Here is a 56,986-nt window from a genome sequence, read left to right as displayed (position 1 = left end):
GGTATACGGTCGCCGGTCCGGTTCGATAGGCTGTCTAGCGCCCCGGGTGACCGGGGCGAGCGCGGGCGTAGCTCAATGGCAGAGCTTCAGTCTTCCAAACTGACGGTGCGAGTTCGATTCTCGTCGCCCGCTCCAAAAGTTCCGGCCCAGGTCAGCGGCATGATCGCCGATCCTGGGCCGTTCTGTTTCTAGCTCTCTTTGATCTTGCATGCCATTCGCGTGCCAGTAGCGCGCTTCGTGCCGTCCGGCGCTGCCCCGGTCTTCCCCTTGGCCGGCTTGTCGGTCCCGGTCGCCGGCTTCCCGTCCTTCGCGGTCGGCTTCCCCCTACCGGTCTTCTTGACCTTGGGGTGCGCCTTGGCGATCCGGCGGTCCATGCCGGCGGCGATCTCCCGGTCACGTTCGCTGTTCGCGTGTTGGTAGATGAGCGCGGCCCGCATGCTGGCGTGGCCCATCCGGTGCATCAGGTCGCGGGTGCTGGCGCCGGTCGCCGCCGCCAGGTTGTTGCCGGTGTGCCGGAGGTCGTGGAAGTGGAAGCCGTCTGGCATGCCAGATGCTCGCAGCGCCGCCGGCCAGTCGACGGCCCGGCGGAAGTTCCCGGTCCGCAGGACCGCGCCCTTGTCCCCGGTGAACACGATCGCGTCCGGCTCCTCCCCCGTGAACTCGGTCAGGTGCGCGGGGAGAACGGAGCGGGCCGCCGCCGGGAGCGTGACGGTCCGGTTGCTGGCCTCCGACTTGGGTGCACCGAACTCCATCCGGTTACGCAGGGCCGCGAGCTTGCGGGGCACCCGCACCGTACCGGCGTCCAGGTCGACATCGGACCGGCGCAGCGCCGCCAGCTCGCCCCAGCGAAGTCCGGAAAACGCAGCGACGATGATCAGCGCGGAGAACCGGGCCGGCATCCGGTCGGCGAGCGCGAGGACCTGAGCGACGGTCGCCACCGGTCGCTCCGGAGTGTGATAGCGGTCATAGCCGGAGATCCGGCACGGGTTCTGCCGAATGATCTCGTCTTCCTTGACGGCGGTGTTCAGGATCGCCCGCAGCAGCGAATACGCCTTGACCGCCTGCGGCTCGGAGGTGCCGCCGTCGAGCAGCCGCTTGCGCCAGCTCCGGATGGTCTGCGGCTTGACCGCGCCCAGGGCGAGGCTGCCGAGGTGCGGGCGGATGTGCAGCCGGAACAGGTCTTCGTAGTTCTCGCGGGTACGCGGCTGGAGCTTGCGCTCGGCGATCCACTTCTGACCGTACGGGCCGAGCTGGATCTCCCCCGCCTCCGGTGCCGTCCAGTCGCCCTTGATGATCTCCGACTCCACGACGGTCAACCACTTGCCCGCCTGCCGCTCGGTCTCGAAGGTGTGCGGCGCCTTCCGCTCGATGCCGTCCGGCCCGATGTACCGGGCCTGATACCGGCCCGACGGGAGCCGACGGATGTTGCCGAAACGCCGCCGGCCGTTCTTGCTCGCCATCAGGCGACCTCCCCCAGGTAGTCGCGTAGGTGCGCACGGGTCATCGGGACGACCCGGTTGTTGTCGATGTACGCGGTGACGGCGGACGCCTCGAAGCGGACCAGGCGGCCGACCTTGACGAACGCGATCCGTCGTTCGGCGACCAGCCGGCGCACGAATCGTGGTGTTGCTCGGAGGCGAGCGGCGACCTCATCGGCGGTCAACAGCTCGTCGTCCATCCGGTTCCTCCTTCTCGTGTCAGGCAGCAGGGGCGAGAGTCGGGGCAGTTGCCGAAAGACCGTGGGCCGCGCGTTGGCGGGCCGCGTCGAGGTCTGTTCGCCAGCGGATCCGGGCGGAGACGGCGCGCAGGATCCGGTGTTCCAGGGGCAGCACGTCGGGGTCTTCGGGGCGAGCCAGCTCGAACCGGTACTGCTGTGGGTTGTCGGCCGCCGTCTGGTCGTGCTCATCGCCCTGGACGTCCGGGTCGGTGTCGGCCATGCCTCCGGCGAGAACCGCACGAATCCAGGCGCGGTTGTCGGCGCGGTGGTCGGCCAGGGTCTTGCCGGACCACTGCCGGGAGACCAGTACGCGGCGGCCGGTGAAGCCGAGCGTTGAGCGCTGGTGGACCTTTCCGGTGCAGCGGCCGGGGGTCAAGCCTGCCTTTACCCCGTCGGGCTGGACGCCGTAGAGCAGCCAGTTGGCGCAGGTCGGCGAGCAGGGCAGCACGGAGAGTTCGGCGTGGAGCCGGTCGAAGTGTGCCTTCTGCGCGTCCGAGCGTGGCCGGGCCTGGTCGGTCAGGTCCTTGGTGACGTATTTCGTCACGTACCGGATCGACCGCTCGGCGTCTTTGGTGCCCTGCTCGATGCCGCGTGCGTCGATCCGTCCGAGCCTGGCCACGTAGGCGGGTCGGGCGTCGGGTTCCTCCAGCTCGTCCAGCGCGTATGCCCACGACGTCAAGGGCTGCTTCGTCTTGGGGTCGACGTACGCCTGTTGGTCGACGTCCCAGACCGGCGGTCGATCGACGGTGTAGCGCGGTTGGTCGAAGGCTGGCCACCACACTTGGTGGTAGGTGGCTGCCGCGATTTGCTTGAGTAGGCGCCTGGGCAGGGTGCCCCGGATGGCGAAGTGCGCGTGCGGGGCGAGGCGGCGTTGTAGCTCGACGGCTCCGGCGTATTGGACGTTCCAGCCGGCGGCGCGGCGCACGTTCTGCCACCACCGGTCGAGGACGCGAGCGAAGTGGATCGCGTCCAGCGCGGCGCGGCGGTAGTCGTAGCTGGCCGGGTCGACCGGGGTGCCGAGGACGTCATCGTTCGGGCCGTGTCGCTGGCCGCACTCGCAGGGGGCGATGTAGGCGCCCCGGCGGAGGTGGGAGTGCACCGGCCCATGGCTGTCGAGGGTGAGCGTGACCAGCATCGAGGGCCGGTGCGTCTTGCCCTGGTGGCCCGTGTAGGCGCGGCCGACCGTGCGCGGGTCGACGGGCAGCCGGGGCAGGTCCGGGGTGTCCTGCCGCCGTTTGGTGGACCGTTTGCGCCGTGGCCGGTCGGTTCGTTCCCGGGGTGTGAGGTGCCCCCTCAGGTCCGTCTCTCCCAGTGCCTCGTCCAGTTCCGCGATTCCGGCGTCGAGGTCGGCGAGTTGTGCGGCGCGTTCGTCGGGGTGCATGGGCTGGTACTGGAGTGCTTCGCGTTCGAATTCCATGTGCGCGCGGACCCGGACCAGGGCGAGGACGTCTTCGCTGGGGTGTTCGGGTCGGATGGCGGGTTCGTCGGCGAGGTGCCAGCCCTCGCGGATCTGTTGGATCCGCAGCCGCCGTCCCCATTCGGCGCACGGCTTGCACTTCGCGGCCAGGGTGGCGCCGCAGGGGACTTCCACGACCTCGGTGACGCCGGTTTCGGTGTCGGTGCGGCGTAGGGCGAGGGGTCGGACGCAGACGCCGTGTTGCTCGGCGAGTTGCCGCAGTGCGTCCTTGGCGAGGGGTTTGCGCATCCGGTCGGCCCGCGACCCCGGCCGCGGCTTCTCCGGAGTAGCCGGACCGGCCGGGCCGGGGGCGGGTTGCAGTGGTGCGAGAGTCAACGGGTCACCTCGGCGGGAGTCGCCGGATCGGGTTGGCTGCCGTTGCGGGCGGGGAACGCTGTCGCGGGGACGGGGACCAGTGCGGGACGGTCGCCCTCGCGGATCAGCCGGAGTAGTTCCGAGGCGGTGCCGTTGGCGACCCGCAGGGCGGCGCGGAGTTCGTCGCGGGTTATCGGCCGTCCGGTCGCGGCCCGGTGCTCGGCGGCGTGCCGGCGGGCGAGCCGGACCAGGTCGACGCTCGGCGCCTGGCCGTCGACGTCCTGGCCCTCGTCCCCGCCGTCCTGACCGTCCTCGGAGCCGTCCGGGTCGTCCTGGCGTTCGTCCCGGGCGTCCTGGTCGCTGACCTGCGCGGGTACGACCTCGGGACGACTGCCGTCCCCGGTGCCCGCACTGGCCGGGACGGCCGGGACAGGCGAGGACGGACCGGCGGGCGCGGCGGGTTTGGTGGTGAGGACGAGCTTGGACAGGCCGAGGAAGGCCAGGGCGGGCACGGCGGACAACAGCCACCCGGACAGGCCCGGCTTGGCCACCGCGAGCTGCGCCGACAACGACAGCGCGACAGCGGCGACGAGCAGGAACATCGGGTAGCCGATCGGCCCGCCCGTGCGCCGACGACGCCGGATGGTCAGCAGCGCGGCGAGCGGGATGAGTTCAGAGATCGCGGCATTGGCCCAGCCGAACCAGTCACCGGTGCCGGCCGGGGAGTTGGCCATGGTCCAGTCGTGCACGTGGGTGAACGACGCCGCCCCGGCCAACCCGCCGACCACAAGCAGGATGAGGACCAGGACCACACCCTCTGCCCGCTCGGCGCGGCTCTGGCTCCCGCTCATCGGGGCACCTCCTGGTCCTGCTGGTCGGTGCAGAGGCGGCGGTAGGTGCGGCCGAGGTCGCGAATGTGCTCGTCGGTGAGGTAGGAGAACCGCACCCGCACCGGCTCCCGAACGCCGTCCAGGGCCACGTAGCCGATCCCGGCCGCCGACTCGGGAATCTGGTCGCAGAGGGCGCCTCGGTCGCGGGCACCGTCGCCGAGGACGAGGTCGCATTGCTCGGGTTCGGTCAGCCGCAGCCCGATCCGGGTCGGGAACAGATCCCGGAACGGCAGCACCTCCTTACGCGGGTCCTGCAACGCGGCCACGACGTGCACCCCGACCGCCCGCCCCTGGCTGAGCAGCAGCGACAGGGCATCCTTGATCCGCTCCTTGACCTTCCGGTCGGAGATGTACGCGGTCAGCGACGCCAGCTCGTCAACCACCAGGACGATCAGCGGGTCATCCGGCGTCGGGGTGTGCTGCCGGGCGACACCGCGCAGCCGGGCCGCGCGTTGCCGCATGCGCTTCACGGCCTCTTCCAGGACGCCGGCCATGCTGTCCGGGTCGTCGTAGGCGAACCGGGCGAACAGCGGCAGCCCCGCCGCCAACTCCATGCCGCCCTTGGGGTCGAACACCCACAGCTCCACCAACCCCGACCGCACCCCACCCGCCAGCGCCGAGATCAGCGACCAGAGCACGGATCCCTTGCCGGAGTTCGTCGCCCCGGCGACGAGGACGTGGGTACCGGCCAGCCGCAGCCGATACGGTGTCCCGTCCTCCCGGACACCGAGAGGCAGGGCGGTCAGGTCCGGCAGCTCGGGCACCGGCATCGGTGCCACGGTCGCGGCGAGGGGGTCGCGGCGTAGGAACCGCAGCACCACCCGATCCGGCCGGGCGGTGGTGCGCGCCTGGCCGTCCCGTAGTCGGAAGGCGTAGGCGAGACGCTGGGCCGCCTGTGCCCAGTCCTCCGGGAGTTGGCCGGGCAGCATCCGCACCGTGACCTCATCGACGTGACGGTCGCAGCGCACCTTGAGCAGTTGCGGCACGTACCGGTCACCGGCGAACGCGGTCGCTAGGCCGCAGGTGGCCATGGTCGAGGACCACCGCTGCCGGTACACCCACAACCGCCGCCACCGACCAACGAGCGGGTACCAGCCGAACCGCAGCCAGGATGCAGGGTGCCAGCGCCACCACGCCAGACACCCGCCGATCACCGCCACGATGACGCCGGCCAGGACCAGGCCGCCGTGCCGGCTATAGACGTAGAGCGCGGCGACGGTCGGGCCGCTGAGCCACCAGTAGCGGACCGCCAGGACCGTGAGGCGGACCAGGCCCCGGGCCAACCACCACAACGGCAGCAACCAGCCCGGCACCCGCCACACCGGCATCCGCACGTTCATCGGCGCGACCGGCACCTTCTCACCCGGGATGACGTTGATCAGCGGCATCAGCGCTCACCGCCCCGGATCGCCACCCGGCGCAGGGTCACCACAGCAGTCCCCGATCACGGGCCGGTCGGGCGAGGGTGGCCAGGCAGGTCCGGCACGCCATGCGGCGCAGGTCGAAGCGGCGCGGCTTGACCCAGCGGCGGCAGTGCGGGCAACGGATCTCGGACACCAGCGCGGGTGCAGCTGGCAGGCCGAGTGCGCGGCGGAGTGCCGCTTGCAGGGCCAGGGCGGCGTGGCGCCGCCAGGCGAGGCGGGTCCGGCGCATCACGACCACCGCCCGGGACGAGTGGCGGGGGCGGGTGTGCGGGCAGCACGAATTACGGTGGGCACAAGGCCCTCCTTCACGCGTGAGGGGTGGGTTGGGGCGCGGGGCGGGCCGGGAATCTTGGCGGACGAACGGCCCGCCCCGCGTGTGGTGCGACGTGCGGGTCAGGCGGCAGCCGGGGTCAGGTCGGCGGCCGGGGCCATGGCGGTTGCGCGCAGCGAGTACGCCATTCGGGCCTTGCACTGTCCGGATGCCTTGCACCGCTGGGAATCCACGTACGGCGTCAGGGTCAGACCCTCGAACTGGATCGCCGGCGGGTAACCCGGCACCCGCGACGCCGGCGGCACCGGCTGCTGCGCCGCGACCACCTTCACCTTGACCTCAGTGGACCGACCGAACTTGCCCGCCTCGGGGTCCAGGTCCAGGACGCGGACCAGCCAGACCCGCTCCCCGGTCTCCTTGTCCCGCGCCTGGTCATCCCCCTGCCCACGCCGGTCGAAGTCGACCTGCGGCGCGACGCCCAGGCACAGCGCCCCGGCCGGGAAGACGTACTCGAACGGCACCGGCACCTTCAACGTCAGCGGAACCACGACGTAGCCTCCTCGCTTCACCAGACATCACCATGACATCCGATTGAGCTACTAAGTTACGTCAGCCTGTAAATACAAGCAAGAGATTGACGACAGGAAGATCCGCGAGCGTGAGGACTGTCGGTCAGGACAGGGGGTAGGTGTCCTCGATCTCGTGCCGACTGCCCGGCATCACCAGCACGGAGGTCAGGATCGGATCCCCCGAAGCCTGGTGGACGGTCAGTACGACGCTGAGCATCGGCTCGTCGGCCGGCACGTCCAGGGCCTTCGCCTCGTCCGCGCTGGCCCGGCGGGCAGTCATCCGCTCGGTGGCGTAGTCCGCCCGTAGCCCCTTGACCCGGGTGATGTGCTCCAACAGGCCACCCGGGATCGGATCAGCCTTGATGACCCCGGTACCCACGGCGATGTCCACCGGCACGAACGTGGCCACCAGGTCCACCGGCCCCGACGGTGACAGGGTGCGGCGACGCCGCTCGTAGACCGGGGTGCCCTCCGGAATGTTCAACTCAGCCGCGATACGGGCCGAGGCCAGGACCGGGCCGACATGCAGGACCTCCACCTCACCGGTCTCGTCCAGCTCCACCGCGTCCCGGGCGTACGCCGGTGACGTGCGCCCCGACGGCGGCCGGCCCCGCACGAAGCTGCCCCTGCCCTGCTGAGACTCGATCCACCCGTCCTGCTTCAAAATCCCGAGCGCCTTGAGCACCGTCGGACGAGACACCCCGAACTCCGTGCAAAGCTGACTCTCCGACGGCAACGCCGCACCCGGCGCGTACGTGTCGTTCTCAATGCGCTCCCGCAGCGTGTTCAACACGCGCAGGTACTTCGGCGTCGGAATCTCGTACGCCATCGCGGGCCACCCCACCGTCAAAGATCACAGCATGTCAAGACAGGAGCGTAAAGCCTGCCAGCATGACGACACAAGACAAGGGTCAAACGCCCGACACATCACCACCGCCGGACACCAACCACCCCGACCACGACGAACCGCGACCGATCAGCTCCGGACGAGACGCGCCCGGCCAGCGCCGGGGCAGACAGCCGTACCGGCCAAAGACCCGCAACGCGGTCCGCCGCAGCGCGCACGGCCCAGGTTCGCCACAGGCCGGACAGCCGCCGTCGGCGCTCGACGGGGTGTGCTGGTCAAGCTGCACCTGCGCGGCACGCAGCTCCTCCCGGGCGGCGGCCGACAGGTAGACGCTCACCGCGTGGACCGGTCGGCGGACAGCCGGGAAACGCGGACGAGGATCTGCGCCTGGTCGCCAGAACGGCCGTCATAGCCGATCTTCACGCCCTCCAGCCACACCCACTCGTGCTGCTCCGGGCGATTCGCCACCAGCCGGACGCCGGTCACCCACAACGCCACCGGACCGTCGGTCTCCCGGAACCGGTCAGCGGCGGACAGCCGGATCACCTCACCGAGGCGCACCCTCAGCTCAAACACGACGATTCCTTGCCGGAGCCGCCGCCCGCCTCGGCGAACCGGGTCGGCGAGCCGCAGAAACCAGGCACAGCCCGGCGAGACGGACGAAGACATCCCGCCGGTCGAGCGCCTGCCCACGCCGGTCCAGGACATAGCCGGTCAGCCAGCACCAACCGTGGTACGTCGGACGACCACACACCACCGTCACCCGCAACAAAACCGTCCGACCACCGGCGAACTGCACCGACGCCCGACCATCCAGCAACAACACGTCACCCGGCCTCGGAACCACCCGCCGCCCCTCCCACGCGTTGGACAGGCGTCGAGGCGGGCGGGCATTCAGACGGCCACACGTCGACCACGTGGCCTGGCGCCAGCACCCACCCCGACGCCCAGCTCACGAAACCGCCACCCGACCCAAACCCGAACAGTCCACACACGACCGCCGCGCCAACGACCGCGACGGCCCACCAGACGCCGCCACCGACCGCAGCGCCGCCCGCCGAGTGACGTACTTCCAGCCGACGCCGGCGCAGGAACGACAATCGGTCAACCCGTTGTGCTCGATCATTGACACAGGTTGTGGCACAACCGCGCCCCCAACCCGGAAAATCATTCCGGGGTCGCGAGCCCCAAGGGAGGCATCGTGCGCGGCATGGTCAACACACTCACGATCGGCGAACGCGTCGCCTGGTACCGCCGTCGACGTGGACTGTCTCAGGAAGTCCTCGCGGGACTGGTCGGCCGTACCGCCGACTGGCTCGGGAAGGTCGAGAACAACCGGATCGAGCTGGACCGGCTCTCCGTCATCAAGTCCCTCGCCGACGTCCTCGACATCTCCCTCGGCGACCTGCTCGCCGAACCATCCCTGCTCGACTGGACGCCCGACAGCGGCACCGACACCGTTCCAGCACTACGGGCCGCCCTGATGAACTACCGCGCCATCACCCCGTTCGGCCAGGCTGGCGAGAGCCAGGAGCCGCCCAAGGTCGCCGACGTCAAGCAAGACGTGGCCGCCCTATGGAGCGCCTACCAGGAGTCCCGATTCGGGTACGTCACCGGCCGCCTGCCCGACCTGCTCCACCGCGCCCAGGTCGCCGCCGACGGACTCGACGGGAACGACCAAGACCAGGCCCGTCGCCTCCTCGGCCTCACCTATCAACTCGCGGCGACTCAGCTCACGAAACTCGGCGAGACCGACCTTGCCTGGATCGCGGCCGACCGCGGCCTTGCCGCCGTACGCCCCACCGGCGATCCGGTCGTCACCGGCTCCCTCTTCCGCTCAGTCAGCCACGCCCTGCACTCCACCGGTCGCTACCGCGAAGCCGTACGCCTTACCGAGGATGCCGCCGCCTACCTCGAAGGCCAGCTACGCCAGCCCACACCAGCGCCCGCGCTGCTGTCCGTCTACGGAACGCTGTTCCTCTCCGGCGCCATGGCCGCCGCTCGCGCCAACAACCCCGGCACCACCCGAACGTTCCTCGCCGCCGCCGACGAGACCGCCGCCCGACTCGGCGCTGACGGTAACCACCTCTGGACCGCCTTTGGCCCCACCAATGTCGCCATCCACCGAGTCGCCACCGCCGCCGAACTCGGCGACGTCCAGGTCGCCGTAGACCTCGGCCCTCGCGTCGACACCACCGGCCTGCCAATGGAACGCCGCGTACGCCACGCGCTGGAAGTCGCCCGCGCCTACAACTCATGGAACCGGGTGGACGAGGCCCAGGCCGCCCTACTCGACGCCGAACAGATGGCACCCGAGCAGGTACGGCACCACTTCCTCAGCCGGCAACTCGCCCTCACCTGGATCCGCCGTCAACGAGGCAAGCCCTCCGCCGAGCTGGTCGGACTCGCCCGCCGCCTGAACGTGCTCGACTGATCAAACCTGGCTACGCTGCCCGGTGTGACGGGACCCGAAATGCCACCCATGGCCACCCCACGCGTCGCCGCAGGCGCCCTTTTCTCCGATGACCAGGGCCGCGTGCTCCTCGTCAAGCCGCACTACAAGAACCACTGGGATATTCCCGGCGGGTATGTCGAACCCGGAGAGTCACCCCGCACCGCCTGCATCCGCGAAATCCGCGAAGAACTCGGACTCACCATCGACCCCGGCCCTATGCTCGTCGTCGACTGGGCACCCGCCCACAAAGAAGGCGACAAGATACTATTCATTTTCGATGCTGGATCCCTCACTGAGGAGCAGGAACGCGGCATCCGCTTCATAGACGGGGAGCTCACGGAGTGGCGTTATGTAACTGCGGAGGCGTTGGAGCACCACGGACCCTCGCGGCTCGTTCGTAGACTCCGCACCGCGATCACGGCTCGCAACACTGCCACCCTCACTTACGCAGAGCACGGGGATGCCGTTTAGGCCGCAAGTTTAATAAAGGGGGCCAACGGGCTCAACAAACCGCCACCGCGCGCCCCAGGGTAAATTACCACTGCTAACAGGTTTGCCGCCTTACGGGCGCAACATCCGAGGGTGGGCACAGCGCGAGTCAACTCTCTACCGGCTGAAGAAGGTAACCCGTCACGTTGTGCATCACTACTGGAAGGTCTCGAAGCATTTCAGTGAGCGGCTCGAGCTTCTCAGATGTAGCCAGAACTACTTGACCCCCAGCCGCGTGAGCCGAGGCTCTTTGCAGCAGCGCTGCGAACGAGACATCTTTTGTGCTCTGCTGCCGAGGCTCATCGAAGACCAGTAACCCGGGATGGTTCGTATCGTATTGCTGGCTAACCTCCAGTAGGCCGATAAGGTAAGCCCATATCACCCTGATTGAGTCAGATGCGGAGATGTCTGCCTGAAGGTCGAAGTCATCACGTCGCGGGAGGTAATCGTCATTCGACAGGCGCAAACGCTCGTCCGAGAACGATCCAAAATCATACTCGTGAAGCTGCGTGACGAAAGATCTCCTCAACGCGTCTAACTTCTCCTGGTCGCGCTCATTAATTCGATCCTTCGGCAGGTCGGATAGCTCACGCTGAAGCGATTCGGCGGCACTTGCAAGACGAGATAATTGTGCCTGCAGTCCATCGAACTCTTCAAGAAGACCCTCCATCCTCTCCACTTTTTGCCGGAGAATAATTCGTTCGGCAACTTCTTCCTCAGACGGCGCACCGTTCGGCGACAAGAGATCTGCCCTCAAGCGGCGAATCAATGAACGCACCTCTGAAGCCTCAGACCTCAGACCAGCAAGCTGCTGATTCTTGGCATCAAGAGCCCGTCGGCCATCTTGTTCCATAACGACGAAAAGTTCGACCTGTTGCTTAATATAGTTAATGGAATCTTGGATAGACATTAGATGCCTTGGCTCGTCACCAAGAAGCGTCTGCGGCAATTCACGGTGACACACTGGGCAATCGCTTTGCAGATCCGTCGCAGTATGTGCACCAAGACGCTGGAGGGTTGCTACATCTTGATACTGGCGCAAATCATCAGCTAGAGCATGCAGGCGTCCTTCGACAGCAGAAAGCTCTCCTTGATCCCGAAGGATTTCATCGCGAATGATTGCGGCATGTTCTTGGATTCGGGCGGATCTGTCTAGAGCTACCCGCAACTGGTTCTCTATCTCCCTAGAAATCTGTCCGACCGAACGGACTGGCCGGCCATCAGCTTCCTCAAGAGCAGCCGTGAGAGTCTGGACCTGTTCAGCTAACGGGACCCAGCCGTCGCCTACCGCTGCCAGTAATGCAACCTTCTCATCAGGAGACCAGGCAGCCTTCATCTGCGCCGGTATACCGGTTGCCGAAACTCCCGTGCCACTAGTGCGATCCAAAAAACGTCCGCGCACCGCTTTCCATTGGTCGTCTAGACCGCGCAGCATCGCTTGAAGCTCCTGCCGCTTCAACTCGTGCCCCCCAGTTTCGAGCGCCAACAGGAACTCAATAGCGCGTTTACGCACGTCCGTCACTGTGGAGAAGTATGGCATCTGCGCCTGGATACCAGCCCAACCTCTCTTCTGCTCCACAAAGAGCAGAGGGAACACTTGCTCCATATAAAGAGGAGAGGTACGCCCGTCCCGCGCCGGCAGTTCGGGTAGGCGCCATCCAATGAAGCGCGCTAGCCAATTATGAAATCCCTTCGGGCTCGTTACCGAGCCACCGCGACCAACGAAAAAGTCTTCGGTTGGATACATACCCGATGAGGTCAAAGCAGGGCCACGAGTTACGCGAATTATCCCATCTGAGATAGTTGAATCTTTGACCCATCGGGTAAGCGTCACGACCTCATGGTCATGGTTCGACACTTGCAGAGACACCCACGACTGACGAACAGGAGCCTCAGCTTTCGTGACAGGGTCATAGATAAGTGTGTCGCGCATAGCCGCCGTGACCAAGCTCGTCGCTCTAGCGGTAATCATCCTTTCAAGACCGAGAGCGAAAAGAATGCTGCGAACAGCAGTTGATTTGCCTTTGGAATTTTCAGCTCGAAGCACCACTAGCCCTTCCCCCAAGGGCACATCAGCGCCGAATATCCCCCTAGGGGTTACCGCCCGGAGCTGCAGGTATTCAAGCTTAAGGGTCATGCGTTGCGCCATTCAAGGAGTAGATTCACCGTACTCTGCGACACTTTGCCTGGCAGGCTAGATAGGCGTCGCTTTTCCTCCTGCATCACGGGCGCTGAGGCGACCTCCAGCGCCATTTCCTTACCCAACGCAGTCAAGCTAACCGTTCTTCCGCCATCAAACCGTGCGTAGCCGAGACCGACCACTAGATCTATAGCTCGGTCGAGCATGGGCTCGATTCTTACTATTGGCATGTGCAGCACCTGGCGTCCACCCGCGATAGCAACCAGGGCATTCATACGAGCATCACTTTGGACAGCCCAGTTCAACACCTGGAGACCTTTCCAATGCAATTTACTCGCTCTACACTTCTGCAGAATAAGCAGAAGTAAGGGCACGCGGAACTGCGGACGGATCGCCGCAGCAGCCGGTGTCGGGCGACGTCGGAAGGCAAAGTGCATATCGAGGGCAGCCTCGATATCGTCCACGTCAGACCTCATCGCTTCCCCTAAGCTCGAGGGGACAATCCATGAGCCATCCGCCCACTTGACCGTAAGCTATCGAATTCGCGTCGTCATAGCGCAGCCCACCCGCAAACTTCAACAGTTCCTCACGATAGTCGCGAATCAGGTCCTTAATCCTAAGCTTAGCCGGATCACAACTTAGGTCGTTCTCAAACTCAATATCTTCCTGTCGCGCTATCCGCCTACGCTCTACCGTCTCCCACGTGTGAGGCCAAGACTTGAGCGATTGCATGATCACTTCTTTCCGGAGGAAAGATCGAACGAAGCGTCTCCGCAATGCCGCAACATCACGAACGGCACCATCCATCACCGATAGCTTTTCATCTATCACGCGAATGAGATCGGGCGTCTCTTGATGGAAGCGATCAACCGACTCATCGTCTATCGAAACCTCCGGAATAAGCGCTTCCGCAGCCCTGTCGGCCAAGGCAGCACTTAGCTCGGCCGGATAGTCGGTGGGGGTCTTAACCCCGATCACGAATCCAGGATCAACGAACGGGAGATTCCAGCTTCTCACCAGCTCTGCCCGCTTGTTCGCATGACTTATCAACTCGGCCGCGTGATACTCGGGCACGCCGAGTATGTAGGCAGAAATTCTTGTCGCTCCAAGAATCTCCTTCAAGCGATCTTCGTATTTTTGCAGCTTGAGGGTATCTCTGTTCAGCTTGGCTATCTGCTTATCGGTCCGATGACGGAGAGTTAATGAATCGCGGTCGGCGTAGCATTGATAAGCGATCCCGTCGCGCGAATACCCCTCGATGCCACAGTCTCCTCCCATCTCGGCCGGTATGAACACGAGATCTTCAACGGAGTAACGGCGGCGTAGCAGCCCAAAGAACCTCTGCTCGAAGTCATTGCCAGGATCCACCGCAGGGCGACTGGCGAGGGCGTCCGTAGTCATATTGCGACTCAAGGTACAGGAGACCTTTTCGCCGCACCAGGCTCCAGTCGGGTCCCGGTCAATGCCAGACCGGTTGAAAGAGTCCGTCGACGAGGTCATGCCCGGAAAGACCGTCTCGCCCCGCTAAGGCAAGACCGGAAGTTATGTCAGCCATGATGTCACTAGCCAACCTGCTACGACCGCAAACAGTCATCCACAAGGGCAGCCGGCCGGTAGGTACATCGCGTGTGAGCGGAACATTGACCGTAGCCGTGCGGCTCCTGGAGCCGATCGCTGCCGAAATCTTCTCTTCTAGATCAAGGCGCCGCGCAAGCGCGGCGCGCTCGCGGGCATCCCTGCGGGCGGCCTCCGGCCGTCCTCGGGCGCCCGCAGCGCTATTCGCCCTCTTCCCTTGCCTGGTAGGCGGCGGCGAGGTTGTTCCGCGACGTCAGGGTGTTCGGATGCTCGGCACCCAACACCGGCTCGCACGCGGCAAGGGTCGCCTCGTACAGCGGAATCGCCTCACCCAGCCGGCCCGCCGCCTGGTAGGCGGTGGCGAGGTTGTTCCGCGACGTCAGGGTGTTCGGATGCTCGGCACCCAACACCCGCTCGTACGCGGCCAGGGTCGCCTCGTACAGCGGAATCGCCTCGCCTAACCGGCCCGCCGCGCAGTAGGAGCCGGCGAGGTTGTCCCGCGACATCAGGGTGTCCGGATGCTCGGCACCCAACACCTGCTCGCACCCGGCCAGGGTCGCCTCGTACAGCGGAATCGCCTCACCTAACCGGCCCGCCGCGCAGTAGGAGCCGGCGAGGTTGTCCCGCGACATCAGGGTGTCCGGATGCTCGGCACCCAACACCTGCTCGCACCCGGCCAGGGTCGCCTCGTACAGCGGAATCGCCTCACGCAACCGGCCCGCCGCGTCGTAGGCGTAGGCGAGGTTGTTCCGCGACCGCAGAGTGTCCGGATGCTCGGCACCCAACACCTGCTCGTACGCGGCCAGGGTCGCCTCGTACAGCGGAATCGCCTCACGCAACCGGCCCGCCGCGTCGTAGGCGTAGGCGAGGTTGTTCCGCGACCGCAGAGTGTCCGGATGCTCGGCACCCAACACCCGCTCGCACGCGGCCAGGGTCGCCTCGCACAGCGGAATCGCCTCACGCAACCGGCCCGCCGCCTGGTAGGCGGCGGCGAGGTTGTTCCGCGACCGCAGAGTGTCCGGATGCTCGGCACCCAACACCCGCTCGCACGCGGCCAGGGTCGCCTCGCACAACGGAATCGCCTCACGCAACCGGCCCGCCGCCTGGTAGGCGGCGGCGAGGTTGTTCCGCGACCGCAGAGTGTCCGGATGCTCGGCACCCAACACCCGCTCGCACGCGGCCAGGGTCGCCTCGCACAACGGAATCGCCTCACGCAACCGGCCCGCCGCCTGGTAGGCGGCGGCGAGGTTGTTCCGCGACATCAGGGTGTCCGGATGCTCGGCACCCAACATCCCGGCGGCAATGGAGCGCACCCGATTGCCATGATCGATGGCAGCGGGGTACGAGCCCTGTGCGAACAGGTAGTAGGTCACGGCGTTGTTCACCTTCACCACCTGGGCGCGCAGGTAGGCATCATTCAAGTCCGAGGCGGTGTCCAGCACGACCATCGCGTGTGGCGCGAGTACCCGCCACCCGTCTCGATCAGTGGGGTTAGCCGGATCAAGCGGCTTCGCCGCCGTAACAATGAGCCCTGCTGCCGCCGTCAGGAAGATCGCTCGCTGCCCGGTCCGATCTGCCAGCAGCCGGGACACCTCAGCCACCAACGGGTGTACCAGTAGTCCATCACCACCCCTGACCGGCGCACTCTCCACCAGGCCCACGGCCCGCAGCCCGGCCAATGCTGCCGCCAGCTCCGCACGCCCCGCCTCCCCAGCCGCCACCATGCCCGAGTCGGCCAACACCCCAGGGTGAAGCATCGATACCGGCACCACCGACCCGGCCGCCACGAACGACAACACCCGCAACACTTCCCGTGACCGGCCCCGGCCCTGCCGCGCGAGAGCATCCAACGAAATCTCCCACGTCGACATCACCTCACGACGCGGGTCCTGCTCCCCCCATCCCGGCGCCCCCGCACTTAGCAGACTCACCGACCGCGCCTTGAGCAGGCCCACATAGCCCGCCAACCCGACCTCAGCCACACCCGAACCCAGATACGACCCCGCCAAGTGCACCGCCAACGGCAACCGCCCCAACCGGTTCACCACCGCCGTTGCCTCCGCCAACAGCTCGGTCTCGCCAGTGCGCCCCATCCGGTCCAACAGCATCGACGCCGCCGGCTGCTCCTCCAACACCCCCAACGGCACAACCTCCACCCGGTTCCCCCACACCGCCGGGTCGGCCACCCGGCTGGTCACCACGACCACCCCCGAACCAGCCGACCGCACCCACCCCGTACCCCCCGCAAGACTCGTACCACCAGGGCCCAACAAGTCCGGCTCGTCTGCGTTATCGATCCCCAACAACCACCGACCCGCCATCTGCTCCAACCACCGCCACACCAACCCCAGCAACGCCACCTCAGAATCGACCGCGGCCACCTCCTCCGCCGACGCCCCCGCCTCCCGCGCCACCGCCGACATCCCCGCTACCAGAGACGTACCGTCCACCGCCGACACCCACCACACCCGCCACCCGCGTCCCCGCGCCGCCTCCGCCGCCGCCAACGCAACAGTCGTCTTCCCACATCCGCCCATGCCCGTCACCACCCGCACCGGGCAACCACCCACCTGAGGCGATTCGAGCAACCTCGCGACGACGCCATCGCGGCCCCACACCACCGGCAACTCACCCCACGGCACATCTACCAACCCTGTCCGAGGCACCATCTTCGAATCCGGCACTGGCAACGGCACAACGGACGCAGCACCCTCATCCTGGCCAGCACCGGACGGTGGCACAGCTGGCGCCTGCGCCCGAGCCTGCTGCTGAACCCAGACCAGCAGGCCGCTCAACCCCGCCAACACCACAGTCAGCACCAGCACAGATGGAAACGGGTACCGCTGGATCAGGTTCAAACCCCACGGCCAGGCCTCACGCTCACTCGCCGCGTTAACCGCCAACGCCACCAACGTGGTCACGGTCGCGACCAGCACCAACACCAGCGCCGACAGCACAGCTACGAACAACACAAAACCCCGGCGACCTGGACCGCTCACCGTCAACGTAGATCACATCCCGCCACGAACAGATCACCCCAAGTCGACCGTTCATTGAACCGCATCCCCGCATCCACCGCCTATCAGCCATTCGGCACAGCAAGGCCAGGCCGTGCCGATCGCGAGGGTGGCCACCCCCCGTCAACATCGGGGCGATCGACTGCCGCGCCGCTGCGCGGCTTGCCACCGAAGTACGTGGCCCAGGCGCGCGGTACCCCGCCGGCACGACAAACCGCCCCGGCCTTCGGACCGGGGCGGAAAGCCGTACAACGCCGGCCGGCCGCGCGTCGAGATCGAGCGCGTGCCAGCCACGTGCCAGAAGCCGATGCCGGAGACGGTCACCAGCGGGCAGGAGCGGGCATCACTACTCCGCCGCTGACCAGGCACAACGGACAGAACCGGGCAGCCGGAAACGATCTTCCAAACTGACGGTGCGAGTTCGATTCTCGTCGCCCGCTCCAGAAGTTCCGGCCCAGGTCAGCGGCAAGATCGCCGAGCCTGGGCGCAAGCGGTAGGCCGCCCGGCGGTGAGCCGCGGACACCCGCCGGGCGCCGCTCACGCGCCGCGCCCGGAGCCACCGCGTGGCGAGGTGGACAAGGTTCCACCCCAGCGTCCGGATCCGGCAAGCTAGCGCTCGTGGCGCAGGACAACGCGATGGCGGAGCCGACCGGATACGAGCAGGATATGCCAGTCGTTCAGGCGCACGTGGAGAAGTTCGAGCGAGCCTGGGCGAAGGTGCGGTCGACCCATAGGGGACGTTCGGTCGACGAGGTGCGGGCGGCTTTGGCCGAGGCGTTCAACGCGGAAGGGCTGACAGTTTGGAAGGAAGTCGCGGACGCGGCCGCCCGTACCATCGCGAGCGAAAGTTGACCTGGTCCTGACGATCGCGCCCATGCGGTACGGAAGCCGGCGGGGCTAGCCGCCGTCGTTCTCGGGGCTTCCGGCTGCCGCGCCAGTCCATACCCCGGACTGGCCTGCCGCTGAGCCGCTGCAGGTTCTAGCCACCGAAAGCCTCGGCCAGCAGGGCAAGGCGGTCAGCCGGCGTTTCCAGGTGACGAGGGCTGTGGTGGTCGAGGCAGACGAGCAGACCCTCCTGCTTCGTCCAATCGCTGCTGCCCCAGAATCGGTCGCTCCCGGCCAGCAGCTCCCCGGCAACCACGTTTTGTCGCCGCTGGGCGCCCACATTGGTGACGGCCGCCGCTACCACCTGGTTGGCTCCGCGCGGGATGGCGGCGTCGCCCACAGCAGGAAGGAGCAGGAGTAGACGTTCCGCCTGACTGTGCTTCGGATCCGGTTGACTCGCTGTCCTGACCAGTTCCGGCCACGAGAGTGCCGGCCCGTGGAAACCGCCCTCCAGGGCTGCGACGTTGATCACGTCGTCGGATGCGGCTGGCTGAAGCAGGTAGTCCCATCCCGAATCGTCCTCGTAGTTGCGGAAGAGGATGTGCATGCGGTGGCCCTGGGCGAGGTCCAGTGAGATGACGGGCCAGCTGTCGTGTTGGTGCAACTCCTCCCCATAGACCTCGACATCCGCCGGATCGAGGTCGAAGGCCACCGCAGCCGTGGAGGAGCCGCCCACGGAGAGCAGGAACGCCGGCCAGAACAAGGGGTCGGTAAGCCATGGCGTCGCGTCGACGAGCACGGATGCATCAACCGGTGGGCGGAAGCGGTTGAGATAACCGATGAGGGGCATCTGCCGATCCTCGCAGACTCGTGGCCGCTTGCGCTGGTCCGGCCTGACCGGCTCGACCGGGGAGCCGGTTACATTGGTGCGTGCCCCTACGTGCCCGTAGCGCCGGGGAGCCATGGGGAACGACGGTCAACCACGGGCACCGTGACCAGGAGCGCAACCCGTTGACCTCCACCCGCATTGGCGCCCCAACGAGTTCCCAAGCTGACAGTGTGGCGAGCAACGTTGGGGCTCTATGCGCTTGCGGGCCACCCTGCGGGCGGCCTCCGGCCGTCCTCGGGCGCCCGCAGCGCGTCGACCTGTTGGCCAGGGTGTGGAGCTGCCGTGACGATCGCAAGGGTGGTTGACCGTCGCCGAGTGTCGGGCGATCGACTGCCGCGCCGCTGCGCGGCATGCCACCGGAGTACGGGGAGCGGCTGCGGCGGCCAAGGGTCACCGCAGCCGCCCGACGCCAGCCAGCCGCGCGAGGCGACCCGGGCCATCCACGGGCCATAAGCCGGTGTCCTAGACGGTCACCAGCGGGCAGGACCGGTCACCGCCACACCGCCGACGAACAGGCACAACGGACGGACCCGGACAGCCGGCATCGATCTTCAAAACTGACGGTGCGAGTTCGATTCTCGTCGCCCGCTCCACCTGTTTAGGCTGGTCAACGACTTGATCAGCGACCCGCTGCAGTTGGCCGCGGTCTTCGGCGCCAGCGAAGGCACCGCGATCCGCTACGCCACCAACGCCCGGACCCTTCGGCAAGCCCCGCCTGAGGCGCTGTTCTGAGTAGCTCACCTCTATAGCTGCTGCGGCTGGCGGTCCGGACTACGCTACGGGGCTGCAGTGACACGATTCTGTCGCGCCCACCGAGACGTCAACGGCCAAAGAGTCGAAGGCACCTGGCGGCACATCTTCGTCCGCAACGCGGACAACTACTACCTCACCGACCTCGTCATCTACCCCGACGGCGCGATCGACGGCACGGGCAGACTCACGATCTCAACGGGCTGGCGGAACTCTTGCGATCCGGCCGGGCGGCCACTGCCTTGAAGGACAGGGCGTGGGTGTGCGGACCTACCTCACCGACGCCACCAAAGGCAACCGACTGCGCGTACGCCGGCGATACTTGGCTATCCCCCAGCACCTGCGTATCTACGCCCTTGGTGACATGACAACCGCGACTGGCCGCTGAAAATCCTGGCTACCGCCGTCGGCGACCACGTTGAGGGCGACTTCGGAGAGGAAACGGCGACCCCGGAGCTGCACCTTGCTACCGACACGAGTGGCCGGCAGCCACCGGCCAGCCCAGGCCGGTCATTTTCGAGATGGCGATGCAATGCTCCGTGGTGCTCACCAGTCGTCGATCGCGTCCCAGAAGGCGCAGTGGTGGGCGTCGGCGGCGTTCACCGGGGCGATGCCGCCGGCGCCGGTACGGAATTCCTGGGAGCGCGGTGCGTGCGGATCCACCGGCGCCCAGTGCGGGGCGTGCCCGTTTGGGTCGCCCGTTAGCGCGAACCGGGTCCAGTAGCCGATCATGATGGCGGCCAGTGCCCGCTGGGGTGCGGTGTGCGGAACGCGGTTCCCGTTCCAGTCGATGGGTTTTCCGGCGATGTCGAAAAGGTAGGTCAGCTCTGCGGCGTGTCCGGCGCCGTCGGGCATCGAACCCGGTGGCAGCGGCGCGTAGGGCGGTGCGGTGCGGTCGGCGAACTCGTACGCGTAGGTGGGCGTCCGGGCGCCGAACGTGTGTGCGTCGCGTAGCTGCGGGCAGGCCATGCTGCGGTCGGTGTCCAGCGTTGCCCAGGCCAGCGCGGGGCTGTCGTAGTCGGTCAGCGGGTAGCGCTGACGCACCTGCCGGGCGTGTGCGCCGAATGCCTGCTCGGTCAGGGTGTGGAACCGTTGCTCGGTGATCGGCTGGTCGGGCAGTTCGGACCAGGCGGTGACGAATCGGGCCTCGTCCCGGGTGTGCCCGGTGAGGATCGGCACCGGGTGGAACCTCCCGGCCGCTACCGCGTCGCGGGGATCCAGTGGCAGCGTCGCGGTGCCGGACGCCGGTGCGCCGAACTCGATCATCCTGCCGAGCAACGCCTCGGCTGGCAGCGCGCGCAGGCAGCGCAGCGCGCCGGGCCCGGCCGGGCAGCCCAGCTCGGTTGCCGCCGCGGCGCCGGCCGCCACCACATCCTGGCGGGATGGCCAGTACGAGCGCGGGCCGGCCACGGGGGTGGTGAATCCTGGCCCGATCGTCCAGCCGGGGAATGAGCAGCTCCCGCTCTGCAGCATCACCTTGTCGAACAGGCCGGCCGCCCGCGGTGAGGTCAGGTGGGCGCAGGTGTCGATGCCGCCGGCGGACTCGCCGAACAGTGTCACGTTGCGCGGGTCGCCGCCGAACGCGGCGGCGTTGTCCCGCACCCACCGCAGTGCCGCCTGCTGGTCCAGCAGGCCGAACGAGCCCGAGTCGGCGAGCTCAGGATGGCCGAAGAAGCCAAACACACCGAGCCGATAGTTGACGGTCACCACCACGACGTCACCAGCGGTGACCATTCGCCGCGGGTCGACCTCGTTGCCGGTACCCCCGAAGTTGCCGCCACCGTGCACCCAGACCATGACCGGCTTGGGTCCGGACCTGTGGCGTGGCACGGTGACGTTCAGGTACAGGCAGTCCTCGCTGCTGTCCTGGATGTCGCCCGGGGCCTGCCGGCACGGCAGCGCCGGCTCGCCGGCGTCCCGCACACCCGACCACGGCCGCACCGGTCGCGGCGCGCGCCAGCGCAACTCGCCGACCGGCGGCGCGGCGTACGGCACGCCGAAGAACCGGCGCACCTGGCCGTCCAGCACGCCACGCACGAGCCCGGAGGTGGTCCGCACCGTTCTCTCCGGCTCCCCGCCGGCACCCACCGATGGTCCCACCGGCCCCACCACGGCGAGTCCCGCCGTCACCACCACGACAACCGCAGCCAGCCTCCACCGGACCACCGCTGCTCTCCCTCCCATCGACCCTTCGCCGGGCGCGCCACGTCATCCGAGCCGTCTACATCGAGCTCCGGCGGCGCCCAGCCTTGCCGTACCTTTTAACTTTCTTCGAACCAGTGCGTGGCCAGCAGAGCTAGCTGGGTGCGGTTTTCGCGTTCGAATCGGCGCATCAGCCGGGACACGTACTGCTTCACGGTCGCCTCGCTCAGATACAGGCTGCGTCCGATGGCCGCGTTCGACGCGCCGGTGGCCACGAGCCGCAGGATCTCGCGTTCGCGGTCGGGCAGGTCCGGCATGGGCGGTCCGGCCGGCTTGCGCTCCGGGGTCTCGGACGCCGGGGAGGCGGCGGCGCTGTGCAACTCGATCCGGGCCACGGAGGTCCCGCTCGCGCTGACGCCGGTAAGCCCTCGCGTGGCGACGTCGCGCAGATCGGCCGCTGTGCGACGGATGGCGGTGTCGCGCGTCGACGCGACGAGTTCGTCGCTGCGCAGGGCGACGATGGCCAGCGCCCGCCTGGCCGCCTCCAGTGTCCCTGAGGCGATGCTGCCCCCTTGCTCGGACTCCGCCATTTCGACCGTCAGCGCAGGACGCCGGACGCGATCGTCGCGGGCGTCGCGCAGCTGCAGCATCAGGGCGAGGAGCACCCCGATGAGGAACGGGACGCTCGCGGCCAGGATGGCCGCCGCCACCGGTACACCGGCCCGGATGCTCACCGCCACCACGCCAACTGAGCCCAGCGCCAGGGCCGCGGTGCCGGAGGCGGCGGTGATCCAGTCACTGGCGTGGCGGTAGAGGTTCCGCGCACTCATCGCCACGCCCAGGGCGATCCACGGGACCGCACCGCTGTAGGCGAGTTCGGCCAGCCGTGGGTCCAGGAGGGTCGTGCCCAACGCCACGATGGCGATGGCGACCGCCCAGAGCACCGGCCTGCGCGGCGCCAGGAACCCGAGCGCGGTGACAGCCAGTTGCACGAGCGTCATCGCGACGATGGCCGGCGTCGCGGTGGGGATCGCGGTGATGCCGATGACCGTGCCCAGCAGGCTGGCCGTGGCCAGTCCGAAGACCGGCCACGCCACCTCCCGGTCAACAGGCTCTCTCACGGCACCTGCCTCCTTGGTTGTTGGTTGCCCGCACGCACGGCTCAGTGCAGAGCCGCTGCCGCGAGATCCTCCCGCACCGCCTTCACCATTTTTCGAAAGCGCATGGTGAGCCAGACGAGGATCACCGGCCCGCCGTTCGCGGTGTAGGCGACGCCGAGGGTCTCCTGGGTGAGCACCAGGCGGTGCGCTTCGGCATCGATGCGCACACCTACCCGCAGTCGCTGGGAGATAAGGGGATGTTTCACCGGCTTTCCGCCTTCGCTGGCGACCGCGGTCAGCGGACCGGTCTGTTCCCAGAGATACTCTCGGCTTTCGAAGGTCGCCCGGACCGTGGCCATCACGTGCTCCGGCCGAGCGTCGGCGTTCAGTTGTACTCGTGCCATCGGTGGTTCCCTCCTGGTCCGGTCAGCGGATGTCCATGCGGGGCAGACGCAGCGCGGCGATCACGCACAGCGTGCTGACCCACGCGATCACGCACGCGGTCGCCAACGGCCAGCTCAGGTAACCGTAGGAGCCGGGAGCCGCCACGCCGGCCAGGCTCTCCACCGCCGCGCCGGGCAGCCACCGGGGCACGTTCGCCGAGTACCACTCACCGAGGAACGGCGCCAGGCTCACCGGTACGAGCGTGATCAGGCCGGTGATGACCACCGCCGCGACAGACGAGCGGACGAGCACCGCGAAGCAGCCCGCCAGCAGACCCTGTACCGCCATCGAGGCCCCGACCAGCAGCACGATCGCGCGGGCCAGTCCCGGGTTGGTCAGGTCGAGTGGTTCGAATCCACGGAGAGCGAGCACGCCCTGGGTCGCCGCCACCGACGTGACCGATGCGAGAAGGCCGACGACCAGACCACCGACCGTGACCAGGGCGAGCTTGACCGCCAGCACCCGACCACGGCGAGCGGTGGCGACGAAGGTGGATTCCCCCATGCCCTGGAACTCCGAGGCGACGAAGCTCGCCGCCAGGAACACGAACGCCCAGGTGGTCAGCCCGGAACTGTAGAAGATGACCGAGTACCTGCTCTCCGCCTGCGCGTCGGCGACGGCAGAGCCGTCTCCGATCATGGTCATGAAGACTCCGACCCCGACACTGACCAGGAGAATCAAGGCGATCCCGATCGGGGTCGCACGCAGCGCGCGCAACTTGCGCCACTCCGAGCGCAACGTCGCCTCGAACCCCGGCGTTGGCGTCACCCGGGTGGATACGGCGCTCACTGCCCGCCCCTTCCCGTCGCGCCCGCCCGATACTGGGCCACGTCCGCCGTGAGCCTCAGGTAGGCGTCTTCGAGGGAGGTGCCCTCTTCCAGATCGCCGATGTCGAACTGGCCCAGCAGCCTCCCCGCACCGATGACCACCACCCGATCCGCGGTCTGCTGCATCTCGGCCATCAGGTGGCTGGAGACAAGCACGCAGCGACCTTCCGCGGCGAGCCGGCGCACGAGGTGGCGCACCCACCGCACACCGTCGGGATCGAGCCCGTTCACCGGCTCGTCCAGGATGAGAGTGCCCGGGTCGCCCAGCAGGGCCGCCGCGATACCCAGTCGTTGCCGCATACCCATCGAGAGGGCAGCGATCCTGCGGGACGCCGCCGAGGCCAGCCCGACCTCCTCCAGCAACTCATCGGCACGCTGGTCGGCAATCCCTCCGGCGGCCGCCAGCCAGCGCAGATGGGCCCTGGTCGTCATGCCCCCGGGTGCGCCGCGCCCGTCGAGCACAACCCCCACCACGCGCTGGGGGGCACGGTGCTCCCGCAGCGGGCGCCCGTCGATGGTCGCGGTGCCGGCGGTCGGTCGGTCAAGGCCCACGACCATCCGCATCGTGGAGGTCTTGCCCGACCCGTTGGGCCCGACAAAGCCGGTCACCTGCCCGTCAGTCGCGCTGAGCGTGAGGTCATCAACCGCGGCGATGGCTCGATGTCGTTTGGTGAGGCGGAACGTTTCGATCACGTCCGCAACTGCATCAATGCGCGGGTGACCGCCGCTAGCAACCTTCGTCTGCGCCAAGCGTCACGAAGGTCGGTTCCGCCTCGGATACCAGCCCGGTAGGGCTGCCCGCCCAAGCCCTTCGCCCCACTTCACTTGATCCGCCTGAGGCCGACCGGCCATATGCGGGTCGGCGGCTGTCGGTCACGTTGGTCAGAGATCAGGCCAGCGATGGCGCACGGGACGGGAACACGCTCTTCCCACTAGCGTTGGGGGTACGCCGCATCGAGGGTGGTCAAATGATGAAGAGGACGCTTATGGGAAACAAGTGGTTGCGAATCACACTATGGACCGTCATGGGGTCGGCCACAGGGATTACAGCCGGGGTAATCGGAAACGCCACTAGCGATAACCCCCTGTTCAGCCGGTCGACTTGGATGATGGCGATAGCCCTAGGAGTGGGATTCGGACTAGCTGAATCTTGGCGGGCCTTACGTCGGCATCGGTCCTGAGTTCAGGACGGTAGCAATACCGAGTACGGAGCCGGTAGATCCGGCGTCCCGACGGCGCGGCCATCGGCGCTCACCGCCGTGATGGCGAATATCCCTGGTGTGAGGGATCCGGCTCCCCACACCGGGTGATACACCGGCCTGGCGCGGCTGCGATCTTCGGTGCTGACGAGGCAAGAAGTGCCCCGGACCGGAGGATCTGCAGGATGGCCCACCTCTACCGAAGCCCCCGACCCGGGCGGCTACGCCGCCCTGGCTCGAGCCGCTCGCGCACGGCGGGGGTTCCCCGCTGGGCACGGATCGCCGCCTACACCGTCCCGTTCACCGTGCTGCCGTCTGGCCTCTGGCGGATCGCGGAGGTCGCCTTTCACCTACCCCTCAGCGGAAGCGCCGTCGGCGACCGCGGCTCGGGCGATGTTCCGTCGTGGCTGCCGATGGGGGTGTACGTTGTCCTGCTGTCGATCTTCTCCGAGGTGCTGGCGTTCACCGCCGTCGGGCTGATCGGGCTGACCGTCCTTGGTGGGAGAGGTGCTCCACGGCGGATTCCAGGTTTGCGGGGGCGGAGAGTGCCGACGCTGGCCGCCGTCATCCCTGCCACCCTCGGCGCTGCGGCGCTGACGGCCCTGTGGACCGCCGTCGCCGCCGCAGTGGTTGCCGGGCGCACCATCGAAGGCCAGCCGCTCCCCATGGGGCACCTCCTGACGACGACGCCACGACTGGCGCTGTCGACGCCGTCGTCGAGCTGCGCCCGCTGCTGCTGTGGGGGCCGCTGCTCGGAGTGCTCACCGTGGCGTACTGGCAGCGGCGGCGCCGCGTCACCTCTGGCTCAGAGCCGGTACACAGGCCGCCGAGGTGGCCCGGGTGTTCATCGACGTCGTAACGGGCGCGACGAGCGGACGTACGGTCAGGCCGGAGGAATAGCGAGAAGCGATAGTGACTTTCATGATCTACCACATACGCCGCGTCGCCGCCGGAGAATGGCGGCAGTTGAGTGCCATCCGGCTGGAGGCACTCCAGGACTCACCACCGACCGCGTTCAGCACGCCACCTGCCGAGGCGACCGCCTTCAGCGACACCGTCTGGCAGCAGGAGGCGGCCCGCGAAGCCGACTCCGCCTCGTCAGCGACCTTCGTCGCCACCGGCGAGGCAGGCGATTGGGTCGGGATGGCTGCCGCCGCGCCGCTTGCCGACGTTCCCGACCACGCCCACGTGTACGCGGTCTACGTCACCCCGGCGCACCGCGGCCCGGCTGGGCCGGCCGCCGCCCTGATGGCTGCGGCGATCCGCTTCGCCCGCGACCGGCGTTCACCGCAAGCTCGGGTTCGTCGAGACCGGCAAGGCGATCCCGTATGCCCTGAACCCGTCCCAGAAGGTGCACATCATGGGCTACCCGGATTTCCGCAGCGCGCGGGGATGACCGAATCCATCACCGGCGGCGGTTCCAGCGCCCGCCGCCGGCCCCGCCCCTGATGACGGCAGGTCACGTGGACCAGTTACGCATATCACCGGACATCAGTCCCGCGCCGACCCTCGTGAGGTAGCCGTGGTCGGCCGTGGGGCCTCTGGTCAGGTTCGTGTCCGGAACGGGCGGTGCACGGACGGTCGCCCACCTCGTCGTCGAACTGGGCCAGCACGAGGTGTTGTCGCAGCTGGAGAAGCGGCATGCGGGTCGGCCAGTCGTCATCGAGGGAGTTCAGGTCCGCGTAGACCGCGAAGAACCGTTGCGCTTCGGGCGGGGGCGAGGTGGACCACACGTGGGCGAGCTCGCAGATCAGCCTTAGCCGCCGTTCGAGTCCATTCGCTCCTGGATGGACCTGCCGGCGGCCTCGAGGTCGTCCGCGTCGAACCGGACCTCACGGGCCCGCACGGTCCCCCGGCCCTGTACCCGAACCGGCGTTTCGGGCTCCACCGTCACCGTCAGCGCGGTACCGCTCATCCCCGGCACGGCCACCACGTCATGCGTCACGGAGACGAGCCCTTTGTACCCGTCGTGGCTCTCGCGGCGCACGGCGCGGAGGGACCCGACGTCCACGGAGACGGCCGCCAGGTGTCCCATCCGCAGCACCAGGTGCTGATCGTCAACGTAGTGAGGCCGCGTGTGCAGACCCGCGTAGAGCGCGAACAGCCACCCGACGCCGTAGATGGCGAGGACGAGCAGGAGGATGCGCAGCCAGGCCCACGGTACGAGGAGTTCCACGACAAGGATCTCCAGCGGAGCCAGGACCATCATCACCATGAGGAACGCCTTGTGTGCGGTTCCGTATTGGATCACGGTGGCGTCCGCCGGCACGTCCTTCCGCCCGCGCAGGAGCAGGATCACCGACATCAGCCCACCGAGCTCGTGCCGGAGTAGCGTGACCACGGGTCGTGGCAGCACGGTCCCGGCCGCCTGGAGGAACGCGTCCCACCGGCCCACACCGGCCTGGCGCAGCCGCCGATACACCGCCCGAGCGATGGCCGCGAGGCCGAACGCCAGCACGCCACAGAGCGTCTCCAGCCCGATCGCGATGATCATCGCGTCACCGAGATCGAGCAGGTCGGTCGCGACCAACACCACCTCGACGGCGATCACCGCCACAGCCGTCCATTTGAGGAGCCGCAGGACTCCCCCGCGCTTCGACGCCGTCATCGGCGCTTGCCCCTCAGAGCATCGGAGGCTCCGTCAGGGCAGCGCCGGGCCGGCACTTCTGCCCCGCGTTGGTTGGATCCCATGCGTCCCCCGCCAGCCGCACAGACAGGTATCTCGATTCTGGCAGACCGACGAGGTCGCCCGAGGCCGCCTTCTCCGCTGCTCCTGCCCGGCCCGACCGCCTGGCCCTGGGTGATCGCTGCCCGGGGTCACGTCGTCGGCTGGCCCGGTGCTCGTCGCGCCCAGAACAGCGCGTGTCCGCCGGCGCCTTCGGGGACGAAGTCCTGGGTCGTGACCGTCAACCCGGCCTGACACAGCCAGGACCGGTACGTGGCGACGTCGGCGTGGGCCCACCACATCGGCGCGGCACCGTCGAGCCAGTTCTCCTCGGTGCCGGTCCAGGCGTCCTGACCGACGGTGGTCAGCAGCCAACCACCGGGGCGTAGCCAGGTGGCGATCCGCCGGATGAGGCGTGGCTGGTGGGCCAGGGGCATGTGGATGAGGGCGTAGAGGCAGACGACGGCGTCGAACGACGTCGGTGGCAGCCGGAGTCGGGTGGCGTCGGCTCGGCGGAAGGTACCGGCGGGGACCAGGCGGCGCGCCCGCTCGATCTGCACGTCGCTGATGTCGACGCCGGTGACCCGGTGTCCCAGGTTCGTGAGGAAGCGGGCGACCGGCACCCCACAGCCGCAGCCGAGGTCGAGGACCGCCGCCGCGGCCGGCAGGCGTCGGTGCAGGTCCGCGAGCCAGGGCGCGTAGTGGCCGTCGTCGGCATCGTCCGCCCGGTAGTGGTAGGAGAGCGCGTCGTACCCGCGCCGGACCACGTCACGTTCGTCGTCGGTGCCCATCCTGGCGAGGCTACGAGTCCCGGTGCCGGTTGCCGATCCCTTTACCGGGGGCGCGTCCGGCGGTCAGTCCAGCGCCTGATCGAGGTCGGCGAGCAGGTCGTCGGGATGTTCGATGCCGACGGCGATGCGGATCATGCCGGCGCCGATTCCGGCGGCCCGCAGTTCGTGCTCGGCGAGCTGCCGGTGGGAGGTGCTCGCCGGATGCAGGATCAGGGTGCTCGTGCCGCCCAGCGACGGCGCGAGCCGGATCAGCCGTACCCTGCGGGACAGCGCGACCCCGGCGTCGAAGCCACCGGCGAGGTCGAAGCAGAACGCGGCGCCGTACCCGGAGAGGAACTTCCCGGCGATCGCGTGGCTGGGATGATCGGCCAGGCCGGTCCAGTGCACGGCGCTGACCGCCGGGTGGGCGGCGAGCCAGTTGGCGACCGTGGCGGCGTTCTCCTCGTGCCGGCGCATCCGCAGCGGCAGCGTGTGCAGGCCCCGGATGGCGAGCCAGGCGGCGAACGGGTCGGCCACGGCGCCGAACTCCACCGCGTGCTCCCACAGCTCCCGGTGACGGGCCTCGTCGGCGAAGACCAGCACACCGCCGGTGACGTCGCTGTGCCCGCCCAGGTACTTCGTGGTGGAGTGCAGCACGATGTCCACGCCGTGGCTGATCGGCCGGCAGTGCACGGGCGAGGCGAACGTGTTGTCGACCACGGTCGGCACCCCGGCGGCCCGGGCGACGGCGGCGAGCGCCGGCAGGTCGCTGACGTGTCCGGTCGGATTCGAGATCGTCTCCAGGTAGAGCAGCCGGGTCCGCGGTCGGATCGCGGCGCGCACCTCGTCGGCGTCGTGACCGGAGACGTACGTCGTCTCGATGCCGTAGCGGGCGGCCAGGTCGCGCAGGACCGCGTACGTGCCGCCGTAGAGCGAGGTCTGCGCGACGAGATGGTCCCCGGTACGCAGCAGCCCGTGCAGCAGCAGGTTGATCGCACCCATCCCGGACGAGGTGGCGAGGGCTGCCACCCCGCCCTCCAGGTCGGCGAGGGCCTGCTCGAACGCCCGTACCGTCGGGTTTCCGAACCTGCTGTAGACGTAGGCGCCGTCGGGCCGGGTCATGCTGTCGGCGAGGACCGCCGGATCTTCGAACGCGAAGCTGGAGGTCTGGTAGAGCGGAACGGACAGCGGGGTGCTGCCCGAGAGGGCTGGGGCGCTCACGTGCACGGCGCGGGTGTCCGGATGCATGAATTCGATGGTTGCCAGGCGGTCATTCCCGGGCCAGAGCCAATCCAGCGGTATTGGTCTGCGCCGTCGGCGCCAGGTCGACGCCCTCCCGCACCGCACGTCGCGAGCGCCGCTGCCCGCAGCCGGCCTGACCAGCCGCGAGGTTGACGAGTCCGGTCAGACGATCGGCCGGAGCGACGGATCGCACAGGCGACCGCCGAGTTGTCCATCGTAGAGACCGTGCGAGGGGCAGCGGGCCAGTTGCTTCGGTGGGGGCGCCTTCCGCCAGTCCCCGGGCCGGCGCCTCGACCGGAACCGGCGTGAACCCAGCCACCATGCTGCGGTAGGCGGCGAGGTGAGCCCGGACCCGCCGCGTGCCGGGCCTGGACCGCTCAGCTCCGCTGATCTTGTGGCGGCCCGCTCGTCAACGCCGGACGGGGAGCTCCACCGGGGCGCCGGTCCGCAGGGACTCGACGACGGCTTCGGCCGCCTCGACGCCCCAGCATGCCTCCTCGACCGGCATGACGTCCGGCTGGCGCCGGCCGGTGAACACCGCGAGGGCGTACCCGACCTCGCGGCGCAGCGCCCCGCCGACCACGCCGTCCTCCTCCGGCCACAGCGACAGGTCCGGCACCTGGACTCCGGCCCTGGTCCACTCCACCAGCGAGTCACTGACCAGCCGCTGCTTGAGCACCCCGTCCAGGCCCAGCACCTCGGCCTCGCCGACGATGGCGCCGTCGAGGGCCAGCGGGCCGTCGTCGAGGGTGCCGGGTGCGGTCGCCGGCACCAGCCAGGCGGACTCCACGGTCGCGATCACACCGTTGTCGAATTCGAGGAGGGCGCTGACCACGCTGGGCGCCGCGTCGCCGGCCGCGCCGCTCTGCATGGCCACGACCCGCCGTACCCGGGTACGGGCGAACGAGATCGCCAGGTCGATGTCGTGGATGCAGGACTCCCAGACCGGGTGCACCCGGTCGCCGAAGCTGAGGAACCAGGCGCGGCTGAAGTCCCGGCGCAGCCGCAGTGCGCAGAGCCGGCCGACGGCACCCCGTTCGACGCCCGCCCGCATCCGGGTCATCGGCGCGGTGAACCGGGAGATGTGGCCCACCACGACCTGGCGCTGGTGCGCGGCGGCGGTCTCGGCGATCCGCCACGCGTCGGCGGCGGAGAGGGCCAGGGGTTTCTCGACGAAGACGTGGCTGCCCGCTTCCAGGGCGGTCAGGGCGAGCCCGGTGTGTGCGGCCTCGTCGGCGGCGATCACGACGACGTCCGGACGGACCCGGTCGAGCAGCGGGGCGAGTTCCGTAGCGGTCTGGTCGACCCGACGGGTCCGCGCCACTTCGGCGAGCCGGGCGGTGTCCGGGTCCACCAGGCCGGTGATCCGGGCGCCGGCCTCGGCCCAGACCCGGGCGTGCAGATCGCCGAACCGGCCCACCCCGGCGATGACAACGGTCGGTCCGGTCATGGTTCACTCCCGACGGTGAGGGCGGAGGGTTCCTTCGCGCCGTGCCCGGTGAGCACGGCGACGGCTCGGGCCCGCACGGGTACGGCGGGGGTGTCCAGGGCGGCGACGGCGGCGGCCGCCGCCGGCTCCACGAACAGCCCCTGGCGGGCCAGGGCGCGGCCCGCCTCGGCGATGGCCGGCTCGTCGACGGCGACGATCGCGCCGCCGCTGTCCCGGGCGGCGGAAAGGGTCAACAACCCCTCGTCCTGGTAACCGCGCAGCGGGTCGGCGATGGCCGCCGCGGCGGTCGGTGCCACGGTGACGGGTTCCCGCAACGCGGACTCCCAGTCCGGCGCGGTCCAGGCCCGGGCCAGCGGCGCGCAGGCCGCGGCCTGCACGCCGACCATCCGGGGCAGCGTGGTGGTCAGGCCGGCGGCCCGCAGGTCGGTGAAGCCGAGCCAGATGCCGCGCAGCAGCGGCCCCGCGCCGACCGGCACGACCACCACCTCGGGTACGCCGCCGAGCTGTTCGACCAGTTCGGCCGCGACCGGGCGGTAGGCCTCGGTCAGCAGCGGATTCCGGTACGTGGTGGTGACGTTGAGCCAGCCCTGCCCCTCGGCCCGGGTCGCGGCGGCGTACGCGTCGCTGTAGTGGCCGACGACCAGCTCCACCTCGGCGCCGTGCGCCCGGGCGGTCTGGAGTTTGGTGCCGGCGTTCGAGCCGGTGGCGCAGAAGACCCGGCAGCGCAGGCCGGCCGCCGCGGCGTAGGTGGCGGCCGAGACAGCGGCGTTGCCGGTGGACGCCAGGACCAGGCCGTCCAGTTGCCGGTCGAGTGCGGCGGAGGCGGCCAGCGCCATCGCCCGGTCCTTGAAGGAGAGCGACGGGTTCAGCGACTCCAGTTTGACGTGGACGTCGCGGCCGTCGCGACGCAGCGGCAGCAGCGGTGTCGAACCCTCGCCGAGGGTGACGGTGTGCCGGGTCCGGGGCAGCATCCCGGCGTACCGCCACAGCCCCTGCCCCGAGGTGGCCCGGCAGTCCCCCGGCGGTACGGGCGCGAGGTCGAGCACCAGCGGTGCCGCGCAGGCCGGGCAGCGGTACGCGGGGTACGCCGTGCCGTGCCCGCATCGGGCGCAGGCGACGCGGAAGTCCCTCATCGCGCCCCGCTCGGCGCGGACCGTGGCGCCGGCGCCGACCCGGGCACGGCGGAGCCGAGGGACGCTGCCGGGGCGTCGGGCCGGCTCGGGGCGTCGTCCGGACCGCCGGCGGCGGTGCCGCTCCAGCCGAGCTGGCCGGAGAGCTCGGCGGCGGCGGCCCGCACCTGCGGGCCGAACCGGTCGGCGGCCTCGGTGCCGAACCGGGTGGCCGGAGCCGAGACGCTCAGCCCGGCCACGACGTGCCCGGCGTGGTCGAACACCGGGGCCGCCACGCAGCAGATGCCCAGCTCGCTCTCCTGGAGGTCGCGGGCGTAGCCGTCGGCCCGTACGTCGGCGAGCAGCGCGTCGACCTCGGCGCGGGCGACCGGTTCTTCGGACAGCCGCCCCTGCGCCTCCAGTACCGCGTCGAGGACGTGCGCCGGCGAGTGGGCCAGGATGGCCCGACCGATCGCGGTGGTCAGCGCCGGGTTGGTCTGACCGACCCGGCTGTGCATCCGTACCGGGGAGGGACTGTCGACCTTTTCTATGTAGACGACGTGGACCAGGGCGAGCACGCCGAGGTGGCAGGTCTCGCCCGTCTGCGACGACAGCGGCCGCATGACCTTCAGCGCCTCCTGGCGCATGTCGAGCCCGTCCAGGTAGGAGCGGGCCAGCGTCATCGTGCCGGCGGCGAGGGCGTACCGGCCGTCGGCCGTCTCGCGGACCAGCGCACTGCCGCGCAACACCCCGAGCATCCGGTGCAGGGTGGTCGTCGGGATCCCCGTCGCCTTGACCAGCTCGGTCAGCGAGGCGCCCGACGGGCTGGCCGCGAGCGCCTGGAGCACCCCCACGGTCCGCTCGACGGTCCGCAGGCCCTCGGGTCCCCGTTCGATGTTGGCCATCCTCATGCCCTCACCTCGGCATCGCTGTCCAGCGGACGCACCGTGAGCATGCGCGCCGCCATTGCAAGATAGACCTCGGCGGCGCGGCGCAACTGATCGACGAGGACCCACTCCTCCAGCGAGTGCGCCTGGGCGATGTCGCCCGGTCCGCAGACCGCGGCCGGGGTGCCGGCGGCGGCGAGCAGGGCACCGTCGGTCCAGAACTGGAGCCCGACCGGCTCCGGGTCCGCCGCCACCTCGCAGAGCATCCGCAGGTACGGGTTGTCGGGCGGGCAGTCGAGCGGGGCGTGCACGAACGTCGCGGTGCCCGCCATCTCCTCGACCGTCGCCTCCACCCGGGGATCCGCCTGGCGCAGCCCCGCGGCGACCGCCCGCAGTTCGGCCAGCACCTCGGCGTGCCGCTCCGACGGCAGCCACCGCCGGTCCAGCTGGACGACGCAGGACGCCGGGACCATCGGCGGGCGGTCGCCGCCGGCCACCACCCCGACGTTGACGGTCGCCGGGCCGAGCAGCGGATGGCGGCGCCGATCGAGCGCGGGTACGAGGTCCCGCTCGACCGCGCTGATGAACCGCGCCGCGTGGTAGACGGCGTTGACGCCGTTCTGCGGCACGCTGCCGTGCGTGGCGACGCCCCGGAACGTCGCCTGGGCCCACATCGCGCCCTTGTGCGCCCGGCCGACGCGCAGCATGGTCGGCTCACCCACCACCGCGAAGTCGGCGCCGACGCCGGCCTCGACCAGCGCCCGCATCCCGGGGCTGCCGTTCTCCTCCCCGGCCACCGCGGTCAGCAGCAGCTCACCGTCGAACGTGACGTCCGGCGCGGCGAGCAGCTCCACGACGGCGAGCATCGCCGCCAGGGCGCCCTTCATGTCGGCGGCGCCGCGCCCCCACAACCGTCCGTCGGCGACCCTGGGTACCAGCGCGTCGGTCATCCCGTACGGCGGCACCGTGTCCAGGTGGGCGTTGAGCATCAGCGTCGGGCCGGGCCGTCCGCCGCGCAGCCGGCCGATCACGTTGACCCGGCCGTCCGCCACGGGCTGGAGTTCGACCTCGGCCCCGCAGCCGCGCAGCCGGTCGGCGACGTGGTCGGCCACGGCGCGCTCCTGCCCGGGATGGTCCTGGTGCCCCTCGATCGCGATGAGCCGGGCCGCCTCCGCGACGATCGCGTCCGGGTCGATCCGCCCGACCGGCGTTCGACTGGCCCGGCCGCTCATCGTTCGCCGCCCTGCCGGAACGCCGGATCGCGGTGCAGCCCGGCGACGGCGGCCGCCGCGACGTCGTAGCGTCGGCGGGCCTGCCGGTAGGCGGCGCGGTGCTCGGCCGGGGCGGTCAGCGGCTCGCTGTCGTCGAGCGCCGCGCAGGCCGCCGCGACGTCCGCCCAGACTCCGGCGCCGATCCCGGCCAGCGCGACCGCACCGCGTGGCGAGGCGTCCTGGCGCAGCCGGCGCACGGGCACGTCGAAGACCGCGGCGAACGCGGCACACCACACGTCCGAGCGGGTCACCCCGCCACCGACCCGGATCTCGGTGGCGGCGTCCAGGCCGATGACGAGCTGGTCCACGGCGACCGCGCAGGCGTACGCGACGCCTTCGAGCGCGGCACGGGCGATGTCGGCGGGCCCGTGTTCCGGCCCGGCGCCGAGCAGCGCGGCCCGGACCTCCGGGTCGTGCACCGGAGCACTCGCGCCGAGCAGGGACGGCAGGAAGGTCAGTCCGCCGGCGCCGGGCCGGCTGCCCCGGGCCAGCCGGTCCGCCGTACCGTCGGGCGGGTCGGCGGCACCGCCGGCAAGCATGGTCCGTTCGCACCAGCGGATCGCGAGCCCGGCCGCGTACGAGGAGACCATGCCGAGGAAGCCGTCCTCGCCGGCGCGGGCGAAGACGAACCGGTCGACGCCGGCGCGCGGGGTGTCCAGCGGCGTGACGATCTGCGCGGCGGTACCGACGTTGACGTAGACCCGGCCGTCGGCGACCGCCCCGGCGCCCAGCGCGGCGCAGGCGACGTCGCCGCCACCGGCCACCACCGGGGTGCCGGGGCGCAGCCCGGTCGCCTCGGCCGCCTCGGGCCGGACCACGCCGACCACCTCCGACGAACCCCGGACCGGGGGCGCCAACCGCTCGTCGGTACCGCAGAGGGCCCACAGCCGGGGCTCCCACCGCCGCCGGTGCACGTCGTACAGCAGCGTGCCGGCGGCGTCGGTGGGATCCGTCGCCCAGTCGCCGGTGAGGTGGTGCCGCAGCACGTCCTTCGGCTGGACCATCCGCACGGCCCGGCGTACCGCGTCGGGTTCGTGCCGCACCAGCCAGGCGAGCTTGGGGGCGCTGAACGCCTCCACGACCGGGTTGCCGGTCAGCTCGCCGACGAGCGCGCCGTGTCCGCGCAGTTCCCGCACCTCGGCCACGGCCCGCCGGTCGGCCCAGGTCATCGCCGGCCGTACCGGGCGGTCCCGGTCGTCGAAGAGCGCCACCGCGTGCATGTGGCCGCTCAGGCCGAGCGCGGCGACCGCGCCGGCGTCGACGCCGGCGAGCGCGTCGCGCACCGCCGCCGCCGACGCCGTCCACCAGTCGGCCGGGTCCTGCTCGTGCCGTCCGGCCCGGGTCGGGTCCGACGGGTAGTCCCGGTAGGACCGGGCCACCGTGGCGCCGGTGCCCGCGTCGACCACCACGACCTTCACCCCGGTGGTACCCAGGTCGAGGCCGACCAGCAGGGTGTCGCCCGGTACGGCGGCGGTCAACGACCGCGCCGGGGGACGAAGCCGAACTCCATCAGGTACTCGAGGGACTCCTCGGCGACCCGGTCGAAGTCGGCGAGTCCCACCCCGGCCGGCTCGCCGACGCCGATGTTCCCGCCGACCTGCCAGCCCTCCCACTCGACGCTGACGTACCCGTCGAAGTTGATCTCCGCGAGCGCCTCGTACGTCTCCCGGAAGTCGACGAGCCCGCCGCCGAACCAGATGTGGTTGGAGTGCACGATCGTCGGCAACCCCACCTCGTCCTTGATCTGCACGATGTCGATGTACGGGCCCAGCCGCTTGATCGCCTGCTTGACGTTCATGAACGGCTTCACCGCGACGTAGAACGCGCCGGTGTCCATCGTCATCCGCAGGTTGCTCGCGCCGACCTCGTCGAACATCCGCTCGATCAGCTCGACCCGGTTGAGGATGGTGCCCTGCAACAGCTCGATGCTGACGTTGAGCCCGAGGCCGGCGGCGTGCGCGGCCACCTCGGTGATCGCCTCCCGGCACTGCCGCCAGGCGTCCTTGCGGCTCAGCAGGACGTTCAGCGGCGGGTCGTAGTAGCCGTCGCCGATCAGCGTGCAGACCGACTTCGCCCCCAGCACGGCCGCCGCGTCGAGGGCCTGCTTGAACGAGGAGATGCCGCGTTCGCGGTCGAACTCGCGCGGGCTGACGAACGTGGTGTGGTGGCCCAGGTAGCCGATGTCGATGCCGGCACGTTCCGCCGTGGCGCGGACGTCCAGCAGCTGCTGGTCGTACTCGGCCTTCGGCACCTCGAGCAGCTTGGCGTAGATGAAGTCGACGCCGTCGTACCCGTACTTCGCGGTCTGCTCGACGCACCAGGTCGCCGGCTTGTCACCCCAGGAGTTCCAGGCCGGGCCGGCGGCCTCCAACCGGCCCCAGGGCATGTTCGGCCAGACCTCGAAACTGATCTTCATGATTGGGTCTCCCTTCCAGCGGTGCGTGCGCAACCCGCCACAGGTGCGGGACGGGCTACAGGTGCGGGACGATCTCCGACATCCGGCGCGCCGATTCGCTGTTGTGCTCGGCGGCGCCGGGCATGTTCGCGCTCATGAACACCTCCGGCGTCTCACCGCGCCGGAGCTGGACGCCGAGCGCCTCGACGATGATCGCGTTGAGCAGGGCGAGGCCGACCACGGTGGACGACGGACCGGCGGACGGCAGTCCCGGGCCCAGCGTGACGAACGCGTCGCCGGGCGGGCAGTGGTTGTCGACGACCACGTCGGCGATGTCGTGCAGCCGCGGGCCGGGCCGCTCGATCGCGCCGGCGTACCGGCGGGAGGTGATGGCGATCAGCGGCAGGCCGCGGGTCTTCGCCGCCTGCGCGACCTCCACCGGCAGCGGGTTCGCCCCCGAGTTGGACGCGACGAGGAGGACGTCGCGGGCGCCGTCGAGCCGGTAGCCGTCGAGCACCGACCCGGCATGGCCGCTCTGCCGCTCCAGCACCGTGCTGTGCACCGCGCCCTCGTGCAGCATGTGCGGGGGCTTGAGGATGGGGCAGATCCGCACCGCGCCACCGGCCCGGTAGAACGCCTCCTCGCCGAACATGTGCGAGTGCCCGCTGCCGAAGACGTAGCAGAGGCCCTCCGCGGCGAACGACCGGGCGACCAGCTCGGCCGCCCGCCGTACCGCCGGAAGCTCCTCGCGCAGCGCGCGGCCGAGCACGTCCTGGACCCCCGCCGCGTACGCCTCGGCGGTCACCTCCTCCGGCGACCAGGTGTCGCGGTCGGCCGGCGTCGATTCCCGTACGCTCACTTGACCGCCCCCGCCGTCAGTCCGCCGACGAAGTAGCGGCCGGCGAAGAGGAACGGGACGATGGCGGGAATGACGGTGCAGACCGTGCCGGCCATCAGCAACCCCCAGTTCACGGTGTACTGGCCCATGATCGCGCTGAGGCCGATGGGCAGGGTCTTGAGCTCGTCGCTGACGATCAGCTGCGAGGCGAACACGAACTCGGTCCAGGAGAAGACGAAGGCGTAGACGGCGACCGTGGAGATCCCGGGCGCGAGCAACGGCAGGACGATCCGCAGCATCATCCGGATCGGGCCGGCACCGTCCACGGCGGCGGCCTCGTCGATGTCCCGGGGGATCGCGAAGAAGAAGCCCCGCAGCAGCCAGGTGCAGAACGGCGCGGTGAACGCGACGTTCACGATCACCAGCGCGTTCCTGGTGTCGATCAGTTGCACCGCCGCGAAGACCTGGTAGAGCGGCACCAGCAGCAGGGTTCCGGGGATCATGTACGCCACCAGGATGGCCCCGGCCAGCTTGTTGCCGCCCGGTACGCGCAGCCGGTAGAGCCCGTACGCCGCCGCGAGCGACACCAGCACGGTGAACAGTGCGGTGAGCACGGCGACGACGAAGCTGTTGGTGAGGTAGCGGGGGTAGTCCGTCGCCGTGAAGAGCTGGCGGAAGTTTTCCATCGTCGGATGGGTCGGGAACAGGGTCGGCGTCGTACGCAGGATCTCCTCGCGGTCCTTGAACGCCGAGATGGTGATCCAGTAGAGCGGGCCGAGCACGATGGCCGTGAGCACGACCCACATGACGAGGCGGGGCAGTCGCGCCCAGGGCAGGCGGCCTGTCACAGCTCCTCCTTCGGCTTCGCGACGCGGATGTAGAAGAAGGCGACGGCGGCCAGCAGGACGATCGTGATCACGCTGATCGCGGCGGCGTCGCTGGCCTGGAACTGGTTGAACGCCTTGCCGTAGATGAAGACCGGGGCGGTCGTCGTCGCGTCCGCGGGCCCACCCTTGGTGACGAGGTAGATCGAGTCGACGATGTTGAACGACCAGAGCGACCCGACCAGCCCCAGCGCGAACAGCACCGGCTGGAGCAGCGGGAACGTGATCCCCCAGAAGGTCCGCCACGCGGTGGCGCCGTCCACCCGGGCGGCCTCGTAGATCTCGCCGGGGATCGTCCGCAGCGCGCCGAAGATGACGACCGCGCCGAGCGGGAACCAGTGCCAGCTGTTCATCAGGATCAGCGCCGGCATCGCCAGGGCGCTGTCCCCGAACGGGCTGCCGAGCCCGTCGATGCCGACCGCCGCGCCGAGCTTCGGCACGATGCCGTAGTTGCTGTTGCTCAGCCACTGCCAGATGACCGCGACCGCGACGGTGGGGATCACCCACGGGAGGAGCACCCAGGTCCGGGCCGCCCGGGTCCAGCGGCCGTTGCGACTCAGTAGCAGTGCGGTGAGGAAGGCGATGATCGTCTGGACCACCAGGTTGCCGGCCAGCCAGATCGCCGACCGCCCGATCGACGTCCAGAACGCCCCGTCGGAGAACGCCCCGGTGTAGTTGGCGGTGCCGACGAAGTTCGAGCTGCTGCCGACGACCCCCTGGTCCTGGAGGCTGAGCAGCACGGTGTTCAGCAGCGGGTACCCGATCACGCCGAGCATGACGAGCGCCAGGGGCGCGACGAGGGCGTACCCCAGCAGGTGGGTGTGCCACGGCCCGCGGCGGCGGGCCGCGCCCGCCGCCGCCTTCCCGGTGGGCCGGGTACCGGGGAGTTCCCCGGTACCCGGCGCCGCGCCGCGGCTGCTCACTTGGCGACCGCCGTCCGCATCTGCTCGTCGCCCCACCTGACCGCCGCCTCCGGCGACTCGCCGCCGCTGTACACCCGCTGCACGACCTGGGCCAGCACGTTCTGGCCGGAGATCTTGCCGACGGAGTCGACGTACTGGCCGTCGACGAAGCCGAACAGGGCGCCCGTCTTCGACTGCTCCAGCATCGCGTCGACGCAGCCGCGGTACTTCTGGATGACCTCGTTGCTGGTCCAGGACTCGGCCGTGGCCCCGTCGGCGGTCAGCGGGAGGAACAGACCCGGCTCGGCGTTGAGCAGCGTGCCGTAGTTCTCCGGCTGGAGGATGAACTTCAGGAACGCCTCGGCGCCGGCGGCCTTGGCGTCGTCGTTGGACATCACCATGGCGGCGTTCGAGTAGTAGATGCTGCCCGGCTTGCCGCCCGGGTCCGCCACCGGAATGGGGGCGCAGCCCAGGTCGCTCGCCGGACGGCCGGACTCCTGCTCGAACGGGGCCAGGTACTGCCCCTTCTCGATGGTCATCGCCGCGGCACCGCTGTTGAACGCCGCCTGCGGCTCGCCCCAGGAGTAGTTGCCGCTGTCGCTCGGCGACTGCTTGAGCAGGTCCCGGTAGAGCGTGATGGCCCGGACGGCTTCCGGGGTGTTGAAGTTGACCTCACCGGACGGGGTGAAGAAGTTGCCGGCCCCGCCGGTCAGCATCAGGCTGTAGAGCACCTGGTCGGTGGCGAGGTTCCGGCCCGCCGGCAGGACGATCCCCTTCTGGTCGCCGCTGGTGAGGCGCTGCGCGTCCGCCAGCAGCTCGGTGGTGGTCTTCGGCGCCTCGGTGATGCCGGCTTTCTGCAGCAGGTCCTTGCGGTACCAGAGCATCTGCACCATGCCGTACAGCGGCACGGCCCAGTACTGGTCGTCGTCCCGGTAGGGAGCCTTGGCCGCCGCACCGAAGGTGTGCGCCCGGTCCAGCTCGTCGACGAGCTTCGTCACCGGCCGTACCGCGCCGAGCGGACGTACGTAGGTGGTGAAGTCGGGGATGGTGAAGAGGATGTCGGGCTGCGTCTTCGACTGCACCGCGCCGGAGATCTTCGTGTAGATCTGGTTCCAGTCCTGGACCTGCGCCTGGACCTTGTACTCCGGGTTGGTCGCGTTGTAGCTGTCGATCAGCTTCTGGAAGCCCTCGACCCGGTTCGGTGGCTGCTCCATGTGCCACAGGGTCAGCGTCTTGTCGTCGCCGGCCGGCCCACTCGAGCCGCCGCAGGCGGCGACCGACAGCCCGGCCACCACGACGACGGCCGCGGCGGTGAGCCGCCTGAACTTCCCGTACCTCATGAGGTGGTGCTCCTCTCACGGCCTTCAGGTGTTCCGCGAGCTCCCGGGACCGTCACGACCCGCCGTGGGGCTGACGACTGCGCTGCGGACTAGACGGACCGAGCGGTGTTGGAATAATGTTCCGGACCATACAGAGGCGGTCTAGACCAGTCAAGGGCAGAGATCCGCGGAGCCCCGGGCGGGACCCGGTCGGGTACGGCCGCCCTCGGCAGATACGGGATGCTCACGTCATGTCAACGCCGAAACACGTCGCGATCACGAACGCGCTCCGCGAGCAGTGCCGAGAACTGCCGGTGGGCTCCCGCCTGCCGGCGGAGAAGGACCTCGCCGTGCGGTTCGAGGTCAGCCGGATGACGGTCCGGCAGGCACTCGACGCACTGGCCACGGACGGGCGGGTGGAACGCGTCCCCGGCCTGGGCACGTTCGTCCGCCGGCCCACCGTGGCGATGGGGCCGAACCTGACGTCCTTCACCGAGGACATGCGCGCCCGGGGCCTGCGCCCGAGCAGCCGGCTGGTCGCGATCGAGGAGGTCGCCGCCTCCCCCGAGGTCGCCCTCGACCTCGGCGTCGAGGCGGAGAGCCCGGTCATCCGCCTGGAGCGGCTGCGGTTCGCCGACGACGAGCCGATGTGCCTGGAGGACGCCCACCTCCCGGCGCGGTTCCAACGCGTCCTCGACGACGCCGACCTGGAGGGATCGCTGCACGAGGTCCTGGCGACGGCGGGAATCGTGGTCGCCGCCGCCCATCGCCGGGTCCGCGCCGTGCCGGCGCCGTCCCGCGACGCCCAGCTGCTCGGCCTGCCGGAACACGCACCGGCACTGGAGATCGTGGACGTCTTCTACGACACCAACCGCCGCCCCGCGCAGCGCTCCCGCTCCCGCTACCGCCACGACCGGTACGAGGTCAAGTCCAACCTCTACCGTCCCACCACCACCCCGACGGAGGCCGACCGATGACCTGGACCGCGCACACCAGCCCCGACCTGCCCGAGCCCGCCGGGCCCTACAGCCACGTGATCGACACCGGGACAATGGTCTGGACGGCCGGCTTCGGGCCGAAGGACCCGGCCACCGGCGTCGTCCCGGAGGGCATCACCGCCCAGACCGAGCAGGTGCTCGACAACGTCGAGGGGGCACTGCGGGTCGTGGGGCTCGGCCTCGGCGACGTGGTCAAGGCGACGGTCCACCTCCAGGACCTGCACCGGGACTTCGCCGCCTACAACGAGGTGTACGCCCGCCGCTTCCGTCCGCCGTACCCGGTGCGGACGACCGTCGGCAGTACGCTGGCCGGAATCCTGGTCGAGGTCGACGTGGTGGCGGTACGCCGCGACGGCACGCCGACGAGGTGAGCTGAGATGCCGGCCGTACCACTGCTCGACTCCGTCTGGCTGGTGGGCAGCGGGACCCACCCCGACGTCCTGACCGACCCCCACGACTGCCACTGCTACCTGGTCTGGGACGGCACCGGCGGGGTCCTGGTCGACACCGGGACCGGCCTGGGCGCCGACGCGTGGCTGGCCGCCGTCGCCGAGGTGTGCGACCCGGCCCGGCTGGCCGGCGCCGTCGTCACGCACTACCACGCCGACCACGCGGGTGGCGCCGCCGCGGCGCGGGCCGCCGGACTGCCGATCCTGGCCAGTGCCGAGACCGCGGCGGCGCTGGCCACCGGGGACGAGACGCGCACCTCGTTGGCCGCCGCCCGGGCCGCCGGCGTCTACCCGCCCGACTACCGGCTCTCCCCCGCCACCGTCGACCGGGTGCTCGGCGACGGCGACACCGTCGACGCGGGCGGCCTGCGGATCGAGATCGTCGCCGCTCCCGGGCACTGCGACGGCCACCTCGTCGTACTGGTCCGCCGCGCCGGCCGGACCATCCTGCTCAGCGGCGACTGCCTCTTCGCCGGTGGACGGGTGAGCATCCAGGCGATCCACGACTGCCGCCTCGACCGGTACGCCGAGACCGTCATCGCGCTCGCCGACCGGGAGGTCGACGTACTGCTGCCCGGCCACGGTGACCCGGTGCTCCGCGACGCCCGGGCCGGGATCGGCAGCGCGGCCGAGTCCTTCCGCCGGCTCGTACCGCCGCCGAACCTGCTCAGCGCTTGACCGCGAACGACTGCTTCATCAGCTGGTACGCCGGGAACATCGCCTCGAACTCGTCGGTGTCCGTACCGCCCAGCGTGAACAGGTACGTGCCCAGCCGGGTCGCCACGACCATCGCCCGGCCCCGCTTCCGGTCGCCGGTCAGCTCGCTCTCCTGGAGGAACGTCGCCTCGATCGCGCTGATCGGACCGGCCTTCGTGTCCCGGTACCGCACCTCACTGAGCGTGCCGTAGGCGGCGAGGAACTGTTCCAGCCCCTTGCGCGCGCCGACGACGGCACCCTTGTCGACCATCCAGACCCGGAGGAACCCGATCGCGCCGGCCGGCTTCGCGTCGATCTCGCACCACATGTTGGCGCCGCCCAGCTGGGCCAGCTCGGCCGACTCCTCGGTGACCTCGACCGGCTTCGCCGTCCACTTCGTCGGCATGTCGAAGGTGACCCGCAGCGTCGCACACGGCGTACCGTCGGCGCCGATCGTGTCGCCCGGCGCGGCCGGCGGGACGTCGTCGTACCACGGGGGGCCGGCCGGCACCGGGCTGGCGCTCGGCGAGGGCGGGCCCTCGGCCTCCGGCGCCCCGTCCGTGTCGCCGCAACCGGCGACGAGCCCGATGGCGAGCGCGGCCAGCATTACCACCCGAAAACGTCCGTACACCGTCTCGACTCCCCCGTTGATCAAATCAGCGGGAGCAAGCCAACCCGAGTGACCAGCGGAAGTCAATCGGCGGCCGGGCGGGGGCCACCGCTCAGGGGGCCACCGCTCAGGGGGCCACCCGGAAGGTCGCCCGGGCCCGCTCGGCACGGCCGGTGCCGGGGCGAGCGACGGTCACCCGCCCCGCCTCGTGCACCAGGTACGCCCGCGGGTCGCCGGAGAGCCGCAGCGACACCGCCCGCCGGTCGGCGAGCCCCGGCACCCGCACGAAGCTCGCCGCCCTGGCGTACGCGTCGGAGTCCTCGTACGGGTCGATGCGCACCTCGGCGCCGTCCACCCGGACGTACCGGTCGGGGAAGTTGACCGACTGCAGCGCCACCCGCCCGGGGCCGGAGAAGCCCGGCACGAACCGGAACTGCGTGTCCGCCAGTTCCCGGACGTCGACGTCGACCCGCAGCCGGTAATCGGCATGCCGGACCAGGCCGCGCGGCGTGTCCAGGGGGGCGAGCCGGACGATCGGCCCGCCCTTGCCGACCGGCACCCCGAAGCTGGGCGTGCCGTCGGCGTTCCAGCCCAACCGCTGCACCCGGGTGTGCCGGTTCGGGTCGAACAGCGGATCGCCGACGATGTCCCGGTAGTCGCGGGCGTGGTAGACCAGCACGTCGGTCCGGCCGTCCTCGGCGACCGTGAACGAGTTGTGCCCCGGGCCGTACTGCCGGGTCTGTTCGTTGGTGACGAAGACCGGCTCCGGCGACTTGGTCCAGGAGGCGGGGTCCAGCAGGTTCGCGTCCGCGTCGGCGGTGAGCAGCCCCATGCAGTACCGGTGGTCGGTCGCGCTGGCCGAGAAGGTCACGAAGACCCGGCCGTTGCGGACGAGCGCCGCCGGCCCCTCGTTGACCCGGAAGCCCTGCACCTCCCAGGGCAGGGTGGGCACCGCGATCCGCACCGGGGGGCCCTTGATCGCGAGCGGGGAGGCCATCTCGGCGATGTAGAGGTTGCTGTTCGTCGCGATCCCCGGCTCGCTCTGGGCCCAGAGGAAGTAGCGGGTGCCCCGGTGCGTGAACGTCGTCGCGTCCAGGGTGAAGGTGTCCCAGGCGGTGACCATCTGACCGCGCAGCACCCAGGCGTCCTCCCGGGGGTCGGCGGCGGCGGACTCCAGCACGTAGGTCCGGATCCGGAACGGCTGGTCGGAGTCCCCGGCCGCGAAGTAGATGTACCAGCGGCCGTCGATGCGGTGCAGTTCCGGCGCCCAGATGTAGCCGCCCATCGGGCCGGACGCCGGCCGGCGCCAGACCGTCCGCTCCCGGGCGGACGCCAGGCCGTCCAGCGTGGGCGCACCGCGGACCACGACCCGGTCGTACTCCGGCACCGAACCGGTCAGGTAGTACATCCCGTCCACCGGGCGGGTGATGAACGGGTCGGCGCGCTGCTCGACCAGCGGGTTGCGGGTGGTGAGCGGGGCCGGCCCGGCCGGTCCGTCGAAGCCGGCGGTCGCCTGGGCCGGGGCCGCGGCGGCCAGCGGCAGGGCGCCGGCCGCCCCGGCGGCGGCGAGACCGCCGCCGGCCCGGAGCAGCCCACGCCGGTTGATTCCGGGGTACGTCACGACGGGTTCCTCTCCACCGACCCGGCCGACGGGCCGGTCGGATGCGGCTGGGTGGCGCGGATCCGGACGAAGGTCACGGAGTTCGCCGGGAAGGTGTGGTCGAAGGTCTGCGAGACGCCGTGCAGTCGGGACTCGCGCGCCCGGATCGGCTGCTCCGTGGCGGTGTTCACGTCGTCCGGCTCGCCGTGCAGGGTGGTCACCCGGGCGGTCGGCGCGACGCGGAGCCGGCCGAGGTCGATCCGGGTACGCGCCGCCGCGTCCTGGGCGTTGACCACCTTGAGGATCAGCTCGCCGGTGCGGTGGTCCCGGGTCACGACCTGCCGGAACGGCTCGGCGACCCGGTCGTCGGTGAAGCTGCCCCACTGCTGCCCGTCGAGGAAGAGCGTCACCTGCCGGCCCCGTACGGAGATCCGCAGGTCGTAGCTGCGGCCGGTCTCGATCGTGGTGCCGTTCGAGATCAGCGTCTGCTTGCCACCCCCGCTGGCCTGCTCCACCGCCGACTGGGTGTTGTTCCAGCCGCCGAGGTTCCACCAGTAGAAGTTGCCGCTGTCCTTGACCCCGAACGCGACCAGGAAGCCCTCCCGGCCGGACCGCTTGGTCGCCCTGACCCGCAGGTCGTAGTTGGTCCACGCCGGGTCACCGGCCATCACCAGGGTGTCCTCGGCGGCCTCGTCGGACTGCACGTAGGCGCCGTCGACGACGGACCACGACCCGCGCCCGCTGACGTTGCTCCACCGGGCGGCGTCGCCGGAGAAGTCGTCGGTGAACAGCGTCCCGCCGTCGGCCGAGGTGACCACGACGTCGTCGTACGCGGCGCTGGTGGCCCAGGTGGAGAGCCCGACCGCACCGCTGATCGGTGCGGTGGTGACCGGCGTCGCCGACGCCTCGCTGGGCACCACCTCGTCGCCGACGTTGCGCATGAACAGCTTCTGCACCTCGTAGCTCGCCGATCCCCACGAGGTGTGGTTGTTGAACCAGATCATGTCCGGTCGCCACTGCACGTAGTCCTCGTTCGCCAGCAGCGGGGCGTACGAGGCGAGCTTCACGATGTCGGCGTTGCGTTCCAGCCCCGTCATGTACGCCGCCTCGGCGAGCGCGTTGTAGAACCGGTTGTCCTGCGAGGCGTACTCGCCGAGGAAGACCTTGGGACCAGCCCGGTCGTAGGTGTCGTACCGCTCGTTGTTCTGGAGGAACCAGGCCGGGCTGTTGTAGTAGTGCTCGTCGACCATCTCGACGCCCGCCTCCCGGTTGAGCTGCCAGAGCCGGTCGAAGTTGGCCCCCGCGTCGTCCGGCCCGGAGTTGCTGACCACCGTGATCTCCGGGTGGGCGGCCTCGATGGCGGCCCGGAACTGCCGGAACCGCTCGAAGAACGCGTCCGGCAGGTTCTCCTCGTTGCCGACGCCGAGGTGGGTCAGTCCGAACGGCTTCGGGTGGCCCATCTCGGCCCGGACCCGGCCCCAGCGCGACGACGCGGGCCCGTTGGCGAACTCGATCAGGTCGAGGGTGTCCTGGATGTGCCGGCGCAGCAGTGCGGGGTCGTCGGTGGCGCGGTTCTCGCCGCAGCCGGTGACCAGCGCCGGCACCACCGGCAGCGGCATCGCGCCGATGTCCTCGGCGAACTGGAAGTACTCGTAGTAGCCCAGGCCGTAGGACTGGTTGTAACCCCAGAAGTTGGCGTTGGTGGCACGCTGCTCGACCGGGCCGACGGTGTCCTTCCACTGGTACGAGCGCCGCCGCTCCCAGCCCGGCGCCTCGTAGCCGTAGTGGCTGCCGGTGTTCACCAGGCAGCCGCCGGGGAAGCGTACGAAGCCGGGTCGCAGGGCGGCGATCTTCTCCGCGAGGTCCCGGCGCAGCCCGTTCGGGCGGTGCTTGAAGGTGTCCTGCGGGAAGAGCGAGACCATGTCCAGGCCCAGGGTGCCGGTGCCGGCGGCGGTGACCGCGAGCCGGCCGGCCGTGCTGGACGCGCGCGCCCGGATCGTGCCGGTGTACTTCGTCCAGCGCTCGCCCCGGACCCGGACCCGCAGCGGCTCGGCGAGCTCGGCGCCGGCCGCGTCGGTGACCCGTACGGTCAGCGGGGTGCCGGCGGGCTGGTCGGTGCGGGCCCAGACGGAGAAGTCGTACCGGTGCTGCCGCTGGACGGGGATCCCGGTGTTGTAGCCGGCGTTGACCACGCCGTACCCGGCACCACCGGCACCGCCCGCAAGGCCGGCAACGGGCAGGGTCAACCGCAGGTAGCGGCGGTTGCGCTCGTTGAGCCGCCCGGCGTCGTCGACGACCTCGGCGCCGCCGCCGGCACCGGTCGGGGTCCACGCGGTCAGGCCGGTGTATTCCGGGTTGTCCACCGGGTCGTACTCGAAGGAGCGGTTCTGCACGAGTTCGGCGTAGAGACCGCCGTCGGCGGCCCGGTTGATGTCCTCGAAGAAGACCCCGTACATCGTGTCGGAGATGGCCGGGCCGTCCCGGCTCGGATCGACGTCGATGGTGTAGTCGGTGACGGTGGCGGGTGGCGCGCCGGACGCGGTCGCCGGCACGGCCACCAGCGGGATCGTCAACGCCAGGACGCACGCGAGCCCGAGTTGCGGGCGCGGTCGGGACATGTGGCTCCTCCGGGAGAGCTCGACAGTGAGATCAAGCGGAATGGATTCGACCGACAGCGATGGGTGAGCGTTAACATAGATAGATCACCAGCGGGTGTCAAGGCTGGGAACCATCTGTTGCTCAGGACGGCGAATCAGTTGTTAACGCTCACCTGACACACCGCGAGCGGACCGGACGCCGGGCCGGGCACCGGGCGGGCAGGGACCCGGCCCCGGGCCCCGGCGGGCGGGGACACCGGGCCGGACACCGGCGCCGGCCGGGCCACGGTCACAGCGGCGGCAGGCCCAGCGCCTCGTCGACCCGGGACAGCACGGCGGCGTCGTCGCCCGGATCCACCCCGCGGAGCAGGTCGATGGCGGTCGCCCGGACCTGCCCGACGATCATGATGAGCGGCAGTGGCGCGTCGCCCCGCAGCAGCGCCCCGGCCCCGCGTACCGCGTCGAGCGCCGCCTCGGCGGCCAGGTCGGCGTGCCGGTCCGCCGCCTCGTCCTGGCCCGTCAGGTCGGCGGCCAGCGCCGCACCCACCCCGCGTACCGCCTCGGCCAGCCGCCGCAGCGCGACCGCCAGCTCGGGCGGCGTCCGCACCGACAGCCGGGTCATCATCACCCCGGCCCGGGCCAGCACCCGCAGGTTGCGCACGGCGTAGTCGACCTGCCGGGTCGACGCGTCGAGCGCGTGCACCCGGCCGATGTGCCGGCGCCGGCGGACGTGCAGACGCAGCGCCTCGCCGGCGGCCAGCACCGCCGTACGCAGCCGCTCCACCTCGGCGTCCATCCCCCGGGCCCGCTCCAGCGCGTCCCGGGCGGCGCCGGAGTCGCCGCGTTCGAGGGCCTCGGCGACCTCCTCCAGCAGGCCGGCCAGCTCACCGAAGGTGCGCCGCGACCCGGTGACCAGCGGAGCGAGCGGATCCCGGGCGCTGAGCAGCTGGCTCGCGGCGAGCGCCACCCCGCCACCGATCAGCGCGTCGACGAACCGGAACGGCACCAGCCCCTGCGTCGCCGGCTCGACCACGACCAGGTAGAGGGCGGAGACCGCCGCCTGGACCACCGAGACCGTGCTCGCGCCGAGCGCCACCGCGAGGGCGGTGGTCAGCAGGATGACGGTGAAGACGGTCCAGGTCGTACGGTGACCGAGCGCCTGCACCACGAGATCCGCCACCAGCACCCCGGCCGCGACGCCGAGGACCACCTCGACCGCCCGGCGCATCCGCTGGCCCCGGGCCTGGCCCAGCACGATCAACGCCGCGGCCGGCGCGAAGAACGGCTGCGGGTGCCCGACCAGCGTGGTGGCGACGATCCAGGCGACGGTCGCGGCCAGCGTCGCCTCCAGCACCGGCAGCCACCCCGCGCGCAGCCGCCCGGAGGCGAGCCGGAGGCCCGCGCCGATCATGTCACCCCTCGCCACCTGATGATCGTCACACGTCCGGGACTACCCGGGGCCGTCGACGGCCAACCCGGCCCCGGATGCGGTGGTGTACCGGCGCGCCGCCCGGGTAGTGGGCGTCCATGCCTCAGCGATATGACAACTACCCCCGGAACGCCATCGTCACCGGTGCGGACTCCGGCATCGGCAAGGCCTGCGCGGTCGCCCTGGCCGAGGCCGGCTTCGACATCGGCATCACCTGGTACGAGGACTCCGACGGCGCCCGGCGGACCGCCGAGGAGGTCCGGTCCGCCGGCCGGCGCTGCGCGGTGGCCGAGCTGGACCTGACCCGGCTGCCCGGGGCGGCGTCCGTGGTGGACGAGCTGGCCGACGAACTCGGCGGGCTCGGGGTGCTGGTCAACAACGCCGGCACCGGAGCGGCCAGCCCGTTCGTCGACACCACTTTCGAACAGTGGCGCGAGGTCCTCTCGGTCGACCTGGACGGGCCGTTCCTCTGCGGCCAGCGGGCGGCCCGGCGGATGCGCGACGCCGGCACGGGCGGACGGATCGTCAACATCACCAGCGTGCACGAGCACGCCCCGAAGGTCGGCTCGGCGGCGTACTGCGCGGCGAAGGGTGGGCTGGGACTGCTGACCAAGGTGATGGCGCAGGAACTCGCGGTGCACGGGATCACCGTCAACTCGGTGGCGCCCGGCGAGATCTCCACCCCGATGACCGGCCAGGAGGACACCGACCCGTTCACCGAGGACCGGCCCGGGATCCCCGTCGGCCGCCCCGGCGACGCCCGCGAGATCGCCGCCGTGGTGGCGCTGCTCGCCTCACCCGCCGCCGCGTACGTGACCGGCGCCTCGTGGATCGTCGACGGCGGCATGATGCTGATGGGCCCGCAGGGCGCGGCCCGGCTGGAGTCGACCGCCTGGCGGGAGACCTGACCGCGCCGGTGCGACCCGGCGCACGGCAGGGGGCGCTCCCGGCGCCCCTACGGTTGCGCCGGCTCGCACCGCCCGCCGAGGTGCTCGGCGAGGAACTGCTCGGTGCTGGCGTAGAAGGCCATCCGGTTCGGCAGCTTCGCGAAGCCGTGCCCCTCGTCGTCGAAGAGCAGATACCGGTGCGGTACGCCGTTGGCGGCCAGCGCCGCCACCAGCTGGTCGGCCTCGGCCCGGCGCACCCGTGGGTCGTTCGCGCCGTGCGCGACCAGCACCGGGATCCGGATGTCGTCCACCCGGGACAGCGGCGACCGGGACCACAGGAACGCGTCGTCGAGGTCGGGATCACCGATCCGGCGCCGGATCCGGGGGGCGAGCAGCTGCGCGGACGAGATCGTCGACCGGACGAAGGTCCGCAGGTCCGACGGGGCGCAGACGGCGACCGCGCAGGCGTAGAGGTCGGGGGTGAAGGCCGCGCCGGCCAGCGCCGCGTAGCCGCCGTACGAGCCGCCGTGGATGGCGACGCGGGCGGGATCGGCGTAGCCCTGGGCGACCAGCCAGTGCACCGCGTCGGTCAGGTCGTCCTGCATCCGGCCGCCCCACTCGCGGTCACCGGCGTTGACGAAGTCCTTGCCGTAGCCGATGGAGCCCCGGAAGTTGACCTGCACCGACAGGTAGCCCCGGTTCGCCAGCCACTGGCACTCGCCCGAGCCCCACCGGTCCCGGTCCCACGGACCGCCGTGCACGGCCAGCACCGCCGGCAGGGCACGCCGGTCCAGCCCCGGCGGGAAGGTCAGGTAGCCGTGGATGGTGCGGCCGTCCCGGGCCTGGAACGAGAACGGCTCCACCGGCGCCAGCGTGTAGTCGGCCAGCACCGGGCGGTGGTCGAAGAGCGGCTGTGCCCGACCGGTCGTCCGGTCGTAGTGGTAGTAGGTCGCGACCCGCTCGGGCCCGTAGTCGAGCACCAGCCAGCCCCGGTCCGCCGCGTCCCGCCCGACCAGCAGCACGTCGCCGTCGAACAACCGTTGCAGGTGATCCACGGTACGGGCGGTGTCGGGCGTGAGCCCGTGCAACCGGGTCCGGTCCCGGTCCACCACCACCAGGTCCGCCTCGCCGGTCAACGGGTTCAGGTCCACGCCGCTGACGTCGTACTCCGGGTCCTGGTAGAGCGTCTTGGTCGCGCCGGTGGCCACGTCGACCCGGAGCACCCGGGCGGTGTTGGCGTCGGCGGAGGAGAGGATGACCAGCCCCGAGCCGTCACCGGTGAAGCCGATCGCCCGGGTGGTCGTGGAGTCCTCGGAATCCACCGTGTGCACGGGTCGCCACGGGGCGCTCCCGTCCCGTGCCATGATCGACAGACCGCCGTCCGGCGACCACCGCAGCGCGCCGCGGACCCGCAGCTGGCGGTCCGCCATCCAGCCGGCGAAGCCGGGGTTCTCCGCCACCGGCGTCAGCTCGCCCGAACGCAGGTCCACCCGGTGGACGTCGTGCAGCCGCCGGTCGCGCCGGTTCAGGCCCACCAGCACATGGTGCGGCGCACTGGCCTGCGCGCCGACCATCCGGGCCTGCACGCCGTGGAACGGGGTGAGGTCGCGCGTCTCGCCGGTGCCGGTGTCCGCCGCGTACAGGTGGGTGTTCTCGTCGCCGTCCCGGTCCTGCACGTAGAGCACGTGCCGACCGTCGTGCGCCCAGGTGAAGGCGAAGATCCCGGCGTTCGTCGTCCCGGTGAGCGGGCGCGGCTCGCCGCCGTCCACGGGACGGACCCAGATCGTGCGTACGCCGTCCAGCGGTGCCACGTAGCCGACCTGGCGCCCGTCCGGCGACAGTGACGGAGCGTGTCGGGCAGGCACTCCGAACAGCACGGAACGGGGAATCAGGGTGGGCAGGCCCATGAGCGACGTCGCCTCCGTCTCGCCGACGGACCGGTGCGCAGGACGATCTCCGGCCGACCGTCCGCCGATCCGGCACCAACATTAAATGACCGTCGGTGTCGAACTCGTGGCAAGAAGTTGCCAGGCAGCATCATGAACGTCGCTCTTCATTGCCCGCCGAGAAGCGGCCCACCCATCATTGGTCCCAGCCGTACGGCGGCCGGCACCTTGCCCGAAGCGCCAGACGACCAGGTACGACGGGTCACGACGGCGTCTGCGGGTCGGGTCCGGTCATCGATCACGGTAGTGCGGTCCAGCGCAGGTCTCCGGTCCAGCGGAGCATCAACGGAGGGAACAAGATGGACAGAGCGAGCACGGACCAGGCGGCGGTCGTCGAGACCAAGTCGCTGTCCATGGAGGACATCGAGACGACCCCGATCGCCCCGGCACCGTCGCTGGAGGCGATCTGCTACAACGACGACCCGCGTGACGCGGCGTACTCGTACTACGACGCCGACCCGCACAACACCCAGTGGTGACGGCGAATGGCTGAGTCTCACTCAGCGGGCCAGGGGGGAGCCGGTAAGCGGCTCCCCTCTGGCTTCGCCGACCTGATCAACCCCATGCAGGTCGCGGAGTTCACGAGCCAGTACTGGGAACGCGAGCACCTGATCCTGCACCGCCAGGATCCGGACTACTACGCGGGCCTGCTCACCCTGGCCGACATGGACCACCTCATCTCGAACGCCCGGGTCCGCTCCAGCGACCTGCGGATCGTCGCCGACGGCGAACCCACGCCGGTCTCCGCACTGGTCTCCGAGACCGGCAACGGTGCCCACGCACGCGAGGCGGTGTACGCCGAGTACCGCAAGGGCGCCACCCTCAACCTGCTCTTCCTCGAACAGCACTGGAACCCGCTGGACCGGCTCTGCCAGTCGATGACCGAGATCTTCGGCGGGCTGGTGCACGTGAACTCCTACCTCACGCCGGCCGGGACCCGTGGGCTGACCGAGCACTACGACACGCACGACGTCTTCGTCGCCCAGATCTACGGGACGAAGCGGTGGCGCCTGTACGGGCAGCCGTACCGCCTGCCGTTGCAGAACCAGCGGTACAAGCGGCCCGAGGAGGGGCCCGGGGAGCCGGTGGCGGACTTCATCCTGGAGCCCGGAGACCTGCTCTACATGCCGAGGGGCACCGTGCACCAGGCGGTCTCCAACGACAGGGCCTCGCTGCACCTGACCTTCGGGGTGACCACGTCGACCTGGGCCGAGTTGCTGACCCAGGCGGTGAGCAAGGCGGTCGAGAGCGACGAGAAGTTCCGCGAGTCGGTGCCGCTCGGGTTCACCACCGAGGACGAGATCCGCCAGGAGGCGGAACGGCACGCCGGCGCGCTGCTCCGCAAGCTCGCCGAGTCGATCCGGCCGGACGCGGTGCTCACCATGGCCCGCAAGCAGGCCGTGCTGGCCCGCAAGCCGGCGCTGGAGGGCCACCTCCTCGACCTGGAGAGCCTGCCGTTCGTGGACCTCAACACCAAGCTGGTCCGCCGGCCACACCTGTTGTGGAGTCTCACCGAACGCCCCGACGGCGGCGTCAGCCTGGAGTTCAACGGCAAGGAGGTCAGCTTCCCCGGGCACGTCGCGGACGAGCTGCGGTACCTCACCGAGACGGAACTGCTCACCGGCCGGGGCATCCCGGGAAACCTGGACGACTCCGGACGCCTGGTGCTGCTCCGCCGGCTGATCCGGGAGGGTTTCCTGACCGTGCCCGCATCGGCCGGAGCCGCGGCTCCGGCCGGCAGCCCGACGGCGGACTGAGCGGCGACGCCGCACGGCGTCTCGACCACGGACGGCCGGGTCACTCGCCCCGCGCGAGCTGGCCCGGCCGTCACCCGCGCGCGGAGTTTGGAGGTACGAGGTGCGGCCTGAGCTGGGCTCGGTGCTGGGACGACCACCGGACCAACCGTTCCGGCTGCGACAGCTGCCGGGGCGGGCCCGGGGCGCGTTGAGCGTGCTGGGCCAGGTGACCCGGCTGGCCTGGCGGGCGAGCCGGCCCCTCACCCTCGCGCTCGGCGCGATGAGCCTGCTGACCGGCCTCGTACCGGCGGCCACCGCCGCCGTCGCCGCGCTGGTGATCGACGCGGTCGTGGTGGCGGTACGCGACGGCCCGGCCGGCCCGGACGCGGGCGGACGGATCCTGCTCCTGGTCGGGCTCCAGTTCCTGGTGGCCGGGCTGAACTCGGCCGGCGGCGCGGTGCGGAGCATCGTCGAGCGGCTGCTCGGCGACCGGCTGACCCTGACCGTGCAGCTCGACGTGATGGACCACGCCAGCAGGCTCGAACTGCCGTTCTTCGAGCGGTCGTCGTCGTACGACCTGCTGCGGCAGGCGCAGCAGGAGGCCGCGTCCCGGCCGATGTCGATGCTCTCGCTGACCTTCGCCCAACTCCAGGGCCTGGTGACCCTGGTCAGCCTCGGCGCCCTGCTCTTCGGACTGAGCCCGCTGCTGACGCTGCTCGCGCTCCTGGCGCCGATCCCGGTCTTCGTCTCGGACGCCCGGTTCCGCCGGCGGATGTTCGAGTTCGCGATCTGGGCCTCCCCGCTGCGCCGCCGCATGCAGTACGTCAGCAACCTGGTCACCACCGACACGGCGGCGAAGGAGATCAAGCTCTTCGGGCTCGGGCCGCACTTCGTCGACAGCTTCCGCACCTGGGGCGAGGACCTCTACCGGCGTACCCGCCGGCTCGTCACCGCCCGCAACCTCGGGATCGCCGGATGGGGTCTGCTGGCAACCGGCCTCGGTTCGCTGGGTTTCCTGTACGCGGTCCGGCAGGCCCTGGCCGGCCGGCTCACCGTCGGCGACCTCGTACTCTGCTCCGCCGCGCTGATCGGTGTGCAGGCGGCGGCCCAGACCCTGCTGCTCGGCCTGTCGGCCATGTACCAGGACAGCCTCTACCTCGCCACGCTGCGCAGCTTCCTGACCGTGCCGGCCGGGGCCGAGCAGCCGGACGGCGGGCAACCGCTGCATCCCGGGCCGGGTCACGTGGTCTTCGAGAACGTCTCCTTCGGATATCCCGGGTCGCCGACCCTGGCGCTGCACGACGTCAGCCTGGAGATCCCGCCCGGCACCACCCTGGCGGTGGTCGGGCGCAACGGCGCCGGCAAGTCGACCCTGATCAAGCTGCTCTGCGGCCTCTACCAGCCGGCCACCGGGCGGGTCCGGCTGGACGGTCAGGACCTGCGCGAGGTCGCCCCGGACCGCCTCCGGGCGGAGATCGGTGCGGTCTTCCAGGACTACGTGAGCTACCAGGCGACGGCCGCCGAGAACATCGGGCTGGGCGACGTCACGCGGCTGGACGACCGGACCCGGGTGGTGGCATCGGCGGACCAGGCCGGGGCGCGCGGGTTCATCGAGCGGTTGCCGCAGGGTTTCGACAGCCAGCTGGGCCGGTGGTTCGGCGAGGGTGTCGAGGTCTCCGGCGGGGAGTGGCAGCGGATCGCGCTGGGCCGGGCGTTCATGCGCGACGCCAGGTTGCTGGTCCTCGACGAGCCGACCGCGGCGCTGGACGCGCAGGCCGAGTTCGAGCTGTTCGAGCGGGTACGCCGGTTGGCCGCCGGCCGGACCGCCGTCTACATCTCGCACCGTTTCTCCACGGTGCGCCAGGCCGACCGGGTGTTGCTGCTCGACGGTGGCCGGATCCGCGAGTACGGCACGCACGACGAGCTGATGGCCGACAACGGCGAGTACGCCCGACTCTTCCGGCTACAGGCGCTCGCCTACACCGAGACCCCGGGCCCCCTGGGGACCGGCGGCAGCGTACCCCCGGGCCGGAAACCCGGCCCCGGCCCGGACGCCGAGCCCGGCCCGGACGTCTCCGGCCCCGGCCCCAGCCTGACCCACGCGACGACCTGAGGAGTGGTGCCATGGAATACCTGACCTTCGCGGCCCGACTGTCGCTGGCGTTCGTCTGCCTGGCGGCGGCGGCCGGCAAGCTCGGCGGCCGGCGACAGCGGCAGGAGTTCCTCCGGTTCATCCGCCGGTTGGACGTCCCGGACCGGCTGGTCCGACCGGCGGCCGTCGGCACCGTGGCGGTCGAGCTGGCCGTCGCGCTGCTGCTGCCGTGGCCGGCCACCGGGATGGCCGGATCGGTCCTGGCCACCGGGCTGTTCCTGACCTTCACCGCCGGGGTCTGGACCGCGATCCGCCGGGGCCGGACCCCGAAGTGTTTCTGCTTCGGCCGGCTCGGGCAGCCACTCGGCCGGGGGCACCTGGTCCGCAACGCGGCGCTGTCCGGCCTCGCCGCCATGACGGTCGTGCTGTCGCTCTTCGTCACCGGCCGGCCCGACTCGCTGACCGGCGCGGCCGTCGCCGCGGCCGCCGCCGCCACCGGTGCGTTGCTGCTGGTCTTCTGGGACGACCTGGCCGCGCTCTTCGTCGACGAGGTCGTACCCGCCGGACCGGGGGTCGGACGATGAGCGGGGCGCTGTGGGCGATCTCCCTGCTCGCCTTCGCGTCCTCGGCGGTCGCGTTGGCCGTCGGCGTGGCGTCGGCCCGCCGGTACCGCGAGCTGCGTACCGCCCTGATCGCCACCGGAGTGCTGACCGCGCCGAGCGCGATGGGCAGCAACCTGCCGGAGGAATCCCCGCTACCGGCCGTCGACAGCCCGGTGCCGCCGGGCATCCGGGCGACCTCGCTCGACGGCACGGTGATCGACAGCGACTACCTGGCCACCGGTGAGCTGATCGTCGTCTTCCTCATGGTCAC

At 70.3% G+C, this 56,986-nt stretch carries 53 protein-coding genes and 1 tRNA gene; 16 read left to right on the top strand and 38 right to left on the bottom strand.

The window, feature by feature from the left end; all coding sequences use genetic code 11:
* Positions 1 to 61: 61 nt before the first annotated feature.
* Positions 62 to 135 (top strand) — tRNA-Gly (locus tag ACQEUR_RS21255).
* A 53-nt stretch (positions 136 to 188) separates the two neighbouring features.
* Here the strand turns inward: ACQEUR_RS21255 and ACQEUR_RS21250 are convergent.
* The 10 genes from ACQEUR_RS21250 to ACQEUR_RS21205 form a co-directional block, all read right to left on the bottom strand.
* On the bottom strand, positions 189 to 1,460 hold the full coding sequence (locus ACQEUR_RS21250; RefSeq protein WP_433033988.1) for a tyrosine-type recombinase/integrase: 1,272 nt from the start codon (positions 1,458 to 1,460) through the stop codon (positions 189 to 191).
* The gene (locus ACQEUR_RS21245; RefSeq protein WP_433033985.1) at positions 1,460 to 1,678 is read right to left on the bottom strand and encodes a helix-turn-helix domain-containing protein; all 219 of its coding nucleotides are present in this window, start codon (positions 1,676 to 1,678) and stop codon (positions 1,460 to 1,462) included. Before ACQEUR_RS21245 ends, ACQEUR_RS21250 begins: the two co-directional genes overlap by 1 nt.
* 19 nt (positions 1,679 to 1,697) lie before the next feature.
* Positions 1,698 to 3,422 carry a replication initiator gene (locus ACQEUR_RS21240; protein WP_433034008.1) on the bottom strand — a complete coding sequence of 575 codons (1,725 nt, stop codon included), beginning with the start codon at positions 3,420 to 3,422 and terminating at the stop codon, positions 1,698 to 1,700.
* A gap of 83 nt (positions 3,423 to 3,505) precedes the next feature.
* Entirely contained in the window at positions 3,506 to 4,339 is an 834-nt protein-coding gene (locus ACQEUR_RS21235; RefSeq protein ID WP_433033983.1) for a DUF2637 domain-containing protein, read from the bottom strand.
* Entirely contained in the window at positions 4,336 to 5,766 is a 1,431-nt protein-coding gene (locus tag ACQEUR_RS21230; RefSeq protein WP_433033980.1) for an FtsK/SpoIIIE domain-containing protein, read from the bottom strand. Before ACQEUR_RS21230 ends, ACQEUR_RS21235 begins: the two co-directional genes overlap by 4 nt.
* Positions 5,767 to 5,803: 37 nt before the next feature.
* On the bottom strand, positions 5,804 to 6,031 hold the full coding sequence (locus tag ACQEUR_RS21225; protein WP_433033977.1) for a hypothetical protein: 228 nt from the start codon (positions 6,029 to 6,031) through the stop codon (positions 5,804 to 5,806).
* A 164-nt stretch (positions 6,032 to 6,195) separates the two neighbouring features.
* On the bottom strand, positions 6,196 to 6,621 hold the full coding sequence (locus tag ACQEUR_RS21220) for a hypothetical protein (RefSeq protein ID WP_433033974.1): 426 nt from the start codon (positions 6,619 to 6,621) through the stop codon (positions 6,196 to 6,198).
* Between the two features lie 124 nt (positions 6,622 to 6,745).
* The gene (locus ACQEUR_RS21215) at positions 6,746 to 7,471 is read right to left on the bottom strand and encodes a GntR family transcriptional regulator (RefSeq protein WP_433033971.1); all 726 of its coding nucleotides are present in this window, start codon (positions 7,469 to 7,471) and stop codon (positions 6,746 to 6,748) included.
* Between the two features lie 82 nt (positions 7,472 to 7,553).
* Positions 7,554 to 7,826 (bottom strand): hypothetical protein, encoded by a 273-nt coding sequence (locus ACQEUR_RS21210; RefSeq protein ID WP_433033968.1) that lies wholly within the window; start codon positions 7,824 to 7,826, stop codon positions 7,554 to 7,556.
* Positions 7,823 to 8,065: a hypothetical protein gene (locus tag ACQEUR_RS21205; protein WP_433033965.1), complete on the bottom strand. Its 243-nt coding sequence runs from the start codon at positions 8,063 to 8,065 to the stop codon at positions 7,823 to 7,825. Before ACQEUR_RS21205 ends, ACQEUR_RS21210 begins: the two co-directional genes overlap by 4 nt.
* A gap of 634 nt (positions 8,066 to 8,699) precedes the next feature.
* On the opposite strand from ACQEUR_RS21205, the gene ACQEUR_RS21200 reads away from it, so the two are divergent.
* Together ACQEUR_RS21200 and ACQEUR_RS21195 are read left to right on the top strand one after the other, a co-directional pair.
* Positions 8,700 to 9,923, top strand: a complete 1,224-nt coding sequence (locus ACQEUR_RS21200) for a helix-turn-helix domain-containing protein (protein WP_433033962.1) — start codon at positions 8,700 to 8,702, stop codon at positions 9,921 to 9,923.
* Between the two features lie 24 nt (positions 9,924 to 9,947).
* Positions 9,948 to 10,415, top strand: a complete 468-nt coding sequence (locus tag ACQEUR_RS21195; protein WP_433033959.1) for an NUDIX domain-containing protein — start codon at positions 9,948 to 9,950, stop codon at positions 10,413 to 10,415.
* 127 nt (positions 10,416 to 10,542) lie between these two features.
* Here the strand turns inward: ACQEUR_RS21195 and ACQEUR_RS21190 are convergent, their stop codons facing one another.
* The 4 genes from ACQEUR_RS21190 to ACQEUR_RS21175 all read right to left on the bottom strand — a co-directional run bounded on the left by ACQEUR_RS21190 (position 10,543) and on the right by ACQEUR_RS21175 (position 17,105).
* Positions 10,543 to 12,582 (bottom strand): hypothetical protein, encoded by a 2,040-nt coding sequence (locus tag ACQEUR_RS21190; protein WP_433033956.1) that lies wholly within the window; start codon positions 12,580 to 12,582, stop codon positions 10,543 to 10,545.
* Positions 12,567 to 13,037 carry a hypothetical protein gene (locus ACQEUR_RS21185; RefSeq protein WP_433033953.1) on the bottom strand — a complete coding sequence of 157 codons (471 nt, stop codon included), beginning with the start codon at positions 13,035 to 13,037 and terminating at the stop codon, positions 12,567 to 12,569. Before ACQEUR_RS21185 ends, ACQEUR_RS21190 begins: the two co-directional genes overlap by 16 nt.
* A gap of 1 nt (position 13,038) precedes the next feature.
* Complete coding sequence (locus tag ACQEUR_RS21180; RefSeq protein ID WP_433033950.1) at positions 13,039 to 13,974, bottom strand: hypothetical protein; 936 nt, start codon at positions 13,972 to 13,974, stop codon at positions 13,039 to 13,041.
* 374 nt (positions 13,975 to 14,348) lie between these two features.
* Positions 14,349 to 17,105, bottom strand: coding sequence for a tetratricopeptide repeat protein (locus tag ACQEUR_RS21175; protein ID WP_433033947.1), 2,757 nt, complete (start codon positions 17,103 to 17,105; stop codon positions 14,349 to 14,351).
* 678 nt (positions 17,106 to 17,783) lie between these two features.
* Here ACQEUR_RS21175 and ACQEUR_RS21170 point away from each other — a divergent pair.
* On the top strand, positions 17,784 to 18,017 hold the full coding sequence (locus ACQEUR_RS21170; RefSeq protein WP_433033944.1) for a hypothetical protein: 234 nt from the start codon (positions 17,784 to 17,786) through the stop codon (positions 18,015 to 18,017).
* A 127-nt stretch (positions 18,018 to 18,144) separates the two neighbouring features.
* On the opposite strand, the gene ACQEUR_RS21165 is transcribed toward ACQEUR_RS21170, so the two are convergent.
* Positions 18,145 to 18,840, bottom strand: coding sequence for a hypothetical protein (locus ACQEUR_RS21165; RefSeq protein ID WP_433033941.1), 696 nt, complete (start codon positions 18,838 to 18,840; stop codon positions 18,145 to 18,147).
* 828 nt (positions 18,841 to 19,668) lie between these two features.
* Here ACQEUR_RS21165 and ACQEUR_RS21160 point away from each other — a divergent pair.
* Positions 19,669 to 19,875: a DUF7638 domain-containing protein gene (locus tag ACQEUR_RS21160; protein ID WP_433033938.1), complete on the top strand. Its 207-nt coding sequence runs from the start codon at positions 19,669 to 19,671 to the stop codon at positions 19,873 to 19,875.
* 10 nt (positions 19,876 to 19,885) lie between these two features.
* Positions 19,886 to 20,017: a DUF7639 domain-containing protein gene (locus ACQEUR_RS21155; protein ID WP_433033935.1), complete on the top strand. Its 132-nt coding sequence runs from the start codon at positions 19,886 to 19,888 to the stop codon at positions 20,015 to 20,017.
* A gap of 158 nt (positions 20,018 to 20,175) precedes the next feature.
* Here the strand turns inward: ACQEUR_RS21155 and ACQEUR_RS21150 are convergent, their stop codons facing one another.
* From ACQEUR_RS21150 to ACQEUR_RS21130, 5 genes are all read right to left on the bottom strand, one after another.
* Positions 20,176 to 21,795, bottom strand: coding sequence for a carboxylesterase/lipase family protein (locus ACQEUR_RS21150; protein WP_433033932.1), 1,620 nt, complete (start codon positions 21,793 to 21,795; stop codon positions 20,176 to 20,178).
* Positions 21,796 to 21,890: 95 nt separating this feature from the next.
* Complete coding sequence (locus tag ACQEUR_RS21145; protein WP_433033929.1) at positions 21,891 to 22,868, bottom strand: response regulator transcription factor; 978 nt, start codon at positions 22,866 to 22,868, stop codon at positions 21,891 to 21,893.
* A gap of 65 nt (positions 22,869 to 22,933) precedes the next feature.
* Positions 22,934 to 23,275, bottom strand: coding sequence for a hypothetical protein (locus tag ACQEUR_RS21140; protein ID WP_433033926.1), 342 nt, complete (start codon positions 23,273 to 23,275; stop codon positions 22,934 to 22,936).
* Positions 23,276 to 23,297: 22 nt separating this feature from the next.
* The gene (locus ACQEUR_RS21135) at positions 23,298 to 24,104 is read right to left on the bottom strand and encodes a hypothetical protein (protein WP_433033923.1); all 807 of its coding nucleotides are present in this window, start codon (positions 24,102 to 24,104) and stop codon (positions 23,298 to 23,300) included.
* The gene (locus tag ACQEUR_RS21130) at positions 24,101 to 24,835 is read right to left on the bottom strand and encodes an ABC transporter ATP-binding protein (protein WP_433033920.1); all 735 of its coding nucleotides are present in this window, start codon (positions 24,833 to 24,835) and stop codon (positions 24,101 to 24,103) included. Before ACQEUR_RS21130 ends, ACQEUR_RS21135 begins: the two co-directional genes overlap by 4 nt.
* A 1,427-nt stretch (positions 24,836 to 26,262) precedes the next feature.
* On the opposite strand from ACQEUR_RS21130, the gene ACQEUR_RS21125 reads away from it, so the two are divergent.
* Positions 26,263 to 26,790 (top strand): GNAT family N-acetyltransferase, encoded by a 528-nt coding sequence (locus ACQEUR_RS21125; protein WP_433033917.1) that lies wholly within the window; start codon positions 26,263 to 26,265, stop codon positions 26,788 to 26,790.
* Positions 26,791 to 27,097: 307 nt separating this feature from the next.
* Here the strand turns inward: ACQEUR_RS21125 and ACQEUR_RS21120 are convergent, their stop codons facing one another.
* From ACQEUR_RS21120 to ACQEUR_RS21060, 13 genes are all read right to left on the bottom strand, one after another.
* Positions 27,098 to 27,898 carry a hypothetical protein gene (locus ACQEUR_RS21120; protein ID WP_433033914.1) on the bottom strand — a complete coding sequence of 267 codons (801 nt, stop codon included), beginning with the start codon at positions 27,896 to 27,898 and terminating at the stop codon, positions 27,098 to 27,100.
* Positions 27,899 to 28,158: 260 nt separating this feature from the next.
* A complete protein-coding gene (locus tag ACQEUR_RS21115; protein ID WP_433033912.1) occupies positions 28,159 to 28,797 on the bottom strand; it encodes a class I SAM-dependent methyltransferase in 639 nt (212 codons plus the stop codon).
* A gap of 63 nt (positions 28,798 to 28,860) precedes the next feature.
* Positions 28,861 to 30,024 (bottom strand): trans-sulfuration enzyme family protein, encoded by a 1,164-nt coding sequence (locus ACQEUR_RS21110; RefSeq protein WP_433033909.1) that lies wholly within the window; start codon positions 30,022 to 30,024, stop codon positions 28,861 to 28,863.
* Positions 30,025 to 30,427: 403 nt separating this feature from the next.
* On the bottom strand, positions 30,428 to 31,468 hold the full coding sequence (locus ACQEUR_RS21105; protein WP_433033906.1) for a Gfo/Idh/MocA family protein: 1,041 nt from the start codon (positions 31,466 to 31,468) through the stop codon (positions 30,428 to 30,430).
* On the bottom strand, positions 31,465 to 32,601 hold the full coding sequence (locus ACQEUR_RS21100; RefSeq protein ID WP_433033903.1) for a pyridoxal-phosphate dependent enzyme: 1,137 nt from the start codon (positions 32,599 to 32,601) through the stop codon (positions 31,465 to 31,467). Before ACQEUR_RS21100 ends, ACQEUR_RS21105 begins: the two co-directional genes overlap by 4 nt.
* Positions 32,598 to 33,488: an IclR family transcriptional regulator gene (locus ACQEUR_RS21095; protein ID WP_433033900.1), complete on the bottom strand. Its 891-nt coding sequence runs from the start codon at positions 33,486 to 33,488 to the stop codon at positions 32,598 to 32,600. Before ACQEUR_RS21095 ends, ACQEUR_RS21100 begins: the two co-directional genes overlap by 4 nt.
* Complete coding sequence (locus tag ACQEUR_RS21090) at positions 33,485 to 34,696, bottom strand: M20 family metallopeptidase (protein WP_433033897.1); 1,212 nt, start codon at positions 34,694 to 34,696, stop codon at positions 33,485 to 33,487. Before ACQEUR_RS21090 ends, ACQEUR_RS21095 begins: the two co-directional genes overlap by 4 nt.
* On the bottom strand, positions 34,693 to 36,213 hold the full coding sequence (locus ACQEUR_RS21085) for a xylulokinase (protein ID WP_433033894.1): 1,521 nt from the start codon (positions 36,211 to 36,213) through the stop codon (positions 34,693 to 34,695). The genes ACQEUR_RS21090 and ACQEUR_RS21085 overlap by 4 nt, the downstream gene beginning before the upstream one ends.
* Positions 36,210 to 37,151 carry a sugar phosphate isomerase/epimerase family protein gene (locus ACQEUR_RS21080; protein WP_433033891.1) on the bottom strand — a complete coding sequence of 314 codons (942 nt, stop codon included), beginning with the start codon at positions 37,149 to 37,151 and terminating at the stop codon, positions 36,210 to 36,212. The genes ACQEUR_RS21085 and ACQEUR_RS21080 overlap by 4 nt, the downstream gene beginning before the upstream one ends.
* A 55-nt stretch (positions 37,152 to 37,206) precedes the next feature.
* On the bottom strand, positions 37,207 to 37,989 hold the full coding sequence (locus tag ACQEUR_RS21075) for a sugar isomerase domain-containing protein (protein ID WP_433033889.1): 783 nt from the start codon (positions 37,987 to 37,989) through the stop codon (positions 37,207 to 37,209).
* Complete coding sequence (locus ACQEUR_RS21070; RefSeq protein WP_433033886.1) at positions 37,986 to 38,816, bottom strand: carbohydrate ABC transporter permease; 831 nt, start codon at positions 38,814 to 38,816, stop codon at positions 37,986 to 37,988. The genes ACQEUR_RS21075 and ACQEUR_RS21070 overlap by 4 nt, the downstream gene beginning before the upstream one ends.
* Positions 38,813 to 39,775, bottom strand: a complete 963-nt coding sequence (locus tag ACQEUR_RS21065; protein ID WP_433033883.1) for a carbohydrate ABC transporter permease — start codon at positions 39,773 to 39,775, stop codon at positions 38,813 to 38,815. The genes ACQEUR_RS21070 and ACQEUR_RS21065 overlap by 4 nt, the downstream gene beginning before the upstream one ends.
* Positions 39,772 to 41,094 carry an ABC transporter substrate-binding protein gene (locus tag ACQEUR_RS21060; RefSeq protein ID WP_433033880.1) on the bottom strand — a complete coding sequence of 441 codons (1,323 nt, stop codon included), beginning with the start codon at positions 41,092 to 41,094 and terminating at the stop codon, positions 39,772 to 39,774. Before ACQEUR_RS21060 ends, ACQEUR_RS21065 begins: the two co-directional genes overlap by 4 nt.
* A gap of 230 nt (positions 41,095 to 41,324) precedes the next feature.
* Here ACQEUR_RS21060 and ACQEUR_RS21055 point away from each other — a divergent pair, with 230 nt between their 5' ends.
* Genes ACQEUR_RS21055 through ACQEUR_RS21045 form a run of 3 tightly spaced genes read left to right on the top strand, consistent with a single transcriptional unit; the run spans position 41,325 to position 43,198 of the window.
* Entirely contained in the window at positions 41,325 to 42,050 is a 726-nt protein-coding gene (locus ACQEUR_RS21055) for a GntR family transcriptional regulator (protein WP_433033877.1), read from the top strand.
* The gene (locus ACQEUR_RS21050; RefSeq protein WP_433033874.1) at positions 42,047 to 42,442 is read left to right on the top strand and encodes a RidA family protein; all 396 of its coding nucleotides are present in this window, start codon (positions 42,047 to 42,049) and stop codon (positions 42,440 to 42,442) included. The genes ACQEUR_RS21055 and ACQEUR_RS21050 overlap by 4 nt, the downstream gene beginning before the upstream one ends.
* Before the next feature lie 6 nt (positions 42,443 to 42,448).
* Entirely contained in the window at positions 42,449 to 43,198 is a 750-nt protein-coding gene (locus ACQEUR_RS21045) for an MBL fold metallo-hydrolase (RefSeq protein ID WP_433033871.1), read from the top strand.
* Here ACQEUR_RS21045 and ACQEUR_RS21040 read toward each other — a convergent pair.
* The 4 genes from ACQEUR_RS21040 to ACQEUR_RS21025 all read right to left on the bottom strand — a co-directional run bounded on the left by ACQEUR_RS21040 (position 43,188) and on the right by ACQEUR_RS21025 (position 49,449).
* A complete protein-coding gene (locus tag ACQEUR_RS21040; RefSeq protein ID WP_433033868.1) occupies positions 43,188 to 43,847 on the bottom strand; it encodes a lipoprotein in 660 nt (219 codons plus the stop codon). The two genes, ACQEUR_RS21045 and ACQEUR_RS21040, sit on opposite strands and share 11 nt — an antisense overlap.
* A 106-nt stretch (positions 43,848 to 43,953) precedes the next feature.
* Positions 43,954 to 45,447: a family 43 glycosylhydrolase gene (locus ACQEUR_RS21035; RefSeq protein WP_433033865.1), complete on the bottom strand. Its 1,494-nt coding sequence runs from the start codon at positions 45,445 to 45,447 to the stop codon at positions 43,954 to 43,956.
* The gene (locus ACQEUR_RS21030; protein ID WP_433033862.1) at positions 45,444 to 48,044 is read right to left on the bottom strand and encodes an alpha-L-arabinofuranosidase C-terminal domain-containing protein; all 2,601 of its coding nucleotides are present in this window, start codon (positions 48,042 to 48,044) and stop codon (positions 45,444 to 45,446) included. Before ACQEUR_RS21030 ends, ACQEUR_RS21035 begins: the two co-directional genes overlap by 4 nt.
* Positions 48,045 to 48,312: 268 nt before the next feature.
* Entirely contained in the window at positions 48,313 to 49,449 is a 1,137-nt protein-coding gene (locus ACQEUR_RS21025) for an FUSC family protein (protein ID WP_433033859.1), read from the bottom strand.
* 101 nt (positions 49,450 to 49,550) lie between these two features.
* Here ACQEUR_RS21025 and ACQEUR_RS21020 point away from each other — a divergent pair, with 101 nt between their 5' ends.
* On the top strand, positions 49,551 to 50,360 hold the full coding sequence (locus ACQEUR_RS21020; protein WP_433033857.1) for an SDR family oxidoreductase: 810 nt from the start codon (positions 49,551 to 49,553) through the stop codon (positions 50,358 to 50,360).
* Positions 50,361 to 50,407: 47 nt separating this feature from the next.
* On the opposite strand, the gene ACQEUR_RS21015 is transcribed toward ACQEUR_RS21020, so the two are convergent.
* A complete protein-coding gene (locus ACQEUR_RS21015) occupies positions 50,408 to 52,150 on the bottom strand; it encodes a S9 family peptidase (protein ID WP_433033854.1) in 1,743 nt (580 codons plus the stop codon).
* A 434-nt stretch (positions 52,151 to 52,584) separates the two neighbouring features.
* Here ACQEUR_RS21015 and ACQEUR_RS21010 point away from each other — a divergent pair, with 434 nt between their 5' ends.
* The 5 genes from ACQEUR_RS21010 to ACQEUR_RS20990 all read left to right on the top strand — a co-directional run.
* On the top strand, positions 52,585 to 52,764 hold the full coding sequence (locus ACQEUR_RS21010) for a hypothetical protein (RefSeq protein ID WP_433033851.1): 180 nt from the start codon (positions 52,585 to 52,587) through the stop codon (positions 52,762 to 52,764).
* A gap of 6 nt (positions 52,765 to 52,770) precedes the next feature.
* On the top strand, positions 52,771 to 54,042 hold the full coding sequence (locus tag ACQEUR_RS21005) for a cupin domain-containing protein (RefSeq protein ID WP_433033848.1): 1,272 nt from the start codon (positions 52,771 to 52,773) through the stop codon (positions 54,040 to 54,042).
* 100 nt (positions 54,043 to 54,142) lie between these two features.
* The gene (locus tag ACQEUR_RS21000; protein WP_433033846.1) at positions 54,143 to 56,134 is read left to right on the top strand and encodes an ABC transporter ATP-binding protein; all 1,992 of its coding nucleotides are present in this window, start codon (positions 54,143 to 54,145) and stop codon (positions 56,132 to 56,134) included.
* An 11-nt stretch (positions 56,135 to 56,145) separates the two neighbouring features.
* Positions 56,146 to 56,697: a MauE/DoxX family redox-associated membrane protein gene (locus tag ACQEUR_RS20995; protein WP_433033843.1), complete on the top strand. Its 552-nt coding sequence runs from the start codon at positions 56,146 to 56,148 to the stop codon at positions 56,695 to 56,697.
* Positions 56,694 to 56,986, top strand: a 293-nt coding sequence (locus tag ACQEUR_RS20990; RefSeq protein ID WP_433033840.1) for a hypothetical protein, incomplete at its 3' end; no start/stop codon positions are given. The genes ACQEUR_RS20995 and ACQEUR_RS20990, both read left to right, overlap by 4 nt.

It is taken from the genome of Plantactinospora sp. CA-290183 (genome assembly GCF_050936375.1).
Taxonomy (GTDB): Bacteria; Actinomycetota; Actinomycetes; order Mycobacteriales; family Micromonosporaceae; genus Plantactinospora.
The sequence above is the reverse complement of the archived record's forward strand: the minus strand, read 5'-3'. Positions and strand labels throughout refer to the sequence as shown.

Excerpts from the sequence above, each read along its gene's own strand:
- ACQEUR_RS21250 (WP_433033988.1), bottom strand. The coding sequence starts at position 1,460 with ATGGCGAGCAAGAACGGCCGGCGGCGTTTCGGCAACATCCGTCGGCTC.
- ACQEUR_RS21105 (WP_433033906.1), bottom strand. The coding sequence starts at position 31,468 with ATGACCGGACCGACCGTTGTCATCGCCGGGGTGGGCCGGTTCGGCGAT.
- ACQEUR_RS21200 (WP_433033962.1), top strand. The coding sequence starts at position 8,700 with ATGGTCAACACACTCACGATCGGCGAACGCGTCGCCTGGTACCGCCGT.
- ACQEUR_RS21180 (WP_433033950.1), bottom strand. The coding sequence starts at position 13,974 with ATGACTACGGACGCCCTCGCCAGTCGCCCTGCGGTGGATCCTGGCAAT.
- ACQEUR_RS21245 (WP_433033985.1), bottom strand. The coding sequence starts at position 1,678 with ATGGACGACGAGCTGTTGACCGCCGATGAGGTCGCCGCTCGCCTCCGA.
- ACQEUR_RS21095 (WP_433033900.1), bottom strand. The coding sequence starts at position 33,488 with ATGAGGATGGCCAACATCGAACGGGGACCCGAGGGCCTGCGGACCGTC.
- ACQEUR_RS21140 (WP_433033926.1), bottom strand. The coding sequence starts at position 23,275 with ATGGCACGAGTACAACTGAACGCCGACGCTCGGCCGGAGCACGTGATG.
- ACQEUR_RS21045 (WP_433033871.1), top strand. The coding sequence starts at position 42,449 with ATGCCGGCCGTACCACTGCTCGACTCCGTCTGGCTGGTGGGCAGCGGG.
- ACQEUR_RS21020 (WP_433033857.1), top strand. The coding sequence starts at position 49,551 with ATGCCTCAGCGATATGACAACTACCCCCGGAACGCCATCGTCACCGGT.
- ACQEUR_RS21100 (WP_433033903.1), bottom strand. The coding sequence starts at position 32,601 with ATGAGGGACTTCCGCGTCGCCTGCGCCCGATGCGGGCACGGCACGGCG.
- ACQEUR_RS21055 (WP_433033877.1), top strand. The coding sequence starts at position 41,325 with ATGTCAACGCCGAAACACGTCGCGATCACGAACGCGCTCCGCGAGCAG.
- ACQEUR_RS21115 (WP_433033912.1), bottom strand. The coding sequence starts at position 28,797 with ATGGGCACCGACGACGAACGTGACGTGGTCCGGCGCGGGTACGACGCG.
- ACQEUR_RS21060 (WP_433033880.1), bottom strand. The coding sequence starts at position 41,094 with ATGAGGTACGGGAAGTTCAGGCGGCTCACCGCCGCGGCCGTCGTCGTG.
- ACQEUR_RS21050 (WP_433033874.1), top strand. The coding sequence starts at position 42,047 with ATGACCTGGACCGCGCACACCAGCCCCGACCTGCCCGAGCCCGCCGGG.
- ACQEUR_RS21125 (WP_433033917.1), top strand. The coding sequence starts at position 26,263 with ATGATCTACCACATACGCCGCGTCGCCGCCGGAGAATGGCGGCAGTTG.
- ACQEUR_RS20995 (WP_433033843.1), top strand. The coding sequence starts at position 56,146 with ATGGAATACCTGACCTTCGCGGCCCGACTGTCGCTGGCGTTCGTCTGC.
- ACQEUR_RS21225 (WP_433033977.1), bottom strand. The coding sequence starts at position 6,031 with ATGCGCCGGACCCGCCTCGCCTGGCGGCGCCACGCCGCCCTGGCCCTG.
- ACQEUR_RS21110 (WP_433033909.1), bottom strand. The coding sequence starts at position 30,024 with ATGCATCCGGACACCCGCGCCGTGCACGTGAGCGCCCCAGCCCTCTCG.
- ACQEUR_RS21230 (WP_433033980.1), bottom strand. The coding sequence starts at position 5,766 with ATGCCGCTGATCAACGTCATCCCGGGTGAGAAGGTGCCGGTCGCGCCG.
- ACQEUR_RS21005 (WP_433033848.1), top strand. The coding sequence starts at position 52,771 with ATGGCTGAGTCTCACTCAGCGGGCCAGGGGGGAGCCGGTAAGCGGCTC.
- ACQEUR_RS21240 (WP_433034008.1), bottom strand. The coding sequence starts at position 3,422 with ATGCGCAAACCCCTCGCCAAGGACGCACTGCGGCAACTCGCCGAGCAA.
- ACQEUR_RS21030 (WP_433033862.1), bottom strand. The coding sequence starts at position 48,044 with ATGTCCCGACCGCGCCCGCAACTCGGGCTCGCGTGCGTCCTGGCGTTG.
- ACQEUR_RS21010 (WP_433033851.1), top strand. The coding sequence starts at position 52,585 with ATGGACAGAGCGAGCACGGACCAGGCGGCGGTCGTCGAGACCAAGTCG.
- ACQEUR_RS21165 (WP_433033941.1), bottom strand. The coding sequence starts at position 18,840 with ATGCCCCTCATCGGTTATCTCAACCGCTTCCGCCCACCGGTTGATGCA.
- ACQEUR_RS21190 (WP_433033956.1), bottom strand. The coding sequence starts at position 12,582 with ATGGCGCAACGCATGACCCTTAAGCTTGAATACCTGCAGCTCCGGGCG.
- ACQEUR_RS21215 (WP_433033971.1), bottom strand. The coding sequence starts at position 7,471 with ATGGCGTACGAGATTCCGACGCCGAAGTACCTGCGCGTGTTGAACACG.
- ACQEUR_RS21090 (WP_433033897.1), bottom strand. The coding sequence starts at position 34,696 with ATGAGCGGCCGGGCCAGTCGAACGCCGGTCGGGCGGATCGACCCGGAC.
- ACQEUR_RS21235 (WP_433033983.1), bottom strand. The coding sequence starts at position 4,339 with ATGAGCGGGAGCCAGAGCCGCGCCGAGCGGGCAGAGGGTGTGGTCCTG.
- ACQEUR_RS21080 (WP_433033891.1), bottom strand. The coding sequence starts at position 37,151 with ATGAAGATCAGTTTCGAGGTCTGGCCGAACATGCCCTGGGGCCGGTTG.